Here is a 57,671-nt window from a genome sequence, read left to right on the forward strand (position 1 = left end):
ATCCTTTCTTTCTATTATATATTAACGATTATCAATTGTTTCTGGATATAGATCATGGTTCATCATGCGGTAGTCTGCCATTTGTTCATACTTCGTGCCTGGGCGACCGTAGTTGCAGTAAGGATCAATTGAAATCCCTCCACGTGGTGTGAATTTCCCCCATACCTCAATGTAACGCGGATCCATTAATTTAATTAAATCATTCATAATAACGTTCATGCAATCTTCGTGGAAGTCACCATGATTGCGGAAACTAAATAAATATAGCTTTAAAGATTTACTCTCTACCATTCTTTGTTCTGGAATGTAGCTAATATAAATTGTTGCAAAATCTGGTTGTCCTGTTTTCGGACATAAGCTTGTAAATTCAGGACAATTGAATTTCACAAAATAATCACGGTTTGGATGATTATTATCAAATACCTCTAAAATTTCTGGGCTATATTCAAATAAATATTTTGTATTTTGATTTCCTAATAATGTTACATCTTTTAAATCTTCATCTAATCTTCCTGCCATTTTAAACATCCCTTCTCATTATACTCCGCGTTTATTTCCCCATACTAACGCATGAAGCTGCGGCAATACTTTTGCATTATTCATCTCTTTACAATTTACAGCTTTATCGATCAGCCACTCATACTTATCTAATAATTTTTTAATCAACATCGTATCATCCACCGTTTTTGTATCATCATTTCCTACTTGTAAGAAAAATGGCACATCTGGATAACGTTCGTGCATATTAACTGCATACTCAAAGTCATAATCGTCAAATACTACTACCTTTAAACTAATATCTTTTCCTGCTAGTTTCTGAATAACAGCATCTAACTTCTGAAAATCAGTATTCATTGCCGAACTTGGTGGTTTTGGAGAAATCGTTATCTCATCAATTTGAAGTAACCAATCTTGCCATTTACTCCCTTGCGTTTCGATTGCTGTTCGCATTCCATTCTCTTTTAATATAGAAAGAAGAAACTCAATATTTTTCAGCAATGCTGGATTTCCACCTGAAATCGTAACATGAGAAAAATTTTCGCCACCAATTTCTACAAGCTCGTTCCAAACGTCCTCTGCTGTCATCTGTCTAATTTGATCTTTAGCCGATCCATCCCACGTAAAAGCAGAATCACACCAAGCACAGCTATAATCACAACCAGCCGTACGAATAAACATCGTCTTTTGTCCTACAACCATTCCTTCACCTTGAATAGTCGGACCAAATATTTCTAAGACAGGGATTTTACTCATCAAGCATCCACTCCCGTCTTACTTCCGCATAACTAGTCGGCGTCTCAAATAGACGAACAAATTCAACGCGAGCTCCTTTATATTCGTTCGCACGATTATCTTTTAGTAATGCTTCTGCCATCTTTTCATAAATCCAAACGACCATGTTTTCAGCAGTCGTATTCATTGCTGGTAACGTTTCGTTTAAATAACGATGGTCTAAATAAATTTCTATTTCATTCTTCCAAATTTCTTTTATATCTCCAAAGTCAATCGCAAGACCTATTTCATTTACATATCCACTAATCCCAAATACAACTTTATATGTGTGACCATGTAAGTTTTTACATTTCCCCTCATAACAGTGTAAATGGTGTGCTGCATCAAATGTAAATTCCTTGCTGACCATTACTCTTTTATTATGATATTTGAGCTGTTTACGCTGAATATCCTTGTCCATTTTTTGCAAATTTTCTACGATGCGAAATCCAAAGAAATTATCCATTAGTTATTTGCTCCTTCGCGTTCTTGTAGGTACGTATCTAATCCTGCTTTACGAAGCTGACATGCTGGACATTCACCGCAACCATCACCAATGATTCCGTTATAACATGTTAATGTTTTTTCTCGAACAAACTCGAATGCTCCAAGTTCATCTGATAATTTCCATGTTTCCGCTTTATCAATCCACATAAGTGGTGTATGAATTACGAACGGATAATCCATGGATAAATTTAAAGTAACGTTTAACGATTTCACAAACACGTCACGGCAATCTGGATAACCACTAAAATCAGTTTCACATACACCCGTTACAATATGACGTGCTCCAACTTGTTTTGCCAATACAGCAGCAAATGATAGGAATAGTAAATTTCGTCCATCTACAAACGTCGATGGCAATTCACCTTCTTCATGTGTAATCTCCATATCCGTTCTCGTTAACGCATTTGGAGCAAGTTGATTTAATAGACTCATATCTAGCACCGTATGTTTAATTCCTAGCTCTTTCGCAATTTCCGCTGCACAATCAATTTCTAGTTTATGACGTTGATTGTAATTAAACGTTACAGCTTCTACTTCTGCAAACTGCTTTATTGCCCAAAATAAACATGTCGTACTATCTTGTCCTCCACTAAAAACAACAACTGCCTTTTCTTTTTTCATTTCACTCATTCTCCTTCTCTACTACGAATAAGAAGAAAGAACGTTCTTGAACTGTCACAATAAAAAAACAAAACAATACCTAAAGATATTGTTGTTTCCATAGTTTTTTATAGAGGGAGTTCGCGAACCTCTCCCGTGCAATGCACGGAATTCCTTCTTTCATTGACAAAGCTTATTGTAACATATTGTATACTACCAGAAAAAATTTCTGATTTTTCCGCTATTTTTCCATTTCATTTCTTTCATTTTATAGTATGATGAATTTAATGCGAGAAGAGAGGAGGCACACCACTGAAACCCTTTATTATTTATCTCTTTTTAAATATATTATTCATCCTTGTTACAATGCTCGTATACCATTTATTTTGGAATCAAAAAGGGAAACGTTCTCCTAAATTAAATTCAGCTATATTTATTGTATTATGTTGCCTCGTTACTATACTATGTATCACTTTCGCAGCAAAAACAAATTATGGATTTCAATTTGATATGCGTCATATCGTATTAATTGTCGGTACATTAACCGGAGGTCCTATTGCTGGTGGATCTATATTAGTTGTATTAAATATATACCGCTTCTTATTAGGAGGAATAGGTGTTTTCCCATCGGTTATCGGTTCTATCCTTCTATTTATTGTCCTATTATTTACATACAAATTTTTCAACCGAACTTCTAATCGTATAAAAATAGCACTTGCTATTATCTACAGTCTCACATACGGATTTAGTTGGATACCTTTCTTCCTTTCAAAGGTTACAAACAAGGCTGATTATATACCACATATTATTGTGTATGAGTTATGTACGATACTTGGTACGATCCTTATTTTATATTTACTACACATATTACAAACTCAAGTTCGTCTCCAAAATGAACTTATGAATGCTGAAAAATTTCATTTAATTGGTGAAATGGCAGCGTCTATCTCTCATGAAATTCGCAATCCATTAACTTCAACGAAAGGATTTTTGCAACTTTTACAATCAGATACATGTACTGAGCAGGAGCGAAAATTATATATCGACATAGCCATCAACGGAATCGAACAAGCAAACCACGTTCTTACAGATTATTTAACCTTTGCAAAACCAAGTATTGAAAAAGAACAAAGATTACAGTTAGAAGAAGAACTACTACATGCATTATCGTTAATTACACCGCTTGCTAATTTAGCAAATGTGCGTACACATTATATAAAGCAAAGCACTTCTTTTTTTATCGCGGGAGAAAAACAAAAACTAAATCAATGCTTGTTAAATATTTTAAAAAACTGCATTGAGGCCATGCCAAAAGGCGGTGATCTTTATTTCACATTAGTTCCTGATCATAAGCATATTCAGTTGTATATAAAAGATACAGGAATCGGTATGGATACCGAACAAGTGAAACGTCTTGGCTCTCCTTTCTACTCAACGAAAGAAAAAGGAACTGGTCTTGGAATGATGGTCGTGTTCAGTGTTGTTCAAGCTATGAACGGAAAAATCGATATTATAAGCGAAAAAGGTACAGGTACAACCTTCTTATTAACTTTTCCACTCATACAAAAAACGTGATGAAATAATCATCACGTTTTTTCTGTTCCTTCAACTAATTCAGCAAAGGCTTTCACTTTGCCATGTGGTTTTTGATTTTCTTTACGTGCTTTCCAAGCGCGCTCTTCTTCTTTCTTTTTCTTGGACATACTTTTCAACTCCTTCTTTTCTTTCTCCATGTAGTATTCCAAAATAAGAAAGAAAACTATGCACGTATCAAAAAAGAAGTGGTCTCCCACTTCTTCCTACTTATCGCTGTAAAATTGCATGTTTCGCCTCTTTTAACTGCGTAAGATGTCTTTGTTCATGCAATTCAAGAAATTGAACCCACTGATACAAATTCAACTCATTAAAAATAGGATGCTTTAATCCATTTTCAAATAGATCTTTTTCATCTATAACACTATGAAGCGCGTGTAATAGTTCTTGTCGTGAATGTTCTAGCAATTGAATTCCTTGCTGTTTTTTCATTAAAGTTTCTGTTGGTTCCATTTGCTGAGGAGCTTCTCGTTTATGTGTGCGATCAAGCGTAAGTTGGAGGTCTTTAAATGGAGTCGTGTTTCTTTCATTTTTTTGTAAAGCATATACAAGGGCAGATGTAACTGATTGTTCAACTAAATGCAAGTGATGCAAAATTTGAATAATACTCCATTTATCACGGCGTGGCTTTACATTCACTTCTGTATCATTTAACATTTCAATTTCTGATAATAGCGTGCTTCGAGTAGACTGTAATGAGTTCACCAAACTTTCTAAACTCACATCCATATTAGATTGAAGCATACTTCTTTCCCCCCTTTTTGTTGGTGAAAAGAGGTGCTCCTTATTAGAAACACCTCTTTAGTATTCTGAATTTTCTTTTATTATCTCATCATTTTCTCGTTATGTCGATGTTAAACATGTGAAAAAAAGCGCATGTTTTTTACAATTTTGTGTCGTCAATCGCATGTAGCCACGCTTCAATTTCCGTAATGACACTTTTCACACAGCCTTCAGCAAATGGTGATGTTAAATTTGCAACTTCTACTAATTCCAAGAATGATTTACTTCCACCTTGTTGACACAGATTCACATAATCTTCCCATGCCTCTTGTCTATTATCTCTTGCACGTTTCCAAAATTGCAGTGCGCAAATTTGTGCTAATGTGTAGTCGATGTAGTAGAACGGCGAGCTATAAATATGTCCTTGACGTTGCCAGAATCCACCGCGCTCTAAATAATCATTATCTTCATAATCACGATGCGGCAAATACTTTTTCTCTATATTACGCCATGCTGTCTTACGCTCTTCTGGTGATGCTTCTGGATTTTCATATACATAATGTTGGTATTCATCAACAGATACACCATACGGTAAAAACAGAAGTGCTGAACTTAAGTGAGAGAAATAATATTTATCTGCATCTTCTTCAAAGAATGACTTCATCCATGGCCATGTAAAGAATTCCATACTCATAGAATGAATTTCACATGCTTCATACGTTGGCCAATTGTATTCTGGAATTTCAAACTTACGACTTTCATATACTTGGAAAGCATGACCAGCTTCATGTGTTAATACATCAATGTCGCCAGATGTTCCGTTGAAGTTTGAGAAAATAAATGGCGCTTTATAATTCTCAATATATGTACAATATCCGCCACCAGCTTTTCCTTTTTTCGCAACTAAATCTAATAAATCATTATCTAGCATGAAATTGAAAAATTCATCCGTTTCAGCCGATAACTCTTTATACATCGTTTTCCCATGATTAACAATCCAATCCGCATCTCCTTTTGGAGTTGGGTTACCAGTAGCAAACTCAAAGTTTTCGTCGTAATATGCTAACTTCTCTACACCGATACGTGCTTGTTGTCGCTTTCTTAATTCCGTTGTAACGGGAACGATATAATCAAGTACTTGCTGACGATAATTCGCCACCATTTCCGCATTATAATCTGTACGGTACATTCTTGCATATCCAAGTTCAACAAAGTTTTTGAAACCTAAAGATTTGGCGATTTTCGTTCTCACTTTAACAAGCTCATCATAAATACGATCTAACTCTTCCTCATTCTCAGCTAAAAATCCGTAATATGCTTCACTTGCTACTTTACGTTCATTTCTTTCTTTCCCTTGCATAAATGGAATCAGTTGCGATAACGTTCTTTCTTCTCCTGCAAAGTCAATTTTTGCAGATGCTAATAACTGCGTATATTGTGAAGACAATTTATTCTCTAATTGTAAATCTTTCACAACTTCATCAGAGTATGTTTTCAAATCACACTCCGCTAAAGCAAATAATTGCTTTCCATAATACGCTTCTAATTCTTCACGGAATGGAGAATTAATTAACGCATTATAATACTTTGTACCATATCCTTGTACAACTGGAGAGAATTCATCAAAGAAATCTTGCTCTTCCTTATAAAAAGCATCTGTCGTATCAACAGAATGACGAATGTAACAAAGATTCCCCATTGTACCGAAGTCGTTGCGAATTTCGTTAATTGAATTGATGACTTGTTTTTGTTCTTCTACAGTTTTTGCATTATCAAACTTCTCTAAAGCAACAGTAAACTTTTCTTTTAATTCTTCAATATTTGGCCGTTTATATTCATAGTCTTTAAATGACATGAACGAGCCTCCTCTCCATTATGTGCATCCTTACTATAATTCAATGCTTACTTACAAATCTCCTCTTATTCTTCAACAAAATACGGCAGATGCTGTCATAATTACATGTAAACAAAAGAGCCTTGGATTTCTTTATCCAAAGCTCTTTTGGAACATACTATTATTTTTCATATTTTCCAATCTTTTTTAATAGAGCAAGTAATTCATCCTTTTCCTCTTTCGTTAACATTTCAAAAGACTGATGTATAACTTGCTCATGCCCTGGAAAAATAGAAGCAATAAAGCTCTCTCCAGATTCAGTTAGTTGTGCATAAATAACACGTCTGTCATTCGGGCACGGAATTCTCTTTACTAGCCCCTTTTTCTCTAGCTTATCTACAACATATGTAATGCTGCCACTAGCTATTAAAATACGCTCACCAATTTGCTGAAGTGGTTGACCGCCTTTATGATATAACAGTTCTAATACAGCAAATTCAGTTGGATTTAACCCGTTACTTTGTATAGATTTATTTGTAGTATCCATAACAGATCGATGTACACGAGATAATGCAATAAATACTTTTAAAGATTGAGAAATATCTTCTCGTTCATTATTTGATGTCATACAACTTTCAACCCTTCACTTAAATTCTCAGTAATAAAAAGAAAAAACAACTTAGTACTTCATGTAAATTCCGAATGAGTATTCACTCATTCATTTCCTCTCCCCAAATATATTATGAATGATTCTTGAATAAAAACATGACAATTTTAACATAGTTTATATATAATGATAATAAAAAAGAAGGAGTACCAAATTTGAAAGTCAAATTCCACAGCATAGTTTTATATATGGTGCTTGTTATCCTACCAACGATAGGAATTGGTGCTACATTTTATTCATATCATTCGTATAAAATGAAGCAGGAAAACAAACTATCTGCTCACACGGTTCTCTTTTTATATAGAGACTATTTAGATCATCACCTTGGTGAAGCAATTTCCGCATTAGAAATGCTCTCAAAGGTCGTAGGAACCGAGACTGGAAATATAAATGGAGTTAAACAAATTGTACATGATACAGATGGAAACGACACACGTTTTTCTGGTTTATATTACGCTACATCAGAAGGCATCATTACAATCGCATCCGAAGGCGACCGACCACCTGTTGATGTCTCAGATCGCAAATATATTCAAGACGTATTGCAAACGAAGAAAACAACTGTATCATCAGCCATTACAGATCGTGTTCTTGGACATCAAGCTATTATGATTGCTTCTCCCATTTTCAATAAACAGAAGGAAATCTCAGGCTTATTATTAGCAAGTTTACGCTTTGACTACATTTCAGCATCTTTAAATGCCATTAAGCCACAATATCATTTTGAAGTAACTGATAAACATGATGTAGTTTTTCTCACCGATGATAATAACGAAACAAGTGATGCGCATTCTAATATGCTTACTACCCCACTCCAAAGATTAAATTGGAAGGTCTCTGTTTCTCCATTGCCTATCCATCAAAAAACTTTATATCAGTGGGTTGCAATAGAGTGTATAGCTACTTTATTTTTAATGTCTATTTTATTTTTACTTGCTCAATATATGTTGTTAAAACGTCAAACAAAACTGGAAAGACAACAAAATGAACTACAAAAAATTGAATTAGTTGGAACTTTTGCAGCTAGTACAGCCCACGAAATCCGTAATCCTCTTACCGGAATTAAAGGGCTCGTCGCTCTATTAAAAGAGAAATATAAAGATGAACAAGATCAGTTTTATTTTTCCGTCATCGAACAAGAAATAGAACGGATTAATGAAATTGTAAGCGAATTTCTTATTCTTGGAAAGCCAACTGCTATCATTGAACAAACATATGATGTGAGAACCATTCTAAATGAGGTAGCATTAATTATTCAATCTGAGGCGAATCTACATAACATTGTATTCCATTTACATTTGCCAGACCATTCTGTTCATATCCGTTGCTCAAAAGACCATATGAAACAAGTGGTTTTAAACATTACAAAAAATGCAATTGAAGCCATGAATTCTGGTGACACACTGATCATTTCCGTAACAAACAATGAAACACACGCACAATTGCAAATTATAGATACTGGAAAAGGTATTCCAAAACATATTCAAAAACACCTCTTTCATCCGTTCTTTACTAATAAAGATACTGGAACCGGTCTTGGACTTGTCATATGTAAACGAATTGTAGAGATGTACAATGGGCATATTTTTATTGACAGTATAGAAAACGAAGGAACGACAGTTCATATCGAAATTCCGTTACACCTAGTATAATTATCCTTATCCCAAAAGGGTAATTATACTTATTTCATAAAACCAGCCACAAGCATTCGCCAAAAATTACTGGATTTCCCTTCATATCCAATTTGAAAAATAGGTACCTTTATAATTGATAACCATTTTGGTGTTTGTTTTTCTTTATAACGCTGGTACTGTAAAATAAGCTTGTCCAATTCTTGACTCACTTGAATTGTCTCCATACTATTTAACCCACTTGTTAAACCTAATTGAATCATTTCTTCACGTTTCATATGAATATCACGTGAAAGCTTTTCTAATGTGTACTTCCTTTTTACAGTAAACATTCATATCCCCCTTATTATACTTCCATGCTCTCAACTTTACTTCTCCATTGGCCTTTTAACTACTTAATCATATTTGAATTTGAAGAATCAGAAAATTTAACATTTTCTCCCTGTAATTTACAAATCTTTACCCTCACTTTGAGAATTATTACAAATTATTCTATCTTTGTAAATACATTCGCAATAATAGACATTTTTTTCATCTTCTTTTTTTACAAATACCAATTAAATAGCGGATTCTCTATTTTCCATATACTTTTCTTCGACATTTTTTGTTTAATTTTTATAAAAACGCAAAACATAATGATGATTGATAAAGTGAAATTTAATCATTGGGGATTTTGTCCTTCCTCACTGCTCGCAAATAGCGGGATAAAATAGAAAGGAAATATTTATATGCGCAAATATACGATTGCATTGCTTATATTTACTATGTTCTTACCATCCTTCTTGTTTCCTGTTCAAGCAAAGGCCCATACAAACAAAGTCGCTATTGTCATTGATGACTTCGGCAATAATATGAAGGGGACTGATAAAATGTTATCACTTCCTATTCCACTGACTGTTGCCGTTATGCCTTTTCTCCCTTCCACAAAGGAAGATGCGATAGCGGCTCATAAGAAGGGGCACGAAGTTATTATACATATGCCAATGGAACCTATTAAAGGTAAAAAAGAATGGCTTGGACCAAAAGCAATTACAACTGATTTAAGCGACGAAGAAATAAATAACCGACTCGAACAAGCGATTCAAGAAGTACCGCATGCAATTGGCATGAACAATCATATGGGATCAAAAGTGACCGCGGACGAAAGAATTGTACGACTTATACTTGCAGCTTGTAAAAAACACGGTTTATTTTATTTAGATAGCAAAACAAATCCTAAGAGTGTTGTCCCAAAAATCGGGAAAGAATTAGGAGTGCCTATTATTGAAAATCAATTATTTTTTGATGATGTGTATACAGCGGCACATATTTCAAAACAAGCCCAATTACTTATTAAAAAACTTCAAGAAAAACCGATTATGGTAGCTATTGGACACGTTGGACCTCCAGGTGAAATTACATCACGTGTTATAGAAACTTCTATTCCTAAAATTCGCGAACATGCAGATTTTATTTTTTTATCTGATTTAGCATTATCTCCACCTCCTGTTTCAAAATAAGATTCATTACTCGCACTAAAAAAGGTACCAATCTGCATATAGCAAATTGGTACCTTTCCTTTTCACCTTAAATATAATCTACATGACTCACCCTGAATCCTTTTTTCTCTATTTTTTCAATTAATTGCTTTAATCTTTTTTCATTTAACTCATCTGCTATATTTACGATAACGCGGCGAATATATTGATCACCATTATCTAGCGTAAATAATCCACCGATATTAAATGCTTTCAACAATGTCCCAAGTTCTTTAATCGTTCCCTTACAATCTTGTGTTGCAATTGTTAATATATAACCACCCGTCCGCATACCGAATGAATCTTCGATAACATCAAATATATTGGAATGCGTTAAGATACCGACAAATTCATTATAGTCATTTAGCACAGCTAAAAATGGAAGTCGACGAATAACATAAAATGCTCTAAAAAAAGAATCCTTTTCAAAAATAAATGCAGAGGAATCTCCCAGCATATGTTCCGTACTTAATTTCTCTAATCCGCTATTACACTTCTTTTCTAAAAGATCTACTTTATAAATAATCCCTATGAATTTCTTTTCATCTTCTGCTAATACAGGGATTGCTCGAAATCCCGTTTCATTCATAATGTGCAAAGCCTCTTCACCTGAATCGTTCATTTTGCAAAATGTTACTTGCTGTTTTGGCAGAAAATGATATTTAACTCGCAAAATATGTTCCTCCTTACATGTCAACATGTAATCTATATATAATAAGGAGACCTATATTTTATGAGTGAAATTATTTTTAAAACGCTTTCATTTTTTATTGACTTGTAACGACATCACAAACATTTTATATAACAGAGCTCTTTGCACCTTTTATCATTAACAACTTTACATGGTAATTCATTAAATATTCTATACCCTCTAGCCATTTTTTCGCTTCTTCTGGAGTTTTCCCCCACACAATCATGCCATAATTATGAACAAGAACTACTCCTCCACCTTCAATAAAATTCGGTACATTACTTTCTAATAAATCAGCAAATTTCTTCTCATCTTCTACAATGGGAATTGTCATTTCTGTTATACCTTCTTTTCCAAAAACACGTTCCACGCTACGTTTATCGAATGTTACTTCTCCTTCTTCTCCATATAACTCTGATATTAAATGGCTATCTACAGTCTGCACTTGTAAAATACATTCTGCACTACTTTTTTTATAAATATCCGCATGCATAAACGATTCTGCAGCTGGTTTTTCTTCATTTTCAAATACTGGCTCACACATACAATTAACAACAATAAAGTCTTCTTCTGAAAATAACCCTTTATCTCTTCCCTCAACGTTTATTAAAAAAGTTAACGGCTCTTTTGACGTACAGAGTGATAAACTAATTTTTGTACCATAAAACCAATCACGAAGTGCCAATTCAGATTTCACATCTTTTAATTCATTCCATTTCTTTAGAAAAAATAACATTTCGTCACCCCCGGCATAATATTTATATAATGTTCGAATCCTTTCTATGTAAAAGGAGTATTTTTTGATTATTCTAAAAATTTAATTGAATTATCACATGAGAACGCCTTTTTGTCAATATAGTTTCACAGCTCTTCTTTAAAATGGGCCATTCATATATCTATACTTCTGTCTATTACCTATTTCATTTTGTACATAAAAAATACGTTATTCTTTTTAAATCAAAGAATAACGTATTTTCTCATCTTTTATTTCTTTATTGCATTATATAAAAACTGTGCATATTGTTCACGTGTTACGAAATCATCACCTAAAAAGTTTCCTTTTCCATCACCTTTTGATATATTATTATCCGCTAAAGCTTTCACATAGCCTTCTGTCCAATGGCCCTTTGGTACATCTTTAAACTCTATTACTTCTTCAGCTACTTTTTCATTTACAACCTTTTGAATCACAGAACCAGTGAAGAAAATACCTGTATCATTAAATGGATCTTTCACTCCAAATTCATATACTTTCTCACCTGGTGTACTCCATTTCACTACACCATTACTATACGTACCACCATCACTCTTCAGACGGATTTTTGTAGATACCTCGCCGTCTTTTTCGTATATAGGTACTTTTACTTCTTTATTTACCTCTGTATCCTCTAGAAAGACTTTTTGGTTTTGAACATTAATATAAGCTTTCTTACTTAGTTCTATTACTGGTCTAACATCGCGGATTTCATTTGCAACAAAACTTAAATATACTAACTTATTCAACTTACTAACTGGCGATAAGTCTGAAATATAATTTGCTTCTAAATCAAGTTTTTGTAAGTTTACTAGATTTGATAATGGAGTAATATCCTTTAACTCATTATTAGGTAAATCTAATTCTGTAAGCTGAGTCATTTTAGCAAGTGGTGTCACATCTTCAATTGCTACTTTAGGATTTTTTATGTACTGAGAAACCATAGATGGCTCATCTTTTTGATCCTTATATATTTTAATCTCAGTATCGTATGTACGTTCACTAGCTGCTGCCACCGACTGGTTTGCTTCAGCTTTTAGTGCTGCTAATGCTGGAGTAGAGTATGTAGCAAATGGAATTGCTAATGTTGTGGCTACTACTAGCGCCTTAATATAACTTTTTTTCAAAATAATATCCCCTATCATACATAATTTTTATAATTGATAAACGTTATCAATTATCTACAAATAAATGATAATATTACATTAAGTTTATATTTCCAAAGATAAAAAATAAAAAAACCCTTTAATCAAAGGGCCTTTTTACCTAGCGTATGAAGAATTTCACTTTTTTCTTTTTCATTAATAAAACCAATTTTTTGCAAAATATTTGCATACAATACAAGTTTATTATATATCCGTTCTGACATGATTCTCCCTTCTTTCCTTCGACCAACTTTTTTTGTATTGGTAAATTATATGAAAGAGATGAGAAAATGTGTCCACTTTTTGCATACATACAAATCTTTTATCCCGCTATTTGCGGACAGTAAAACTCCCACCTCAAAAACAGGTGGGAGTTCAATTTATTTAACAAATTGTCCATTGAATATTATGCTTTTTGACTTCCTCTTCAAAACTATAGGGCATTTTCTTATCACAAATTACATGTTGAATACGTGAAAATGCTGCTATTCGGTAATTTCCTTTTACCCCTACTTTTGTATGATCACATAAAATATATGTTTTCTCCGCTAATTTCAGCATCGCTTCTGACAGTTTCGCCTTTTCTAATTCAAAACTAGAAACCCCAAAACCAGGTAACAATCCATCAATCGAAACGAATGCTTTATGAAAATGAAATTGCTGGATTACTTGCTGCGAAATAGCCCCTGACACACGTGAATGCTTTGGAGAGACTTTTCCACCAATAAATAAAACTTCACCGTGAAACATCTTTTTATTAATAGAAGAAATTAATTGTGTAGCTACTGGAAATGAACTTGTTACAATCGTTAAATTTTTACGATGAACAAGATATGGCACCATTTGAAGTGGTGTACTTCCATCATCAATCGCAATCACATCTCCATCTTCCACAAACGTTGCTGCTTTATACCCAATTCTCTTCTTCTCTTCTATATGCAGCATCTCTCGTTCTAACATTGGTGCCTCTATTCCAGCTCCCGGAAGTTGGACGGCTCCGCCATACACTTTCTTCAACTTCTTTTCACGATCCAATTCTTCTAAATAACGACGAATCGTCTCTGTTGATACAGCAAACTCTCTCGCTAACTCTGAAACTTTTACTTTCCCTTTAAACTCTACCTTCTCAAGAATGGTTCGCTTTCTTTCTTCACCTACTACAGACATAGATTCACCCCATTGATTTCTACCTCATACACTGCCTTACTTATACAAAGTTATGACTTTCTTTTTCAGTGAAAACTTCTTCATGAATATGAATACCACGCTTTTTTAGTTCATCAAAAATAATTTGTGGATTTACAAAAGCTTCCTCAGGTGTCACAACACCAACTTTGTTTACACTCCCTTTTGCGATTAACTCTGTAGCAATCCCAAATGGAATACCGACGTTTCTCGTATAAGCTCTTAATTTTTCCCATCCTACAACAGAACCATCAGATAACGGGTGTGTATGATATAATATGTGCCTTTGTTTCTCATTATTTTTCATACCTATTACTTCTACATGAAGCGCATAACCGTAAATTTCTGTTTCTTGCCCTTCTTTCGATTGCAATAAATACTTCGAAATACAATCCATAATGCCAATTTCTTTCCCATTTATGTCAACCCGATCATTACGCAATATACCATAATCATATAAAGCACGTACGAGCTGCATATTTTGCTTTGGCCAAGTTCCTCTCGTCTCTATCAGTTTGACCCCTTTATTTTCTAGTGCTTTTGCTAACGTAATCGTTTCAGAATGCGGTATTATATACTGCGTTTCCTTACCATAAGGCGCCGGTAATTCAATTTCTCTCGGACGCGCAAACGGCGGTACTTGCTTAAACTCACCATCTTCATATACTGTACGCGATGGTAAATGTGGATCATATTCATATGTCGTTGTTTCTGTAATTGATGCAGAAAAAGCAATTGGACGGTACGAGCCATGACTTACACGTACTGACTCTACAGTATCTAGCTGATTTGCTACATGCATTGCCATCATTTGCGTTACACCTGGCGTCATACCAAAACCAGGTAAACACGTTTTTTCATTTTGAGCAAATATAGAATGAGATTCATTTTCTTCACCAAATCCATTCAAATTCACACCGTGACAACCTGCTTCTGCAATACATCGAGTAGACAATCCATTTAACTTAATTGTCGTACCGTCCATTACAATGTCATAACCTTTCATTTTTGCAACCGTATCCTCGTGATTCGTTACATCTACTTTCACAAAATCAACACGAGGATCGTTAAGCCATTCTACTACTTTCAGGCCCTCTTCTTCATTAAAATCAGCTACTGTAATCGCCTCAAAAGATGAAAATTGCACTAAATCTAAAATTGCTTCACGACAAATTTTACCTGCTCCACCTAAGCAAAATACTTTCAACCTATAACAACTCCTTTAGCGATGCTATCAACTAAGCGATTGATATCTGCCTCATGTACATCACCGATATTTCCAATGCGGAATGTATCTACTTTTGAAATTTTACCTGGATAAATAACAAACCCATCACACTTTAATTCATTATATAACTGCCCAAAATCGAACCCCTCTTCTGGATAAATGAAGGATGTAATAATAGGCGATTGATATTTTTCATCTACTAGTGGCTTAAATCCGATTTCTCTCATTCTATTCACTAATATTTTTTGATTGTTATAATATCGATTGTAACGTGCTTCTACTCCGCCCTCTTTTTCTAATTCAAGTAGTGCTTGATAAAAAGCGTGTACAACATGTGTAGGTGACGTAAAACGCCATTTCCCATTTTGATGTTCCATCGTTTCCCACTGATCAAATAAGTCTAATGATAATGAACGTGCCTGCCCTTTACATTTCACCAATTCATCGCGCTTCGCAATAACAAAGCCAAATCCAGGAACCCCTTGAATACATTTATTCGCACTACTAATTAGAAAGTCAATTTGCAACTCAGCGATATCTATTTCAATACCACCAAAACTACTCATTGCATCAACCAGTGTTACTTTTCCGTATTGCTTCCCTAATTTACATACATCTACAATTGGATTGATAATACCTGTTGTTGTTTCACAATGAACAACTGCAATATGTGTAATCTCTTTATCTCGTTGCAATATCTTTTCTACTGCTACAATATTAGTAGGCTCCCACTCTTCTGTTTGACTGACCACCACATCTATATGTAACATCTCTGCCATTTGTACAATTCGCTTACCATACGCACCATTTGTACATACGAGCAGCTTTCCATTTTTAGGAACGACAGATCCAATCACTGCTTCAACTGAAAACGTACCGCTTCCTTGCATGAGAACAGTTGTATATGTCTCTTTTTCCTTCGTTGCTAACGATACAAGCTTAGCTCTTACCTCTTGTACCATTTTGTTATATTCAGCATCCCACGTACACCAATCGTATAACATAACTTCTTTTACTGTTTTGGTTGTTGTTAATGGTCCAGGCGTTAATAATAAATAGTGATTTTCAGTCATGATCCTATTCCCCTTTTATGAAATAATAAGTTCTTGTTTCTCGATATGTTCCATTACGTTTTCGAGTTCCTGCATCGTTTCTATCGTAAAGTGCGCCCCATTTTCAACGAAACGATTGCGAACTACTTCTATTTTTTCACGAAGTTCTACCGGATCCATATTCTCCACTTCCTCTTCAGTTAAGCCGAGTTCGCTACTGCCGAGAATTACACCCACTGTCCACATACCAGCATTTCTTCCCTCTTTCATATCTGATACTGTGTCTCCAACTTTTATCATATGATTCATTGGATATACACCAAGCTCCATCGCATTTTTATAGCACATCCACGGATACGGACGACCTGCTGGAACATCATCTGGTGTTACAAGAAAATCAGGTTTATACCCTTGTAGTGCTGCTTCTTTTGCTACAATATCCATCATTTCTCTCGTATAACCAGTCGTTGAACCAATTTTAATTCCTCTTTCACGTAAAGAAGCAATCACTTCTTTTACTCCATTAATCGGCGACGCATAGCGCGGTAAAATAGCGAAGAGAATCTTTTCGAATTCTTCATACATCTCCTGAATGTCTGCTTCTGTTGGTAATTGTCCGAAAATACGATTCCACTCACTCGCAATACGAGGCATCTCTGTTAATGCCCTAACATGATCAATTTTCAATAATCCCATTGGCTTACGGGCTTCTTCTGCAGTAATTGCCACACCACGTTTATGGAAAATCTCCATAAATACTTCCAGTGGTGCAAAACATCCGTAATCAACTGTTGTACCTGCCCAATCAAAAATAACTGTTTCTACTTTCATCCAATCCATCACCCTTCTTATTTATCTTTTTTGCCATTGTGACGTTCGGTTACGAAGTGCTTTCGTTCCCCATTCATATACAACTCTCACTACAATATTTGTAACAACAATAAGTACACTCATTGCAGCTGCTGGTGCTACATTTCCTGCATCATCCATATTTACAATTGATACGGCAGCTAGTTTAAAATCAGCTGCATACAGGAATACAACTGCTGAGACAGTTACCATTGAATTTACGAAGTAGTACATTACCATTTCTAAAATGGCTGGTAAACACATCGGTACCGTAACTCGAAAGAATGTTTTATAAAACGGTATCCCCATCGACTGTGAAACAAGTTCAAACTCTCGATCTAATTTCTTTAAAGCTGTCGTTGCCGTAACAAATGTTACAGAATAAAAATGAATGATATTGACTAGTACTAGCACAGCAATTGTTCCGTATAGAGAATGGAACGGGTTCGTTACGGAAAGTCCAAAGATTTGTATGGTTGGTTGACTAAAGAAGAAGACGTAGCCTAACCCAAGTACTAAACCTGGTATCGCTAAAGGGACGATAGAGAAAAAGTAACCTACTTTTCGGAAAAATTGTAGCTGATCTATTTTCTCAATCGCATAAGCGAACATAAATGTTAAAACCGCTCCAATAACCGCAGTAATTGCTGAAACAATTACGCTATTTTTAAATGCTTCCAATCCATCTCCTGTTAAACTGGAAAAATTAAAATGCTCAAATGTAAAGCTCATATTATATGGCCATACTTTCACACTTGCAGCAATACCAACTGCCACAAATAATAGAATGATCATAAGCGTTACTACGCTACAATATACGAATGAAATAACATCTCGTTTCTTATTATTTATTATTCTGTAAGGTACTGATTTGGAAGATAAGAGATTCGCCTGCTTTCTTTGCGTAATGCGATCAACTGCAAAGGCAAATATAGCTGGGATTAATAAAATCATTCCGACAGTTGCACCCATCGGCATATTTTGCTGCCCAATTACTTGCTTATATACGTCAGTAGCAAGTACATTATATTGCCCACCAACAATTTTTGGTGCCCCAAAATCAGTGAAACTAAGTGTAAACACAACGAACATCGCACTAATTAATCCGTACTTTACACTAGGTAAAGTAACAGTGAAAAATTGCTTTGTTTTACTCGCTCCTAACATATTAGAAGCTTCATATAAACGATAATCAGAGCCTTGAAAAGCAATTAATAATATAAGAAATGCTTGCGGAAATGTATACATGACTTCAGCCATTACAATTCCTACTGGTCCATATAAAGGGATTTGTATCCCTTCAAACAAACCAAACATTCCTTTCGTTATTAACCCTTGATTACCAAATAAATATGTAAGTGCGATACCATGCATCATCGTTGGTGCGAATAATGGTAACAACGCAATATATTGGAATACACGCTTTCCAAACACATTCGTACGAGCGATCGCATAGGCGTAAGCGAAAGCAAGTGTCACTGCAATAATTGTTGTCGCACCCGAAATCCATATCGTATTTTGTAATGATTGAACTAGCGTTGGCGTTGTGAAATATTTACTGAAATTCGCAACACCAATGAAAGCTCCATCTTTATCATAAAAAGCTTGTGTAAACAATTGTAATAGAGGTAATACAAGCATGATCAAAAACGCGAGAAGCATACCAATAATTAATAGTCTTTGTATCCACTCTTCTTTACCGATACGTCTCTTAATCTTTTTTTTCGTACTTTCTACCTTAAAATCTTCTAACATCTCCATCTATACAATGACCTTCTTTCCATATGACAACATATGATTTTCTGAGAAAGAGATTTGAATCGGCTTTCCTTTTCTAATTGCGGTTGCTTCTACTTCTGATGCCAATATATCCACTACAATTTTCTCGTTATAAAGATGTGTTTTTTCTTCTACGACCCGCACTTCCGTCCGATATACAGATCCGCGAAATTCCATACTTTCCACAACCGTTTTAATACCATCCTTTTGTACAACTGTTACGTGCTCAGGACGAATTGCATGTTCTTCATGGTTTTTCGAAAAGAAATTAATAGAACCAATAAAATCTGCCACAAATGGATTGGCTGGTCTTTGATAAATCTCCTCTGGTGTGCCAATCTGCATAATTTCCGCATGATTCATTACAACAATTTTATCGGCCATCGTTAATGCCTCTTCTTGATCATGCGTAACCATAATAGTTGTTACTCCTACTTTTTCTTGCAAATCACGCATTTCTCTACGTAACTTTTCACGCACTTTTGCATCTAAAGCAGATAATGGCTCATCGAGTAACAAAATATCCGGAGACAGAGCAAGCGCACGTGCAAGTGCTACTCGCTGCTGTTGTCCACCAGACATTTGAGCAGGATATTTATCTTTTACATTCAGCAAATCTACAAGTTCTAACACCTCTAGCGCTTTCTCTTTTACTTCTGCTTTTCCATATTTTTTTGTCTTTAAGCCGTATTCAATGTTTTCAAGTGCTGTTAAATTCGGAAATAATGCATATGATTGAAACACCATTCCGAAATTCCTCTTTCCAGGAGGTAATGCTGTAATATCTTTTCCATCCACAGCTATACTACCTGTTGTTGCCTCTTCTAGCCCTGCTAAAATTCGAAGCAATGTTGTTTTCCCACAACCACTTGGGCCTAATAAACATACAAACTCATTTTTTTTCACAGTAAAAGAAATATCTTTTAACGCTATAAATGCATCAAACTGTTTTTGAATGTGTTGAATTGATAAATATTCGCTCATTTTTTCTCTCTCCCACTCACTTACTTTTTCGGTTCTGCTTTTTGGCCAAACTCTTTTTCCCATTTTTCTAAAATTTTGTCACGATTTTCTGCTGCCCATTTAAAGTCATTCTTTTTGTATAACTTTTCTGTCACATCTTTAGGGAATCCATCTGGAAGTTTATAATCATTTTTAATTGTCGCAAATCCATTTTTCTCGAAGTATAACTTCATTACATCATCAGTAATTGCCCAATCTAAAAATGCTTGCGCTAATTTTTCATTTTTTGCATTATCTTTTTTAATAAGTGCGTTCGCTTCTACTTCCCAACCTAATCCTTCTTTCGGCAATACAACTTCAACTGGTGCACCTTTTTGTTTCTCTTTCAAAGCACTATAAACCATTGATACGCCAACTGGATATTCACCTGCGCCTGCTAATTTCGCTGGTTTTGAACCTGAATGAGTATAAGTTGCCATATTATCATGAAGTTTCTTCATGTAATCCCAGCCTTTATCTCCACCCATAATTTGTAACCATGCAGAAACTGTTAAAAATCCTGTTCCAGAAGAAGCTGGATGTGGCATAACAAGCGTTCCTTTATATTCTGGTTTCGTTAAGTCTTCGTATGATTCTGGCATCGGTAAATTTTTCTTCTTTAATTCTTCTTTATTTATAGCAATCCCCGTCATAAATGCCGTATTACCTACCCATTTTTCTGGTTGCTTATCATCTTTAAATTGCGGAAGAACACGATCTGCTCCTTTTGGAGAGTATCCTTTTAACATATCTTTTTTATCTAAAGCTAATAGACTAGACGCTGCTGTTCCCCATACAACATCTGCTTGTGTATTTTTTCCTTCAGCTAGCAATTTCGCTGTAATAACTCCAGTTGAATCACGAACAATGTTCAGTTTCACATCTGGATACTTCTGTTTAAAAGAATCAAGGTAAATTGGTACAAGTTCTTCTTCAATCGCTGTGTAAACAGTTAATGATCCAGATAATTTATCATCCTTTACTTTTGCCCCAGCACTTTCTTCTTTCTTTGCACCACACCCCATTAATAACGAAAATACCATTCCAGTTGCTACAGCTTTAAAGATTGTTTTTTTCACTATTCTCTCTCCTTTTATAAATCTTATGTACAACTCCAATATAAACAACTAGTGTAAAAGCAGTATTAAACCAACATTAATCTTTTGTTTGTTGTTTGTTTTTGTGTAATACGTTGCTACTTCTATGTTTTTTCGCATTTTTCTGCTAATAATGAACACTAAATTTACAAATAATTAAAAAAACCTTTATAATCCCACAAAAAAATGAGGCGTTTGTAAAAAACGCCTCATTTTTGTTTACCTTTTTTTGAATTACGATTTGCATACTTCGCGCTATTTTCTCCTTCATACTCTAATGCAAATTCTGCATCTGGTAAGCTTTCTTTCGGAGTTTTATTATTGTTGATTGCCGCATTTTGTTTAACTTTTCTTTTTACCAATACATTCACCTGCTCTCAAGAATTCACTTTCTACTCTAGTTTAAAACAACATTAAATAATTATTACTGGCAAGTGTTAACAAGTACATAAGGCCGCTAGATGGAAATACTACCTATGAAGAAAATATTATAAAAGGAGCGATTATTTTGAAGAAGAAAGATAAAATCCAGTCACCAATTTTAGATGAAACGCTCCCGCATCAAATGAATTTTCCATCTTTTAAAGGAACAGGAAAGAAGATGCAACAACCTTTCATAAATCAATATGACGTCGTAATCGGAGACAGTAAATATGATTCCGAGAATAGTCCACTTCACAATTGGACTGATGAAGTAGACCCTGCCATTATGGCTGGAGAAGAATGGATTCATCCTACAAATGATATTGGGTGGATTTCAGAAGAAAATCAAGAGTTGCTAAAAAAAGAAGTGGATAATAAAAATGACGCTTTTATGCATCCGCAATTTGGCATTAACGACTAAAAAACCATTCTACCTCACATAGGTAGAATGGTTTCATACTATCCAATAATTATTCTCTCTTTCGGGTATTTATAGCGAGGTGGCTGTTCTCTTCCCCCACTAGCCAGTATAAATGTTAAAATACCGACACGCCCAATAAACATAAGTACAATGAGTACAAGTTTACCAACAGTTGTTAAATCTGGCGTAATACCTGTCGATAGCCCTGTCGTCCCGAAAGCAGAACACACTTCAACAATTAAACTCATAAGCGGTACATTTTCCGTAATAGATAAAATAAAGAGTGCTGTGGCACATAATAAAATCCCCATCGTCATAACGACAGATGCTTTTAGTACGTCCTCTTCATGTAACTGACGTTTGAAGACTCTAACCGTTCTTCCGCCTCTTGCAAAAGTGTATAACGATAATATACTAACAGCGAATGTTGTTGTACGTATTCCGCCCCCAACCGAACTTGGAGATGCCCCTATAAACATTAATATACTCATAAATAAAAGCGTCGGTTGTGACAATTCACGTATATCCATTGTAGCAAGTCCACCGCTTCGCGTCGTCACAGATTGGAATAATGTATAGAAAACTGTTTCATGCCATGACTTTCCTGCTAAAAATTGATTTCGTTCTAGTAAAAAAATCATAATGGTTCCAACGATAACGAGGGCAAAAAATGTTGTTGTCGTCAATTTTGTAAATAACGAAAAGCGGAATAGTTGCTGTCGCCTTTTACTAAAGAATTGCTTTATTTCCATTAACACCGGGAAGCCAATCGCTCCTAAAATAATAAGTAACATATGAATCATTTGCACAATATAATCTTTTTTGTACGGAATTAGTGATTGTCCAGTTAAATCAAATCCCCCATTCGTAGTTGCACTAACAGCGGCAAAGAAACCGTGAAAATAAGCTTCTTGCCAAGTTGGAAAATAAAGTAAAAACCTTGTACCTAATAGTATCGCTCCAATAAGTTCTATCGAAATAATTACAATTAAAATAGAACGCATCAATTCTACAAGGCCTGATAAATTCCCTTGATTATGGTCTGCCATAATGAGTCTTCTTCTCTGCAAACCGATTTTTTTCCCCGTTATAATCCAAACAAACGTACCAAGTGCCATAATTCCTAAGCCGCCTAATTGTAAAATAAGGGCTAACATAATAATTCCTGCCGTAGTAAATGTATCTGAAATTGTAACAACAGACAGTCCCGTAACACTTACCGCACTAACAGATGTAAAGAGGGCATCGATAAATGTCCATTTCACACCAGCCTTCGTAACAAACGGGAAACTAAGCAATATCACCGATACAACTACTGCTAATAAATAAAACAAAACAATGAGTTGTACAGGACGTAATTTTTGTAAAAACTTTTTTATATCTCTCATTCCATCACTTCGCTACCTTTTTTTCTATCGATTAAATAAAGAAAAATCTTCACTTTCTTTATTTGTAAATAACTGCTCAAATAATTTGGCAAATACCATTCCATACACAGTTCCATTACCTCCATACGGCAATGCGTAAAATAAATTATGTATCTCTTTGTCTTCTTTTAAAATAGGGAGACCATCATGACTACCGCCAAATGCTGCCGCCCAATAGTACTCTGCCTGTATATTCTTATACTGCGGGAACATCTCTTTTACAATGTTAATAAGGATATCACGCTTATGCAATAATTTCGTATCACCAATTGTTTGAATTTGCATCGCTTCATCTAATCCGCCTACAATAATACGGTTTTGATACGTTCGAAAATATAAGTAAGGCCGTGCTGTTTCCCAAATTAATGATTGTTCATGCCAGCCTTCAAATGAATCTACCTTATTTGTCACCACTGCATATGATGTTTCCACTGTTGTATTTTTTTCTTTCTTTCCGAAAAGTGCTTCATAACCTGTCGCCATAATAATATTCTTTGCTACAATTTGATTTCCTGTTTTCGTGTAACAAATTAAATCATTTTGGCGTTTTTTTATATGTATGGCCTCTGTATGCTCAAGTATAGTAGCTCCCATTTGATTTGCTTTATGCAAAAGGCTATGCGCTAATAAATACGGATTCACTTCGGCATCACCATGCGTATATAACGCTGCTTGTTTTATAAATGAATACTTCTTCTTCATATGTGAATCGGTAAAATATTCAACCGGGAATCCATAATGGCGTAACGTATTATATTCTTCTTGTAAAAACGATACATCCTCATTTCTACTTGCATAATACAAACTACTTCGCGGAATAAACTGGGGATCAATATCGAGAGTCGATACAACTTGCTCCATTGTTCGTAACGCTTCGTAACATAGCTTATATGCTCGTACCCCTTTTTTTTCACCAAATGTATGGATAAGTGAGGTTAGCGATTTATCATGAAGAAATTGTAGTAAACCTGTATTAGCAGCTGTGCTACCACATGCGATTGCTCGTTTTTCAATGAGTGTAACACGCATTCCAATTTTCGCTAACGAATAAGCTATATGAGCACCTGCTTCTCCGCTTCCGACTACAAGCACATCACATATCATATCATTTTCTAATGATGGATAACAAGGTATAGAAACTCCTGTATTCCAAAACAACTTACCAGTCATAAGTTTCATAATTATACTCCTAAAATATAAATTTCTCCTTTCTATGTTTTGTTATTTCCCATAAAAAAATCCAACTAACATACGCTAGTTGGATTTTTTATTTTTAATTAGAACGCTCCTCCAGCCAATTTCCAACCGTCGGATATGTTTGTTTTACCGCTGTTCCACCGTAAACGATCGACATATGTCCCGTTGGTAAACATACATATTGTTTATCTGTGCTAGATATATGGTCTAGCACAGCTTCTACTTGGCATGGCAGGGCGATATGATCACGTTTCGCAGAAATATTTAAGACATTCGCCTTAATATTTGCAAGGTCTACCTTTTGTCCGCGAATAACGAGTTCACCTTTCACTAACTTATTATTTTGATAAAAATCACGAATCCATTGTCTATACGATTCACCTGGGAATGGAATACCATCACCAACCCACTTTTGAACTAATTTCCAGCTTTCGACGAAGCGCTCATTTTCTGAACGATCGAGTAAAGCAACATATGGACCTACAAAGTTTGTAATTGGTTTTAACATCTTATTTCCGAAATCAATCATTTCTGGCGGAATATTTCCGAATGTATCAACCGCTTTATCTAAATTGAAGTATTTCTCATCTAATAAAGGACCATATAATCCTGTTTCAGAGAAATCAAAAGGACTTGTCATAAAGATTAAGTTGCGAATTGGCATGTGCGGATGAAGTGCTGCATAAATAGAAGTTAGCGTTCCACCCATGCAATAACCAAGTAAAGAAATCTCGTCCGATTTCGCAGTTCTCATTACTTTCTTCACTGCTTTTGCAATATAATCAAACACGAAATCATCAAATTTCAAATGACTATCTTCTAAACCAAATGTGCCCCAATCAAGCATATACACATCAAAACCACGATCTACTAAATATTCCACTAAACTATTTCCTGGAGTTAAATCCATAATATACGGTTTATTAATAAGCGCGTATATTAATAGGATTGGAACTCTCTGTGTTTTTTCTTGTTTTGGAATGTAACGATACAGCTTCGTTTTATTCTTCGTCCAAATAACTTCTTTCGGTGTTAAACCAACTTGTGGTTCTGGTTCGCGTAATAAAACTTCGCTCGCTCTTTTCACACGGCGATATGCTTTACGATATTCTTCTGGGTACAACTCCAATTGCTTTTCCCATTCCGTTACGAATGTAGTCATTTTTCTATCTCCTTTTCGGTCGATTTATTTCTAAAAAAAAGAAGTGCATTCCTGCTATGGATATGCACTTTTTTCTTACTTCATTACATGTATAATCCACCGTTAATGTTTAATTGCTGACCTGTGATATATGCACCGTCACGGCATAGGTATACTACACCTTTTGCAATTTCATCAGCTTGACCAAAACGTTTTTTCGGGATTTTCGCAACGATTTTTTGACGTACTTCTTCTGGTACTTCTGCTACCATTTCAGTATCAATAAATCCTGGGCAAATTGCGTTTACAGTTACATTTGTTTTTGCAAGCTCTAATGCTAATGATTTTGTAAATCCTAACATACCTGCTTTTGCTGCAGAGTAGTTTGTTTGTCCAAATCCACCAGCTTGGCCAATAATAGACGAAATACTAATGATTCTTCCTTCTTCTGCTTCCGATATGTATGGAAGTACCGCGCTTGTTGTATTAAATACACTGCTCAAGTTCACGTCAATTACGCGCTCCCAATCTTCACGATTTAATTTTTTGAATGTACGATCTCTTGTAATACCAGCATTATTAACAAGAATATCAACTTTACCAAAATGATTCACAGCTTCTTCTACAAGTCGGTTTGCATCTTCTACTTTCGAAACATCCGCTTGAACTGCATAAACGTCATGTCCTTCTTTTCCTAATTCATTTACTAAGTTTTCAGCTGCTTCTTTACTGCTGTTATAGTTAATAACTACTTTTGCTCCCTCTTGTGCTAATGCTACTGTAATTGCTTTTCCAATTCCTTTTGCCCCACCTGTTACGATTGCTACTTTGCCATTTAATTGAACCATTTCTTTTCCCCCTTAAATGAATTTGTGAACGATTGTTATGAATCATTTTGGTACTCATATGAATAGAGTCCATATATTAATTATGTTTCGTTGTTTATACATGAAAAAGAGATTCTCCCTTTCCCTTTTACACGTTATAAACAAACGCTATTATCATTTTTTATTTTCCGGCTTATTCGCAGGTTTTACTTCTTCTTTTGCAGGTACTTGTAGTTTCGCTAGTACTGCATTTTGCTTTTCTAGTAACTCTAAAATTTGATCAACTTTCGTTTCTAGCGTGCGAATATCTTGTTTTACTTTCGTAACATCACGCTTTAATGTAGGAGCTTGTCCTAATGAATCCACTTTCTCTTCTAGAATTTCCTCAATGTTATCAACTTTATTTTCTAAATTGATAACAAGCGTAGCTACTCTAGCGATATCCTCTCTCGTCGGCACATTCACCTGTTCTAAATAATTTTTTGTCGTATCATTTAATGCTTTTTGATAAAACAAATTCAAATCTAGAACGCTGCCCATCCAAGCAGAATATTCTTCTGTTTTAATTGTTTCATTGAGCGCTTTTCCCCAAAATGTTTCGGTTTGTTCATAAGCATTTTTCCATGCTTGCAATGGATCGAATTTTTGATCAATCACTTCGCCTACACTCCCTTTTTCGTTTTTGAAACAATTCAACCTATTCACTATTTTCTAATATTCTGAATAAAACTTCAAGTCTATATTTTATTTTTCTTTATTTTCCGATAAATGTGTTGACATTAAAAACAGATAGGTGTAAATTGCACTTATAAGCAAAAAAATTCCATCTAACTGATTCATGAGGTGATGTACAATCATGCTACATAATGAACCAGAACACCCAGAAAGTTTGGAAAAAAACCAAGCGAAACAACCAAACTCCATGCCAAAAAACTTCTTAGTTCCTTTCTTACTTCTCTGTCTAAAAGACTGGAGTCTTCATGGTTACAAACTCATTCAAATGCTAATGGACATCGGCTTTTCTTCTGTTGACCAAGGTAATGTGTATAGAACATTGCGCAAGTTAGAAAAAGAAAATCTCATTTCTTCCACTTGGGATACAAGTGAAGGCGGGCCAGCGAAACGAATTTATTCTTTAACAGAATATGGAGAGCAATATTTAACAACATGTGCAACTTCTTTTGAACATTATCAAAATATGTTGCGGACGTTTTTTACGTTATACACCAATGCGTTCTTTCCATTTTCTACTTCTCCAGAAAAGGATGAAAAGGATTCTTCATCTTCACCTGGTGGTACAGCAGAGTAATCTGCGTTCACAATATGCAAAAAAACATTTGGAGGTCAAACAATGGAAACTAAGCCATACGAATTAGTCGATGCATTTTGGAAAAACTGGTCTCAATCTCTTTCCCTCTTCTCTTCAGCTGGGAAACAATTAGAGCAACTTACTTTAGAAACTTTAAAACAACAACAAGACGCTTTGCATAAATTAACATCAGGAGTAGATGAACTAGAAAAAGAACTACAACAATTCACTGCTCAGTTCAATAACCAATATACAGATTACGTGAAGCAATTAACTGGAAACTCCTTAAATGATCAAATTAACGAGTGGCAAGGGAAATGGAATGAACTTTCTAATCAAATGCACCAACTGACTGTTTCTCCTACGAAAACATCTTTGTCTATTCTTACTCAAACTAGCGGTCAATTTGAAGAAACAACAAAACAATTTATTGAACAACAACAATTACAACGTGAAGAGGTTCAAAAACAGTTAGAAGTTTTTTTGGGAGAGTTCAAGTCCAAACAACTAGAACTCGCAAAGCAGTTCGAGGAAAACTCAAAAAATTTATTTACTTCCATCAAGTAAGAAAAATGTGGGAGCTAACTGCAGCACAAACAAAACTCTTTCTTCCTCCTACTACATCAAGATGGCTAGCATTTTTCGATATGGAAAAGAAGGAGGCCAAAATGAATCCATTTCAAGAAGCACAAACTGTTCCGGAGCTTCGTTATGATGAGATTCAAGTCGGTGATCAAGCATCCCTTACAAAAACTATTACGGATGAGGACGTTATTAATTTTGCAAAATTAACTGGAGATGTGAATCCTATTCATATTTTAGATTCTTTTGCAAAAACGACAATGTTTAAAGAACGTATTGCTCATGGCATGCTCGTTTCCAGTTTCATTTCGACGATTCTTGGAACGAAACTCCCTGGCAAAAACACGATTTATTTATCTCAAAACGTTTCATTCCGTGCTCCTGTCAAAATCGGTGATACACTTCGCGTTGTGGCAGAAGTCATTAAAAAACGAGACGATAAAAAAATCATTACGTTGCAAACAAACATATATAATCAATCCGGTGATATTGTCGTGGAAGGTACAGCGACAATACTGAAAAAAGAGTAGCAAATTTGCTACTCTTTTTTCTATCCAATAACTTCTAATCACACCGATTACTTCCGTGTATGAGTACGTCGTTTCCACATAAAATAACGTTACCAGTTTAGATAGGTATTTAGCTGAACTGGACTACTCATAAGGATGTGTATCAACATGGTAAAAACAAACAAATTACTAGTTCCAGGTGCAGAACAAGCGCTTGAACAATTTAAATATGAAATCGCACAAGAATTCGGTGTTAGCTTAGGTTCTAATACAGCATCTCGTTCAAACGGTTCAGTTGGCGGTGAAGTAACGAAACGACTAGTCGCTTTAGCTCAACAACAATTACGTGGATAATACAATAACCTATGGCTTAGAGGCAGATATTCTCTGCCTCTTTCTATTTTTAACATACATAATCGTGCTTTTTCACATACTAGTAAGAGCAAACTGAAAGGAACGATATGTGACATGAAACGGATTAATATTAGCATGAGTCCTCCCCGTGTTCTTACTTTGTCTTTTATTATGTTATCAATTATCGGTACATGCTTATTAAAACTACCAATTGCTACAACAACTTCTATTTCATGGATCGACGCTTTATTTACAACAGTTTCTGCTTGTACTGTTACTGGGCTTGGTGTTGTAGACACCGGAAAAGTATTTACTTTGTTTGGACAGTGTGTCATTTTAACGCTTATACAAGTAGGGGGACTTGGCATTATGAGCTTTGCCGTTTTAATTGCGATTATGCTCGGCAGAAAAATTGGTCTTCAAAACCGAATTTTACTGCAACAAGCGTTAAACCAAACGAACATTGGTGGCGTCATTCGTCTTGCCAAAGCATTATTTTTATTCTCTTTTACAGTCGAATGTATCGCTACTTTGATTCTTTCTTTTGAATGGGTACCAAAATACGGGATTGCTAAAGGGATCTATTATAGCTTTTTTCATTCGATCTCTGCTTTTAACAATGCTGGTTTTTCTGTGTGGAGCGATAATTTAATGTCCCATTCTCATAGCATTCTTGTCAATCTCGTTATCTCCTCCCTCATTATTTTAGGTGGGATTGGTTTTACAGTAATCGTAGATATAAAAAGAAAGAAAAATTTTAAAAACCTTACATTACACTCAAAACTTATGCTCTCTTCTACTCTAATCGTCAATATTATTGCGACTGTTTTTATTTTTATATTCGAGTTCCACAATTCCCTTTCTATGAGAGGATTTACCCCATTTGAAGAAGGAATGGCCGCTTATTTCCAGGCGGTTTCAACTCGTACTGCCGGATTTAATACAGTTGATATTTCTGCATTATCAAAGCCTTCCCTACTATTAATGATGCTCCTTATGTTTATTGGCGCTGGTAGTGCTTCAACCGGTGGTGGAATTAAGTTAACAACATTTTTAATCATGTTTTTTGGGGTATTTAAATTTTTACAAGAACAAGATGATATTGTCGTGTTTAAAAAATCTATTAAAGATACTCTCATTGTCAAAGCATTAACCATCACTATTATTTCCATTTCATTTATCTTTTTCGCTATTTTAATTTTAAGTATTACTGAGCGAGTCCCTCTATTGATGAGTGCTTTCGAAGTATTTTCAGCATTTGGGACTGTCGGTCTCAGTATGAATTTCACACCACACTTAACTATGATCGGAAAAGCTATTATCATCTTTATGATGTTTTTTGGGAAAATGGGACCTTTAACATTGGCTTTTTCATTTGCACGTAAAAAGAACCGAAAAATAAAATATCCGAATGAAGATATTTTAACAGGTTGACAACCGTATACATTATCCATATAATGAGAGTACAATAGCATATCTCCAAAGGGGAGTAGCGTCCAAGAATATTTCTTGGAAACAAAGTCGTCATTACGTAGAACTTAGTTCTTCCGGCTTTGTTGGCATTTTCATTACATATGTCTAGCAAGACCTTTGCCTATTAACGGCAGAGGTCTTTTTTGTATTAATTTCCAAATTCTTCCAAAGTTAATAGGCAGGAGTATGGGGAAACTAAATAGTGGGGAAATTCTTCACTTATTTAGTACTTATAGAAATGAGAGGAGAATGTACATGGATGTATCATTATTATTGGAGTATGGTTGGGTATTACTCATCCTAATTGCACTAGAGGGGATTTTAGCGGCTGATAACGCTCTCGTTCTTGCAATTATGGTAAAACATTTACCAGAAGAAAAACGAAAGAAAGCACTATTTTACGGATTAGCGGGGGCATTTGTTTTCCGTTTCGGATCGTTATTTATGATCTCGTTCTTAGTCGACGTATGGCAAGTGCAAGCAATCGGGGCCATTTACCTTATGTTTATCGCTGGTAATCACTTATTTAAAACGTATGTTAAAAAGAATACGGATGAAGAAACAGAAGAAAAAGAAGCAAAGAAAAAACAAGAGAACTTTTGGTGGACTGTATTTAAAGTTGAGGTTGCTGATATCGCCTTCGCAGTTGATTCAATTTTAGCTGCAGTTGCATTAGCAATGACTTTACCAAAAACAGGATTAGGTACAATTGGTAGTCTTGATACTGGGCAATTCGTTGTTATCTTTGTAGGTGGACTTATCGGGTTAATCATCATGAGATTTGCAGCAACTGCTTTCGTACAAATATTAAAACGTAAACCAGGACTTGAAACTGCAGCATTCTTAATTGTAGGTTGGGTTGGTGTGAAACTAGCAGTTTATACATTAGCACACCCTGCATTAAATGTAATTCCGCATTCATTCCCAGAATCTACACTATGGAAGCTTACATTCTGGATTGTATTAGTCGGAATCGCAGTTGGCGGTTGGTTCTTCTCGAAAGAAGTAGAAGTAAAAGTAGAAAAGAATTTAGACGAAAAAGCGCTGTAATTACAGCGCTTTTTCTTTTTCCCTTCCCCTCTCAATGTCCAGAAAAAATTCTATTATACTACCATTTGTAAGCGTTTTCTAAATATATGTATGTCCTTTTTGTGAAACATTGCACAAACTTATTGAAACTAAGAACAATTCCATGTACTTTATTCATATAAGGAGTATTTATAGATGATGTACTAAAGGAGCGTATTACTCATGCTAGAGCAAGGAATAGATTATGTTGTCAAACTGGCTAAGAGCAAAAAACAAATGCTAGATACAAACCCGATGCAATATTTCATTCGTGCCGCACTTGCGGGTATTTATATCGGTTTTATTATTGTACTATGTTTTAAATTAGGTAACTTTTTTCACATTGCAGATTCACCGGCAACTTATTTAGCTGCTTCTATGTTTTTCGGAATTGCCCTCGTACTTATTATATATGGCGGTGCTGAATTGTTTACTGGAAACACAATGTACTTCACTGTAGCAACTTTAAGAAAAGAAACAACGATTTCTGATACACTTCGTAACTGGGTCGCTTGTTATGCAGGGAATTTAGCTGGAGCTTTATTCTTTGCCTTACTATTTTATGCAACTGGAATTTTCGAAGCAATTGATCACGGCCATTTCATGAATAAAGTAGTAGAAGGAAAAATGAATACACCTACAATACAATTATTCTTTAAAGCAATTTTATGTAACTGGCTTGTATGTCTTGCGTGTTTCTTACCTTCTCAAGTGAAAGGTGATACAGCAAAAATTATGATGATGATGCTACTCGTTTTCACATTCTTCTTATCTGGTTACGAGCATAGCATTGCAAACTTATCACTGTTTGCTCTATCTTTAGTTTCACCGCATCCGGAGACAATTTCTTTTGCAGGTGCTATTCATAACTTAATTCCAGTTACAATCGGTAACATTATTGGCGGGTCCGTCTTTGTCGGCATGGTATACCATTACTTAACAAAGAAAGTACCTGACGTGAAACAAGAAGAAACTGAATTAGTAGCGGCTCAACAAGAAGAAATCATTCCGTTACAAGCACATATGAAACATTAAAAACTCCAAAGTTTTACTTTGGAGTTTTTAGCTCCCCACATATTTAACAACAAGGTGCGGATTAATTTCGCCTTCTTCCTTTCCCTTATTAATTCTCTGTTTCATCTTGTGCATACCGATGACATCATTCGTATGAAGGTGAATTTCATTTACATATAAACCCTCTTTACAAAAAGCCTCTACAAAATCTAATCCATTTCTTTTCCCCCATCCCATATTAAAATCAAGGGAAAGAATATTCACATCATAATCCCGAACCATTTGCAAGGCACATTCTACTGTAGTGGCGGGCACATACCCGTACGGACAACTTCTTTGATCATCCATATATACATTCATGTTCTATCCTCTCTCTATTTTGTATACGTGAACAACATGTAACATATTGCCCCAAGGCTGATAAAAGGACCGAACGGAATTTGGCTCCTCATTTTCATACGTTTTAATACTATACCAACTCCAAAGAAACAAAGACTAAAGCAAGATGCTAAAAATAAGATCATAAAAATCCCTTTCAGTCCCACTATAAATCCAAGTAACGAAAGTAATTTTATATCTCCTCCACCAAGCCCTTCTGGATATATCTTTTGCATGCAATATAACAAAATGAATATAACGCCACTACCAACTATACTATCTGTCCAAGTCACTAACGGCACAAAAACACATTCTAAAATGAGTAAACAGGCAAACCAAGCTAAAATACGATTTGGGATTAACATATATATGTAATCTGTAACTGAAATAATAAGAAGTAGCGAAAAAAGCGATAAAATAATGATAAGCTCTCGTTCCACCCCAATCATATATACAGTAAGAAGAAATATCATTCCTGTTACAAGTTCAAATACCACGTACAAAATTGAAATTTTCCTCTTACAATTCGTACAACGTCCTCTTTGTATACAAAAAGAAATGATTGGAATCAATTCTTTTGGCTTTAGCACATACTTACAATAATGACAATGTGAACGCGGGGTAATGATAGACTCACCTAGCGGCACTCTCATCGCAATTAACATAAAAAAAGAACCAAACACCATCCCCACTAACAATGCATATAAATAAGTGAACATCCCTTCCTCTCCTTTCCAGAAGAACATAGCAAAAAAAGGAGAGAACTTCTACTTCATATTATTTCTATTCTATTAAAAAAGCAGGCCATTTTCCGGCCTGCTTTCCCCTCTTTTATACGATGAAATATACTGCTTTTAATGGTCCGTGTACTCCGACAACAAGATTCATTTCAATATCTGCCGAGTTACTAGGTCCTGTAATAAAGTTAATACAAGATGCTACTGCCTCGCCATTTTCTACACGTGTGTTCATATCCTGAACTGCTTGTGTAATACGAGGCACAAGTGTTTCACGTGGAATAATAGCAAAGTATACAGTCGGTAAAAAGTGTAAAGAACGACCTTGGCCTTTATGACTTTGTACAACAATCGTACCAGATTCAGCTAAAGTATAATCACTAAATGCGATTCCAATATTCGCTCTTTCTGCGATACGCATATTCTCTTCTTTTTTCTCAGGATCCCATACATTCACTTCAACATTTTGCTTTGGAAGCTCTTCTTTAAATAAAGAAGTCAATCCATAAGAATCAAAACGTTCGTCTGCCGATAACATAATAGGTCCCCCACCGTTTTCCACGATTACTTTTTGAATCTCTTCACGTAAACGGTCGTTTGTCGTTTCCACTACAGTTGTATGAATGTTTGTACATTGATTTTTAAATACTTCTAACAATTCTTCTTTTGAATAGTCTTTTAGCGTTTCTACATTCACATTACTTTTCCATGCTGGACGCTTTACGCCTTCCGTTTTCCGCTCACGTCCAAGTTCTTTTGCAATATTATCTAGAAAGGACTCACGGTTTTGAATTAATCCTGTCATTATTTGTCCCCGCCTTTCTTATGATCTTTATACCAATCACGGAATCGTTCTTTACTTGGAGCCGGGAATTCACGAATATCTGTCCAGTTTTTAAGTGGCCCAACACCTTTTGATACACGGTTGCCTGATGTAAATGGACTCATTGCTGCTGGCGCCATTTTTGATCCCATTTTATATAAAGCTGCTGAAGATGCACCCATACTAAACATTTTCATTGCTAATTTTTCTGCAAGTGGTGCACGTCCTTCTTGCTCAACAATTACTTGACGATGTTTTAATAATAAATCATGCAATGGTATTTTTACTGGACAAGCTTCTGTACACGCTCCGCATAAACTAGAGGCATATGGAAGCTCTTTGTAATCATCGTATCCACCTAAAAGTGGTGTTAATACCGCACCGATTGGTCCTGAGTATATAGAACCATACGAATGTCCACCAACGTGACGATATACAGGACATACGTTAACACAAGCAGCACAACGAATACATTGCAATACTGAGCGGAATTCAGATCCAAGAATTTGAGAGCGGCCATTATCAACAACAACTAAGTGGAATTCTTCTGGTCCATCTACTTCCTCTTCTTGAATTGGTCCCGCTACAGTTACATAACTTGTTAATTTTTGCCCTACTGCACTACGACATAGTAAACCAACTAAAACATCTAATTCTTCCATTGTCGGAACCATACGTTCCATACCCATTACTGCAATTTGAGTTTTCGGAATCGACATAACAAGATCGGCATTACCTTCGTTCGTTACTAAACAAAGAGAGCCAGTATTTGCAACTGCAAAGTTACAACCTGTCACACCAATTTCTGCATCCATAAATTTCTCACGAAGTTGTTTACGAACAAACTTTGTCATTTCATATGGATCATCAGAATTTTCATAGCCAAGCTTTTCTTTAAATACATCACGAATTTGCGTTCTGTTTTTATGAAGTGCGGGCGCAATAATATGTGAAGGTGGATCGTTATCTACTTGCAAGATATACTCTCCTAAGTCACTTTCTAACACTTCACAACCAATCTCTTCAAGGGCATGATTCATACTAATTTCTTCAGTTACCATTGATTTTGATTTTACAACTTTCTTCGCTTGTTTCTTTTTTGCAACATCTTGAATATACTTTGCTGCTTCCTCTTTCGTTTTCGCAAAGTACACATGTCCGCCTCTTTTTGATACATTTTCACTTAACTGCATTAAGTAATAATCAAGGTTTTCTAACGTATGTTGGCGAATTTGTTCACCTAGTTCACGCCACTCTTCCCAGTTTCCTAATTCTTCCGCTGCTTTTAAGCGATTCGTATATAAGCGCGTTTGCGCAGAAGATACTGCTCCGCGCATAAAAGAATCTTGAATTCCATCGCCAACGCGATCATTAAATTTTTTCTCACTGATTTTCATAGACATAGCTTATGTTCCCCCTTCATGAGCGACTATTTAGTACCTCAGCAATATGCATTACTTTTATTTCTTTTCCTAAACGCTCAATACGTCCGCCAATGTTTAACAAACACCCACAATCTGCACCGATTAAATAATCAGCACCTGTTTCCATTGCACTATCTACCTTTTCATCTACCATTTGCTCAGAAATTGGAGTCATCTTCACTGAAAACGTTCCCCCAAACCCACAACAATTTTGTTCGTTTGGCAGTTCTCTCACAGTTAATCCTTTTACGTTTGATAATAAAATTCCTGGTGCTTCTTTTACTCCAAGCAGGCGTGTCATATGACAAGATTTATGAATAGTAGCTATCCCTGGTAAGCTTGCACCAACATCTGTCACTTTTAAAACATCTACAATAAATTGTGTAAATTCATATGTTTTATCAGCAACCTTTTGTGCACGTTTAGCCCACTTCGGATCATCTTTAAAAACATGCGGATACTCATGAAACATTGTCGCACAAGAACCAGATGGTGTAACGATATATTCTGCATCTTCGAAAGTTTCAATCATATGTTTCATCGCTTCTTTTGCTGCTTCTACATGGCCGCTATTATAAGCAGGCTGACCACAACAAACTTGTGCTTCTGGAAATTCAATTTCACAACCTAAACGCTCCAACACTTCAACTGTTGCTTTACCGACGTTTGTTTCAAACATATCGACTAAACAAGTAACAAATAAAGTAACTTTCATAATTATTACTCCCCCTTTTTACAACTCCACCAACAAACATATGGTCATCAGATGACTTAGAAAAGAAGAAGTAGGCTCAACCATGGCCTATCCTCTCCCTCTTCTAAAGAAAACGCTTACTTAATCTTTCTCTATTTTATCAAAAAATTTGATTTTTAAAAGATTAAATTACGAATTTATATCGTTTTTACCTGTGACAATATGTTCTACATTTGTTAAATGATCTAGCATTGCTTGCTGCGCTAATTCTACATCTTGCTTTAACACTGCATCATATATAACTTGATGCTCTTCTATAAGTCGTTCTGATGTTGTTTGTTCACCATATAAAATAATGCGTCTTGATTCACCAATCGTTTCAGCAATCATCTCTGAAACGTGATTCATGAGTTCAATCAAAATGTTGTTATGCGAAGACTCCGCAATTCCCATATGGAACTGAAAATCTGCTTTTTCGCCAGCCTTTTCATCTCCAATGCTCTTTGCCATTTCATCTAACCAATGCTTCATATTTTGCAAATTATCTTCCGTACGTTTTGCCGCAGCTGCTCGAACTGCCCCCACTTCAAGCACCTTTCGTACTTCTAATAAGTTTAAAATATCTTCTTTCTTCATTAATAATTTATTGTTTAATGATTTTGTTAATGAAGAAGAATCGAAATTCTTCACATATGTACCTTCTCCTTGTTTCATCTCAATTAAGCCCATTGCTCTTAGCGCACTTAGCGCTTCACGAACAGCAGATCTACCAACTTGAAACTGCTCAGCTAATTGATGTACAGGAAGTAGTTTGTCACCAGGTTTTAACGTACCATTTTTAATCATTGTTAAAATAGCTTCAGATACTTCTTCGTAAATCTTTTTCGGTTTAATAGATTTGTACTCCAGTTAAATCACCTCAGTATCTTCCAAACAACAATTGAAACGATTTATAAGAACTTTGCATCATAACTATTTTAGAACGAATTGGTAAGAAGTACAAATGTTTTGTTCATAAAATCGTCAAATTTTTAATATTTATTTGATATTAATTTATATTTATTCCTCTATTCATTGCACTCATGAAGAAAAGCATGTCCTTCACGTTAGAACATGCTTTCTTCAACTTGTATTTTCAATTTAATACTAACCGTCGTTCCATGCCCTTTTTCACTTTCAATTCGCCACTGTCCATCATGTATATGAACAATTTGTCTGACAATGGCAAGGCCTAAACCTGTTCCACCATGTTGACGACTTCTCGCTTTATCAACGCGGTAAAAACGTTCACCAAGATTTTCTAAATGTTCTGTTTCAATACCGATTCCTGTATCTTTTATGTTTAATTCACAGTAATCATCTATCTGCCTGAGTGTTATCACAATATCCCCATTTTGATTTGTATACCGTATCGCATTATCTAACACGTTATGAAGCACTTGTTGCATACGATCCTCATCAATCATTACAATGATTTCTGGATTTAAATTTGTTGAAATACGAATTTTCTTTTCTATAAACTTAATCTCATACGTATCTAACACATCTTCAATCAGTTGTGAAAAAACGATAGGTTGTTTCTTTAACGGAAAATGTTCACCTTCTAATTGTGCTAAATCTAATAAATCATGAACGAGACGCTGCATACGACCCGCTTCTTTATGAATGAGCTGTGTTACTTTTTCCTGCTGTGGTCCCTTCGCTACACCATCTAAAATAGCTTCACTATATCCTTTTATATAACTAAGCGGTGTTCTTAGTTCATGCGAAACGTTAGCTAAAAATTCCTTACGCTTTACGTCTTCTGTCTCTAAAGAATTTGCCATTTTATTAAATGCTTTTCCTAATCGTCCAATTTCATCTTCGGAAGAAATTGTAATCCGTTCTGAGAAATCTCCCGTAGCCAAATGATTGGCAACTCGTTCCATTTGCGAAAGCGGTCTCGTAATAGCAATAATAATCTTTCTACCAATCCATATTGTCAGTAAAGTCATAGCAAGTGCTAATGGTGCTAAAATAAGGCCCATATCATATATTAAGTCTTTTATACTTTTTAAAGGAATATAAGAATATACAATGCCAACTAACTTTTTATTTTCTAAAACAGGGATGACAACCCCCATAATATTTCGGTCAAAATGTTCCTCATACCCTATCTTTGTCACAGTTTTTCCATCTAATAATGCTTGCCTGTCCCCTTCACTTATAAGAGAATGATGATGCACATCAAAAGGTAAACACGCGCTTAAATCACGCGGATTAGATACGAAAAGAACATCTGAACTAGATATTTGATCAAATGCTCTTACTTTCTCTTCAAAAGTTGCTATTCCTTCACGCTTATCATATTGCGCAGCAAGACGTTTCCCTTCCATTACTAATGAATCTTTTAAATTATCAACGTATAGTTTTTCATACGAGTATAAAGATACAAAATAAAGAAAGGAAACTGTTACACATACTGCACATACTACTGTAAGCCAAAGCTTCTGTACCATCGTAAACATACGTTACACCTCAAATTTATAGCCTACACCCCAAACCGTTTGAATGTAGTTTCCACTTTCTCCAAGCTTCAAACGCATCGTTTTCACGTGCGTATCCACTGTTCTTGTACTTCCGGCATAATCATATCCCCATACCTTTTCCAGCAATTGTTCCCGGCTAAATACTTGTCCCGTATGTTGGCAAAGAAAATAGAGTAAATCAAACTCTTTTACTGTAAGAGAAATCGGCTCACCATCAGCCTCAATCTTCCTACTTTTTTCATTAATAAGTATCGGTCCAAACTGAATCTCTTCTTGTTGCTCTTGCTTTGTATAACGTCTTAGCACAGCTTCCATACGAGCAATTAGTTCTCCAGGACTAAAAGGCTTTACAATATAATCATCTGCTCCCATACGCAAGCCGTTCACCCTATTCCACTCTTCACCTTTTGCTGTTAAAAATATAATTGGTACATCCGACGTTTTTCTAATTTCTTTACAAACTGAAAGTCCATCCATCTCTGGCATCATAATATCTAATACAACGAAATCATAATGATCAGTCTCTAATTTTTTTAGAGCCTCTTTTCCATTTTCAGCTTCTCCCCACTCGTATCCGAAATTATCTAAGTACATTCCAACAAGCTGCCTCATATCACTTTCATCATCTACAACTAGCACCCTATATTTACTCATTGTCCTTCCCTTCCCTCTCTATGAGTTGAAACGGCCCTTTTCCGACTTTAATTGTTTGTTTTATTTTCAAGCTCTTCATATCCATGACACACACTTCATCACTATCATAGCTTGCTACGTATCCTTCTGCTCCGCTCTTCAAAAATGCAAATGGATTCGATCCTACTTCTACAGAAGCCACCTCTTTATACGTACTAACATCAAACTTTCTAAGCGTATTCGAACCGTGACTTAATGCATATACATTCTTATTATCCTTCGTTATATTCACAGGCATAAACGGAGCATGTAAAGAACGTACCATTTCTCCGCTCTGCAATGAATACACTAATACTTTTTCATTGACTTGATTTCCATCACCATGTCCGCCAATCCATATTTCTTTCCCATCCGGGCTAATTGTCGCTCCCGTTGATGCTGGGGGAATCATAAAGGATTGTATCACTTCTTTTTTCTTTGTATCAATGGTCGTTAGCTTCGTATCATAAAAGTTTAATACAGATAACTGGTTATCGTGCTCTACCATCGTAATTGGTCCTTTTCCTGTTGATACACTCCCTGTCTCTTTCCCTTTTATCGTAAAGAACCTTACCTTTTGGGCAGTTTGATCGGCAGCAAATAATTGTTTTTTATCCTCGGATACAATCACATTTACAATGCCTTTTCCCGTTTTATATTTGTCCACTTGCCTTCCTTCTGCTAGTGAATATACATACATGTACTCTAACTGCTTGCCATATACAAGTATGTCCTCACCGTTTGGAAGTAGTGCAACTCCTGCCATTGGTTCATTAAGTTCCCATGTCGTAATTAACTTTTTAGTTTTTTCATCAACAAAACTAATACTACCTTCTTTTATATTCGTTGTTATAATAACACTTTTATCTTTAGCAATCGGTGTATATGAACTTCCTTGACACCCTACTAATAGAAATAAAAAACAGAGAAGAAAAACATACTTTCTCAAAAGATTCCCTCCATCTTCGGATGATTTCGTTATAATTGTAAAATAACAAATAAATGTGTGGAAAGTGTGAAATTTTCCTTTCTTACTTCATTTACATATATAATGTACAACAAATAGAATTTGAGGTGTGCAAATTATGCTTTTTCCTGATTTAGCGAATAAAATTGTACGAGAAGTACGCAGATTAATTAAAGAAAATATCATTATCATTAATATACAAGGCGTTATTATCGCAAGTACAGATGTAGAAAGAATCGGCCAATTTCATGAAGGTGCACTCCGATGCGCGAAACAAAAGAAAACTGTCATTATTACAAAAGCAGATGAACGACGTTTGCAAGGCGTAAAGGCGGGTATGAACCTCCCCTTACTATTTCATGACGAAGTAATTGGTGTCATTGGAATTACAGGCGAACCTGAAAACATTTCACAATACGGAGAAATATTACGTAAAATGACCGAACTACTCATTCACGAAAACTACTTTTTAGAACAACTAGAACTTGAACACCGTTCTTATGAAGCATTTGTCTTTGATTGGCTTCAAAATACAGACTGGTCTCCAAGCTTTCTCGATCGCGCAAAAACACTTGGTATTGATTTATATAAGAAAAAACAACTTATTTTGTTCTCTATCGATCAAAATGACACGATGCTTCAGCGTAAGATTTGGCAACACGTACGCAATCTATTAACAAAGGAGCATCTATTTGTTCGTTGGGGAAATGATCGATTCATTTTATTTACAGCCACAAACTCCAAAGAGCAAACGTATCAATTTTTAAAAAGATTAAAGCAAGACTGTGAAACTTTGTTTTCTATTCCTTTATATATTGGGATTGGACAATCCGTTACTCCAAGTAATATGAACTTATCGTACGAACAAGCATTACAAGCTCTTTCCGTATCACTTGAAACGCAAAAAATTGTATTTAATGAAGATTTACGTTTAGAAATGTGCTTACAAGATATTTCTGCTGAAACGCGGGAACAGTTTCTAAGGCGCACCATCGAAAACTTACTATCATCTCCTGAGCTTATGCACACTTTACGCTTATTTATTGATTATAACCAATCCTATAAACAAACAGCTGAACAATTACATATACACATTAACACATTGCATTACAGACTTAAAAAAATTGAGGAGCATACAGGACTTGATCCGAAACAATTCAAAGACTTAAACATTTTATACTTCTCGCTCCTCTTATTAGATAATCACACAAAAAAGAATGATAAAAAAGATTAATCTTTAGATGATTATACATAGAAAGAATCCCCCAACTTTTTTATCATTATAATGAAAGCACTGTTACAACGTTTTTTATTATGATCAAATACGTTAACAGTTTGAGGGGGATTTCCAATGTTAGAAAAGCAAATTATTCATTCATTCGTATCCATTGTTGGCGAAGATAATGTAGATACATCCAATATGGGGCGTTTAACGTATAGTTATGATGCCACTCCAAACTTCCAAGCAATGCCTGATGCAGTCATTGCTCCTCGTAATACAAATGAAGTAGCTGAAGTGTTAAAAATATGTAACACTCACAAAATTCCTGTATATGTTCGTGGTTCTGGAACAAACCTTTGCGCGGGGACATGTCCACTTGAAGGTGGTATCGTCCTTATCTTCCGCCATATGAATAACATTTTAGAAATTGATGAAGAGAATTTAACAATTACTGTACAAGCTGGTGTAATTACACTTGATATTATTAAAGCGGTAGAAGAAAAAGGTTTATTTTATCCACCAGATCCAAGCTCGATGAAAATTTCTACAATCGGCGGTAACATTAATGAAAACTCAGGTGGATTACGCGGATTAAAATATGGCGTAACACGTGATTATGTGATGGGTCTTGAACTTGTCTTACCAAATGGCGATATTATTCGTACTGGCGGTAAATTAGCAAAAGATGTAGCTGGTTACGATTTAACTCGTTTATTTATCGGTTCTGAAGGAACACTTGGCGTCGTAACAGAAGCAATATTAAAACTTGTTCCTATGCCTGAAACGAAGAAAACGATGCTTGCACTATATGAAGATATTAATGAAGCTGCACGTGCTGTTTCTTCTATTATTGCAAATAAAATCATTCCAGCGACACTTGAGTTTTTAGACCAGCCGACAATTGAAGTAGTAGAAGAGTTTGCACAAATCGGTTTACCAACTGATGTAAAAGCAATTTTATTAATCGAACAAGACGGTCCACCTGAAGTTGTCAATCGAGATATTGAAAAAATGGCTAACGTTTGCCGCTCCATGAATGCAGTCGATGTTCGCATTGCAAAAGATGAAGCGGAAGCAGATGCACTTCGGACAGCTCGCCGTAGTGCACTATCAGCACTTGCAAGATTAAAACCTACTACAATATTAGAAGATGCAACGGTACCACGCTCACAAATAGCTCCGATGGTTGAAGCTATTAATGCGATTGCAAAAAAATATAATATTCCTATTTGTACGTTTGGGCATGCTGGCGATGGCAACCTACACCCAACTTGTATGACAGATGCTCGTAATGAAGAAGAAATGCACCGAGCTGAACAAGCTTTTGCTGAAATATTTGCGAAAGCAATTGAACTTGGTGGCACAATTACTGGTGAACATGGTGTTGGTGCGATGAAAGCTCCTTATTTAGAAATGAAATTAGGTAAAGAAGGTATTGCTGCCATGCAAGGAATTAAACAAGCCTTCGATCCAAATAACATTATGAACCCTGGCAAGATGTTCGCGAAAGACACTCGCAAAAGAGTGGTGGTTGAGCGATGACAACATTAAATAAAGAAAACATTCAAAAAGAATTTAAAGAAAGATTAAGTGAAGATGAACTACTAAACTGTATGCGATGCGGTTTCTGTTTACCTACTTGTCCTACTTACATTCAATCTGGATATAAAGAATCACATTCACCACGAGGACGTATTGCATTAATGAAAGCGGTCGTTGACGGTTTAATTGAACCAGATGAAGATGTTGAAAATACATTGAATGTTTGCCTCGGCTGCCGTGCTTGTGAACCTGTTTGTCCATCAGGTGTAAATTACGGACATTTATTAGAAGAAGCTCGTGATATTATAAATCAAAACAAAAAGTTCTCGGTGCCAGTGAGAGCCGTTCGTAAAGTCGTTTTTGAAGGGCTCTTCCCCCATCAAAATCGAATGAGAACATTAACAGGGTTAATCGGATTTTACCAACGTTCTGGTTTACAAACGCTAACACATAAAATGGGTATTATGAAGTTATTCCCTGAAACACTTGCAACAATGGATCTCGTTTTACCAAAAGTCCCTAAAATGAAAGCAATGAAAGATCGTCCTGCATTTTTACCTGCTGAAAGTACAAAAAAGAAACAAGTTGCATTCTTCACAGGCTGTTTAATGGATACGATGTTTTTAGAAACAAATAACGCAACGATAAAACTTCTTCAGTTAGCTGGTTGTGATATCGTTATTCCGAAAACACAAAGTTGCTGCGGTGCATTACATGGGCATGCTGGTGAAAAGAGCGGAGCGAAAGAATTAGCGAAACGAAATATAAAAGCATTCGAAGATTTAAATACCGACTATATTATTACGAATGCAGGTGGTTGCGGAGCTTACCTCGTAGACTACGATTATCTTTTAAAAGATGATCCACAGTGGGCTGAACGCGCAAAGCAGTTTGTTTCTAAAATTAAAGATATTACTGCTATTCTAGTAGAACTAGATTTCCATAAACGAAATGACTTACGACTTCCATCGCAAATTATTACGTATCAAGACTCTTGTCATTTACGCAATGTTATGCGAACATCTTCAGAACCTCGTATGTTACTAGAAGCAATTCAAGGCGCAACATATCGTGAAATGAAAGATGCGGATCGCTGCTGTGGTTCTGCTGGTATTTACAATATTGTTCATTCAGAACTATCCATGGAATTTCTAGATTATAAAATGGACCGTGTACATGAAACAGAAGCAGCAACTATTGTTACTGCAAATCCAGGTTGTCTACTACAAATGAAATTAGGCATTGAACGAGAAGGAATTTCTCATAAAATGAGAGGAATTCACATTGTAGATTTATTATTAGAAGCAATTGAAACCAACTCGTAATAACTCGTAACATACGTAATAATAGGAAAACGGCTATCTCCTTCGTCTATGTAAAGAGATAGCCGCTTTTTTGTCCGCTACAATATTAAAAATATGTTACTTTATTATAAAAAAGAACAACAGATACATTACAGTTTTGTAAAAATCAATCCAGTATATTCCTAAAAAAAACTCTCAAACCATTGATACAATAGGATTCTTCATTTTCTGTTTAGGTAAATTCATCCAAAATACCCCTCTTAAAACGAAGTATAAAAATGCTGGAAATTCCTTTTATACTCTATGTTTCTCTTATTTTTCCTCTTTTCCCCTCTTAGGATAAATTAGGTAAATTTTAAGTCTATGAATTTTTTTCCATCTTTTTTCTCACAAAATCTATGCTACGATGAATTTGTCAGTCAGACAGGCTGTCAAAAACAAATCGTGTGAAAACAAATTAAAACTTTATATAGGGGGACACACATCATGAAAAAGCGTGTTTTATTATCTGTAGCTGCTGCAACGGCTCTTACTTTAGGAGTATCTTCTCTAGATGCACAAGCTGCAACAGTACAACCATCTAACGTAAATGTTCAAAATATTCAGCATTCAAAAGTGATGATGAAGCAAATGAGCCAACAAGAATTACAAGCATTCTTACAATCTATGGGCGTGGAATCATTAGCACAATGGCAACAAGGAAACTTCCAACCAAATTGCATTATTCCTGGTCAACAACCAACTGAAAATGTTGTAACTGAGCAACCAACAGCTAAGCCAGAAACTCAAAAGCCTGCTGAGCAAAAACCAGTTGAACAAAAGCCTGCTGAAGAAGTTCAAAAACCAGAAGCTCAAAAACCTGCTGAAAACAACAATACTCAAAAACCTGCTGAACAAAAACCAGCTGAGCAAAAACCTGCTGAAGAAGCAAAATCTTTAAGCGAATTCGAACAACGTGTTGTTGAATTAACAAACGCTGAACGTGCAAAACAAGGCTTACCAGCACTAAAAATCGATACTGAATTAAGCAAAGTAGCACGTGTTAAATCTGAAGATATGCAGAAGAATAACTACTTTGATCATAACAGCCCTACATACGGGTCTCCGTTTGACATGATGAAGAAATTTGGTATTTCTTATACATCTGCAGGTGAAAACATCGCTCAAGGCCAACGTACACCTGAAGAGGTAGTACAAGCTTGGATGAACAGTGCTGGACACCGTGCAAACATCTTAAATAACGGCTTCACTCACATCGGTGTTGGCTATGTAGAAAGCGGCAACTACTGGACACAACAATTTATTACGAAGTAAATAGATTAAAAGAGTCTTCTCATAATGAGAAGACTCTTTTTTATGTTTCATAACTTTCTATTATGTATGAGTATAAAATGTAAAACATGAACAAAATAGAACCACTACTTATTACACTAAGTAATACATAAAACCCCCACTTCAAGTTCAAAAATAATGAAAATAACATACTACATGCCATCATTTGAAAAATCCGCCTACTCACTAAACGGATCTTTTGTAATTTGATTGGGTCTTTTTCCGTACTCTGAACTTGTTTAAACAACTTACTAAGCATAAAAAGAAACATACTAATCCCAATTGTTAGTCCTGTTTGAAAGGATATCATACTTCCAAAATTAATAAAGAGAATGAGCATATGGATAAACAACATAAATAAAGTAATCGTCTTTAGAAATCCACTTATAATGACATGCTCGCCTTCATTAAACTTATATATATTATGTGAAATAACATACATCAATCCATGTAAAAAAATAAGAAAAAAAGGAATAAATGCTATAACAACTTGTTTACTCATAAAATCGTTCGGCCCACCATTTTCATCCCAATGTACAGCCATCTCATTTGGTAAATATGGATAGAGGCATAGAGTAACTAAAAGACAAACGAAAAATATTCCTAGTATGTATTTATATTTGACCAAGCAATTCTCACCTCTCTTTTCTCTTAACGGCTTCGCTTCTTTTAGAGAAATTCCTGCAAGAATCTACTTTTCTCAAATTTAAACTTACACTTTACGCATTCATTCTTTGAAATTCTTTCATTGTATCATTTAATTTTGCAGGGAATGGTACATCCACTTCGATCTCTTCTTTCGTAATTGGATGTAAGAAGTTTATCTTCATCGCATGTAATGCTTGCCTGGACATATATTGCGTTTGTCCACCATATAATACATCCCCAACTAATGGATTACCATGATAGCTCATATGAACACGAATTTGATGGGTTCTACCTGTTTCTAATTGTAACGTTACGAACGTAACATTTTGGTTTTTAAAATACTTCTCTACTTTATAAAAAGTGATAGCTTGATCTCCCTTTGGAGAAACACGTCGTCTCGTCGCATGATGGCGATCTCTTCCAATAGCTGCGTCAATTGTTCCTTGCTTACCTTTTACTTTCCCTTCCACAAGCGCCGCATATGTTCTTTTAATTTTTCGTTCCATTAATAAACGATCCATAATTGCACCAGCAATTCTATGCTTAGCAAACACGACACCACCTGTCGTATCTTTATCTAACCGATGAATATGACGAACCTTCGTCTCTAAACCTTGCATTTGAAAATGAAAAGCAACAAGGTTTGCAAGTGTTCCCGTTCCACCTTTTTCCGCAGGATGCGTATCCATCTTCTCAGGCTTATTTACGATGAGTACGTGATCGTCTTCATATACTACATCTAATTCACCATATTCAGGCTCTACATCGTATTCTTCTTCCATAAACATATGTACTTGTAACTTATCGCCTTCTTTTAAAAGCTCATTCCATCTTCTCTGTTCTCCGTTAACGGTAATACCTTTTTCCATACGAAGCTGATGTAACAACTTTTTCGGTATTTCCCATTCTATTTTTAATAACGAATCAATACTTATGCCATTCCATTTCGCTGGAACAGTAATTTCACACCATTCGCCCTTCTTCTTAGTTTCCATACTGTATCACCTTATTTCTATTGATTCTCTCATTGTAACGGAAAATACAATTTGATGCACCGTCAAAAATAGAGGACAGTCTTATAGTAGACTGTCCTCCTCACGCTCTACGCCGTTTCATTTCCTGCAATACTTCTTCCGCTTTTTGCTCATACGATAAATCTTTAAAGAAATCCGCCAATCTTTTATAATCATTATACGTATCTAATAAGTCATCAATTTTTTCTACTTTCATCACTTGTTGTTTTTGCTTCATTTTTACTGGATAACGATAGCCCGATACTTCTTGTATTTTGTAATACTCATCCTCTACTTGAATGACCTTTACAAGTTCCTCCTCTTCCGCATCCATCGTATACCCATCAAAATCTCTAAGTAATTCGTAAATGATATGAGTCCATTCATCTTTTGGATAAAATCCTTTTTCTAATCGATAACCGACAATGCGATACATATGCCCATCGTTTTCTGCAAACTGTACTGTATCATTTAGCTTAAACTTAAAATAACGAAACATTGCCTTCACCTACTTATATGTAATGTTCTTATCACATACTATTTGCAAAATGTAGGCCTTGCTATTCATAAAAAAATACTCATCTTATAGATGAGTATTTTTTACGATGATTTTTCTCTTTTCTTTCGAAATGGTAACCACCAGTTCCAATCTCCAAACAGTTTCATTAAACTTGGTACAAGCATAAGACGAATAATTGTTGCATCAAGGAATATTGCTAATGCAACACCCAGCCCCATTTGCCGTACTGGTAAAATATCAGTAAAGGCGAACGCACCTGTTACAACAATCATAATTAACGCAGCTGATGTAATGATCCTACTTGTTGACACAAGTCCTTCTAACGTCGCTTGATCATTATCTCCTGTTTCTTCATATAACTCATGAATACGTGAAATAAGAAAAACTTCATAATCCATACTAAGCCCAAATACGAGACCGAAAATGAAGATTGGTAAGACAAATAGAACAGGACTCGCTTCTAAACCAAAATGCCCACCTTCAAATAACCAAACAACAATTCCAATTGTTGCGCTTAAACTAAGTATATTCATAATAATCGCCTTAATTGGAATGAGTATAGATCGGAATGCAAATAATAATATAACAAAGGTCGATCCAAATATAACAGACATACCAATTGCAACTTTATCTTTAATTTCATCTTCTAACTCTTGTTGGAACGTCGTCATCCCGCCTAAATAATACGTAACATCTGTTTCTTTATAATTTTGTTTAAAATCACGAACCCACTGTTTAGCAGTTTCAGTACGTGGTTTTGTTTTCAAAAAGATTTCTATCGTCGTCTTATTTCCTTTCGTATACGCTTCAAATATAGGAGCTAGTTTCGCCGCTTCTGGCGACTCTAACATTCCAGCAACTTGATCTGCTTTCATACGAGTTAACCCGTCGTATAAGCTTCTAACTTCATATACTTTCTTATCATCTTTTAACTTTTGAACGACTTCTTCTATCTTTTGTAAACTTTCTTTTTCTTTCATATCTTTTTTCGTCTCTACCACTAACGTAACATCAGCATGTTTTTTTGCAGTTTTATTAAATGCCTCTTCGTACTTCTCATATGCAATTCTTGTATCACTTTGTTTAGGTAGAGCTTCTACGTCAGGGAACTGCAAATTAGCTGTACCTAACGGTAATAAGCAAATAACAATAAACGTTGTAACAATAATAATCATTGCGATTGGATGTTTCATTACAAATTGCGCAAATTTACGCCACGCCTTTGCCGGCGTATGTGCTACTTGATTCTTTTTTAATATTCGTTTCCCAATTAATGATAATAGCGCTGGAAGAAGTGTGAGTGAGAATAAAATACTCATAATCACAACAATCATTCCGCTAATTGCGACAGACTGAATATAATCGATCTTAAAGAAAAACAAGCCGGATAATCCAACAAATACACATAATCCTGAAAATACGATAGCGCGCCCTGCTGTTTGATATGTAATTGCTATCGCTTCTTTTACCGTTCGCTTTGCAACTTCCTCTCGAAAGCGATTTACAAATAATAGCGCAAAATCAATAGATAGCGCAAGTCCAATCATCGGTGCAACATTTAACACAAAGATAGATAGTTCCTTATCGCTACCTATAAAGTATAATATGCCCATCGTACTAATAACACTAAGTGCCCCATTTACAATTGGTAAAATAGATGCCAAAAGGCTACCAAATGAAAATAGTAATACGAGAAATGCAATTGGTAATCCAATCATCTCTGCTACTTTTAAATCATTTTGCGTTCTTTCATTAATCTCTTGATTAATTTTTGGAAACCCTGTTGGTATTACTTTTAGTGCTGCATTACTTTCTTTTTCGATTTTATCAGCAAATTGCAATGTCTTTTCCATTCGTTCTTTATTTGTTTTCCCGGAAAATAAAATTGTCGCATAACCGATATCATCTTGTAACATTTCTTTATTTTGCACTGGGTGATGGAAAGATTCATATGTCTCTTTCTCTTGTACATTCTTTACAATTCCCTCTACTTGCTTTTGAAATTCCTCATGTGAAGCACCCTTATTTTTTTCAAAAACGAGTAGCAGTGTGTCTTGAGACCTCTTAAAATCTTTATCTAAAATTTCTTTCGTTTTTTGATAGTCCCCTTCCGTTTGGAAACCATCACCGCCTAATACTCCCGGCAGCTTTGGAGCGAAAATACCGAGTGCGATCGCAACCAATAGTAACGCTACAATTACTGTATAACGAAACTGATACAAAAAAGCTCCTAATTTCCCCCACTTATCTACTTTATGTACATTTGTTTTCACACATTTTCACCTACTTTAAATAATTCAATTGTCATTTATACTGTATCACATCTTCGTACAAACAAAAAACGTCTGGAAACACTATATTGATAGTTTTTCCAGACGTTTTTTTATCTCTCTTTATTAAGTCCCAATCTCTCCGTAAGTAAACGATGGCAGTAAATCGCCATAATTAACAAAATACCACCTACGCAATAACCAGCTAAAATATCAGTTGGATAATGTACATTTAAAATAACTCTACTTAATCCAATCGATACAATTACAATTCCCATCAAAATCGTTATAACATATTTTCCCGTTACACTCTTCAAATTTGCCGCAATAATATAAGTAAGAAACCCGAATGTCATAATAGATAACATTGCATGTCCACTAGGGAAGCTATACCCAAGCGCATCCAACGCTTCATTTAACGATGGGCGCTCCCTTTTCACAATTTCTTTTATCCCTTTATTAACAAGATGTGTTATTAAAATGCCCATTGGATACACGATCATCGCAGCATAATAACGTTTTCTCCAAAAAACAAGTAAACTTATAGCCAGCGTAGTTACGATCCCGATAGCAGAACCTAATTTTGTATAGTGTGAGAAAAATGTAAGCGAACCTTCTGTTTGTAATCCTTTTACTAATGCTCGGACATATGTATCCATCACTGTTACGCCACCCGCATGTACGCGCCAAGCAACAATGCCAAATACAGCAAGTAATAAAACGATACATACTACCTCATATTGATGCAACTTCTTTTTCAAGCGATTTCCTCCTACTATGAAAAAATGCGATTTCTATTTTAGAAACCGCATTTCCTTACTTATTTACCTTTTGTTTTTAACTCTGTCCAGTAACGATCATAGTCTTTTAACTTATCGTCTACATCAACAAGCCATTCTGTACGATCTAATTCTTCTTTCGTTAAGAAGATCATGTGGTTTTCACGATATTCTTTACTATGAAGAGGATGAGCTTTTTCATTTGGATTACTGTATCCAATTGACTCGTAGTTTTTCACACTTACTTTCTCATCTAATAAGTAGTTCATAAACTTCTCTGCAAGCTCTTTGTTTTTCGCACCTTTTGGAATCGCTAACGTATCAGCCCAAATTGTGCCGCCTTCTTTTGGTACAACATACTCTACATCTTTATTATCTTTTGCGATAAATGCTGCATCTCCAGACCAAACTGTTCCGATCCAAGCATCTTCTGTAATGAATTTTTGTTTAATATTATCTGTATCAAATGCTAATAAATTTGGAAGTAGCTTCTGTAAATCATTCGCAGCTGTCTTTAACTGTGCATCGTCTTTCGTGCTGTTTGAGAATCCATGCTTCTTAAGACCCATTCCTAACACTTCACGAGAATCATTTAATAAAGTTACATGCCCTTTATATTTCTCATTCCATAAATCAGCCCAGCTTGTAGGTGCTTCTTTCACATACTTTTTATTGTATGCAATCCCTGTTACGCCCCAAGTATATACTAAAGAATATTTATTCTCTGGGTCAAACGCAGGTGTTTTGAAATTAGAAATCATATTTTCGATATTTGGGATATTCTTTTTATCTAACGGCGCTAATAAATCCATTTTTGCCATTGTTTTAACCATGTAATCAGATGGCTGAATTAAATCATACTTCGCGCCACCAGCTTGTAATTTCGCAAGCATTTCTTCATTACTTGCATACTTATCATAGTTAATTTTCACGTTATATTTCTTTTCAAAATCTCTTAGCACTTGCTCATCAAAATTGTCAGCCCAGCTATAAATGTTTAACTCTTCTTTCTTTTCACCACAACCAGCAAGTACACCAGCAACAAGGCTAAAGCTAATTGCTGCGCCGGCTAATCTTTTCATTAATTTCATCGGTTTATTACCTCCTCGTACTTTCTATATTGTTCGTATTATAAAGGAAGGTGTCCTCCAGAGTTTTCTTCACCATCTGCACCTTTGTTACGGAAGATTTCAGATAGAACCATTAATCCTACGATAGCTACAATTAAAATTGTAGAAAGTGCATTAATTTCTGGTGATACTCCGCGCTTAACCATACTGTAAATGTATAATGGCAATGTTGTTGATCCTGGTCCTGATACGAAGAAACTAATTACAAAATCATCAATTGATAATGTGAATGTTAATAATGCGGCTGAAATAACTCCTGGTGCAATTGCTGGGAACGTTACATAACGAAACGTTTGCCACGGCGTTGCTCCTAAATCATTCGCAGCCTCTTCTAAATCACGTCCCATACCAGAAAGACGTGCTGCTAAAATAACGACAACAAATGAAATACTAAATGTAATGTGCGCAATAATAATTGTTATTTTGCCAAGTTCCATACCTAATTGACTAAATAAGATAAGTAAAGATAATCCCATTAAAATATCAGGAATTAAAATTGGTAAATACACAAGACCGTTAATAGCCCCTTCATAACGATATTTATAACGATGTAACGCAATCGCGAAAATCACACCAAGAACTGTCGTTACAACCGTCGTTACGATCGCAATCGTCATACTATTTACAAACGCATCAATAACATCTTGCTTTTGAAATAAATCTGTATACCAATGGAATGTAAAACCTTCCCATTCCGCATTAATGCGAGAATCATTGAAGGAATATACCATTAAAACCATCATTGGAAAATACAAGAACAATAAAATTAACCAAGAATAAGAAACTAAAAACTTCTTCATCTTTGCCTATTCCCCTCCGTTCCCATCATATTTATATACTTTCGTTGCACGATAATATAAGTAAATTAACAGAACAGAGAATAGAACAACAATCATAGATAACGCAGATCCAAACGGCCAGTCACGCGCTCCTAAGAATTGATTTTGAATTACGTTTCCGATTAACGCTACTTTCGATCCACCCATAACGTCTGATACAACAAACATTCCGATAGAAGAAACAAACACTAAAATAGAACCAGTAGCAATCCCTGACATCGTCATTGGTACTGTTACATTCCAAAATGCCTTTGCTGGTGTTGCTCCTAAATCATAAGCTGCTTCTAGCTTACGCTTATCAAGCTGCTCAATCGCTGCATACACCGGTAAAATCATAAATGGTAATAAAGAATAGACCATTCCGAGTATTACAGAAGGTGTGTTATATAGTAAATTTAAAGGTTCACTTATAATACCTAGTTTCAATAGCAATGTATTTACAAGACCTTGTGAACGTAAAATAACAATCCATGCGTATGAACGAACAAGGAAGTTAATCCAAAACGGGATCGTTGCCAATAATAAAAGAATTGAACGGTATTTGCGATCAACAATTGTAATTGTATAAGCAAATGGATAACCAATTACTAAACAGATTACTGTTGTAATAACTGCAATCTTAACAGTTTCCCATAACGTTCCCATGTATAGTGGATCAAACACACGAGCTATATTCTCTAACGTAAATTGCATTTCCACTGTTCCGTATGCTCCGCGCTGCATAAAGGCAAATGCCAATACAAACAGAAGGGGAATTAGGAAGAAGATTAACAGCCACGCGACTGTCGGTAGTGCGAGTAATTTCCCTTTTTTCAATTTAAGGTCACCTCGTCCTCTTGCTCCCAGCCTACGTATACATTATCTCCAATGCTCCACTGCGCTGCTTCTTCAGCAGTTTGATATGCCATTAGTAATTCTGATGTTTTCTCGTCACGTACATACAGCTTTTCCATATTTCCAACAAATTCAACGTCTTCAATATGTCCAAGATGGTATTCTTTTAAAATCGGCTCTTCAACCGAACGTATTTTTACGTTTTCAGGGCGAATTGCTACATAGCCTTCCCCGTTTTTCACAATATTATTTTCACCGATAAATGTCGCAACGAACATCGTTTTCGGCTTATTGTAAATTTCTTTCGGCGTTCCAATTTGCTCAATATGTCCTTTATTCATAACGACAATACGATCACTCATGCTCATCGCTTCTTCTTGATCGTGCGTTACGTATATGAATGTAATTCCTAAATTACGTTGTAAGTTTTTCAATTCACGTTGCAAATCTTTTCTTAACTTAAAGTCTAACGCCCCAAGTGGCTCATCTAGTAATAATACACGCGGGTTATTTACAATCGCTCTCGCAATTGCTACACGCTGCTGCTGTCCACCAGAAAGCTTTGCAGGTTTACGATTACGGAACTCAAGTAACTGCGTTAAACGCATTGCCTCTTCAGCACGCTCTTTCTGCTCTGCTGCCGGTACTTTCTGCATTTTCATACCGAAACAAATATTTTTCTCCACATTCATATGTGGGAATAGCGCATAATGTTGGAACACTAAGTTCATATGACGCTTATATGGTGGCAAATCGTTAATCTTTTCATCATCTAATAAAAGATTCCCTTTAGTTGGCGTTTCAAAGCCTGCGATCATGCGAAGTAATGTCGTTTTCCCGCAACCACTCGGCCCTAAAATCGTTAAAAATTCCCCTTCTTTAATGTCTAAAGAAAGAGGTGGGATAATCACTTGATTTCCAAAATGTTTTTCTACTGCTTCAACTTTAATAATCTTTTTCATTTTCCCGTCCTATCTACCTTAAATTTTAATTTTTATATTCATGAATAAATATTTATGTTCTATAGACTATTTTTTGTTTCGATCCAAACAAAAATGGTTGTTTAGCGTTCTCTTCTATTCTTTATGTAGTATGTTTGATTCATTTTTGCATGATACATATGTCGAACAGAAAAACCCCTTCCATTACGAAGGGGCTATTATCATACGGCTACGCCTACTGATAAACACCATCATCATTTTAACAACTTTCGTATGAATTTTAAAGCACTTTTTGTAGAAGAGTAACGAATTTTCATATCGAATGCCGTAGATTGGGCTAAAATGCTTTTATAATGTGAAAAAGTCCGAAAACTTTCTTCCCCATGATAACTACCTAATCCACTACTTCCAACACCACCAAAAGGTAAATATGGCGTTGCAAGATGATAGACAACATCATTAATACAGCCTCCGCCATATGAAATATTACTTGTCACTTTCTTTTGTACTTCTTTATCTTCAGAAAATACATATAACGCTAACGGCTTCGGATGTTGCTGAATTGTTCCAATTACCTCTTCTATGTTGTCGTATTCTACAATTGGTAAAATCGGACCAAAAATTTCATCTTCCATAACAGTACTTTGCCATGTAACATTCGTTAACACTGTTGGTTCTATATGTAAAGTTTCTTTTTTATAGTTCCCGCCGATTACCGTTTTACCATCTTTCAAAAATGAACATAAACGTTCAAAATGACGTTCAGTCACAATTCGTACATAATTGTCATTGTTTAGTGGATCTTCTCCATACTGCTCCGCAATTTCGTGTCGTAAAGCCTCGATTAACTGTTCTTTCACCGAAGCATGCACATACATATAATCAGGCGCTACACACGTTTGCCCTGCATTTAAAAACTTCCCCCAAACAATTCGTCTTGCTGTTACATCTATTTTTGCATCTTTATGTACAATACATGGGCTTTTTCCCCCAAGTTCTAACGTGAGTGGCGTCAACCGTTTCGCTGCTGCTTCCATCACAACTTTTCCAACACCTACACTACCTGTAAAGAAAATATAATCAAACGGTTCCTTTAACAATTCCGTACTCTTTTCTACACCGCCTTCTACTACCGCTACAAGCTCTTCTTGGAATAATTCCTCTAACATCCTCGTAAGCACTTTGGAAACGTTTGGCGTTAGCTCTGACGGCTTTAAAACAATTGTATTTCCAGCCGCCAACGCTCCTACAAGAGGTGCAATTGCTAATTGAAACGGATAGTTCCACGGTGCAATAATAAGTGTCACACCGTACGGTTCAGGAACTACTTTCCCCTTTGATCCAAAATGAGTGAGTGCTGTTCGAACCCGCTTCGGTTTACTCCACGCTGAAATATGCTTCAATTGAAAGGAAATTTCTTTTAATACATATCCAACTTCCGTTGTAAACGACTCATGAACTGACTTATTTAAATCTAATTTCAATGCCTGAAATATTTCTTCTTCAAAACGCTGAATGCCTTTATAAAGCTTCTTCAAATTATTCTTTCTCACTTCTACACTTCTCGTATGGCCATTATAAAAATATGCTTTTTGTTTATTTACAATAGAAGAAACACTCATTCATTCACCTTCTCCCACTATTTTTATCCAATTCTTTCATTATTTATATAGACTTCATATTTAATAAATTTCTATTCGTAAAGTTACATTATATATAATTTCTTCTTTTATATAAAATTCATTGCTCACAAAAAAACTACCGAAAGAAAATTTTTCGGTAGTTTTACTGTATTAACGATATAAACGAACAGCACCTGCAGAATTATCATCAGCTTGTCCTACTACTTCAAACTTCAGGCCAAGATTCGGTAAAATACGTCCTGCATCTGGAATCTGTTTATTAATATACGTTTTCGAATCATCAAACTTCGGTACGCCTGCTAAACCATTATACGTATACGTTCCGCGCGTTGGAGATACAACTTTCCAAGCTGGCGTTTTATCGAATGAGAACGCCGCATCAGCAATTTGGAAGCGTGTACTACTTGCTACTGTTGGTTTACCATTTAAAGTTCCAACAATTGCTTCTGGATGAGAATCAACTACGCCAAGGAAACCATGTCCTGGATGTAAACCAACCCAGTTATCTATATAAGCTGAGTCTGCATACCATACAACCATACCTGAGTTATATTCTGGAC

Annotated in this window: 60 protein-coding genes and 2 riboswitches (1 of these 62 running past the window's edge); of the genes, 15 read left to right on the top strand and 45 right to left on the bottom strand. The window is 35.5% G+C overall.

The genetic code is table 11. From position 1 onward, the window contains the following. Positions 1–21: 21 nt before the first annotated feature. Genes queF through queC form a run of 4 tightly spaced genes read right to left on the bottom strand, consistent with a single transcriptional unit; the run spans position 22 to position 2,400 of the window. Positions 22–519: a preQ(1) synthase gene (gene queF / locus DN394_RS05415; RefSeq protein WP_000918895.1), complete on the bottom strand. Its 498-nt coding sequence runs from the start codon at positions 517–519 to the stop codon at positions 22–24. 18 nt (positions 520–537) lie between these two features. Next, a complete protein-coding gene (gene queE, locus DN394_RS05420; RefSeq protein WP_000036277.1) occupies positions 538–1,254 on the bottom strand; it encodes a 7-carboxy-7-deazaguanine synthase QueE in 717 nt (238 codons plus the stop codon). Then, complete coding sequence (gene queD, locus DN394_RS05425; protein WP_000368411.1) at positions 1,247–1,738, bottom strand: 6-carboxytetrahydropterin synthase QueD; 492 nt, start codon at positions 1,736–1,738, stop codon at positions 1,247–1,249. Before queD ends, queE begins: the two co-directional genes overlap by 8 nt. Further along, positions 1,738–2,400 (bottom strand): 7-cyano-7-deazaguanine synthase QueC, encoded by a 663-nt coding sequence (gene queC / locus DN394_RS05430; protein ID WP_000711606.1) that lies wholly within the window; start codon positions 2,398–2,400, stop codon positions 1,738–1,740. The genes queD and queC overlap by 1 nt, the downstream gene beginning before the upstream one ends. 93 nt (positions 2,401–2,493) lie before the next feature. Next, positions 2,494–2,537: riboswitch (PreQ1 riboswitch) on the bottom strand. A gap of 208 nt (positions 2,538–2,745) precedes the next feature. Between queC and kinB the strand changes: the two genes are divergently transcribed. Further along, the gene (gene kinB / locus DN394_RS05435) at positions 2,746–3,954 is read left to right on the top strand and encodes a sporulation sensor histidine kinase KinB (RefSeq protein WP_033658886.1); all 1,209 of its coding nucleotides are present in this window, start codon (positions 2,746–2,748) and stop codon (positions 3,952–3,954) included. Positions 3,955–3,965: 11 nt separating this feature from the next. Here kinB and DN394_RS29315 read toward each other — a convergent pair whose 3' ends face one another. The 4 genes from DN394_RS29315 to DN394_RS05450 form a co-directional block, all read right to left on the bottom strand. After that, positions 3,966–4,082: a DUF6254 family protein gene (locus DN394_RS29315; protein ID WP_000038254.1), complete on the bottom strand. Its 117-nt coding sequence runs from the start codon at positions 4,080–4,082 to the stop codon at positions 3,966–3,968. Positions 4,083–4,182: 100 nt separating this feature from the next. Continuing rightward, positions 4,183–4,716: a DinB family protein gene (locus DN394_RS05440; RefSeq protein WP_000941972.1), complete on the bottom strand. Its 534-nt coding sequence runs from the start codon at positions 4,714–4,716 to the stop codon at positions 4,183–4,185. 139 nt (positions 4,717–4,855) lie between these two features. Next, positions 4,856–6,550: a M3 family oligoendopeptidase gene (locus DN394_RS05445; protein ID WP_097916388.1), complete on the bottom strand. Its 1,695-nt coding sequence runs from the start codon at positions 6,548–6,550 to the stop codon at positions 4,856–4,858. A 160-nt stretch (positions 6,551–6,710) separates the two neighbouring features. Then, the gene (locus tag DN394_RS05450) at positions 6,711–7,157 is read right to left on the bottom strand and encodes a MarR family winged helix-turn-helix transcriptional regulator (RefSeq protein WP_000203344.1); all 447 of its coding nucleotides are present in this window, start codon (positions 7,155–7,157) and stop codon (positions 6,711–6,713) included. A 194-nt stretch (positions 7,158–7,351) separates the two neighbouring features. Between DN394_RS05450 and DN394_RS05455 the strand changes: the two genes are divergently transcribed. Continuing rightward, complete coding sequence (locus DN394_RS05455) at positions 7,352–8,848, top strand: DUF3149 domain-containing protein (protein ID WP_075308613.1); 1,497 nt, start codon at positions 7,352–7,354, stop codon at positions 8,846–8,848. Positions 8,849–8,877: 29 nt separating this feature from the next. Here the strand turns inward: DN394_RS05455 and DN394_RS05460 are convergent, their stop codons facing one another. Beyond that, positions 8,878–9,159, bottom strand: a complete 282-nt coding sequence (locus DN394_RS05460; RefSeq protein ID WP_000495533.1) for an aspartyl-phosphate phosphatase Spo0E family protein — start codon at positions 9,157–9,159, stop codon at positions 8,878–8,880. Positions 9,160–9,555: 396 nt separating this feature from the next. On the opposite strand from DN394_RS05460, the gene DN394_RS05465 reads away from it, so the two are divergent. Continuing rightward, entirely contained in the window at positions 9,556–10,326 is a 771-nt protein-coding gene (locus DN394_RS05465; protein WP_001234116.1) for a divergent polysaccharide deacetylase family protein, read from the top strand. Positions 10,327–10,393: 67 nt separating this feature from the next. Here DN394_RS05465 and cbpA read toward each other — a convergent pair whose 3' ends face one another. From cbpA to DN394_RS28885, 11 genes are all read right to left on the bottom strand, one after another. Next, positions 10,394–11,017, bottom strand: a complete 624-nt coding sequence (gene cbpA / locus DN394_RS05470; protein WP_001264215.1) for a cyclic di-AMP binding protein CbpA — start codon at positions 11,015–11,017, stop codon at positions 10,394–10,396. A 124-nt stretch (positions 11,018–11,141) separates the two neighbouring features. Next, on the bottom strand, positions 11,142–11,771 hold the full coding sequence (locus DN394_RS05475) for a class II aldolase/adducin family protein (protein ID WP_000895986.1): 630 nt from the start codon (positions 11,769–11,771) through the stop codon (positions 11,142–11,144). Positions 11,772–12,019: 248 nt separating this feature from the next. Beyond that, complete coding sequence (locus DN394_RS05480) at positions 12,020–12,934, bottom strand: leucine-rich repeat domain-containing protein (RefSeq protein WP_370458306.1); 915 nt, start codon at positions 12,932–12,934, stop codon at positions 12,020–12,022. 384 nt (positions 12,935–13,318) lie between these two features. Next, on the bottom strand, positions 13,319–14,101 hold the full coding sequence (locus tag DN394_RS05485) for a DeoR/GlpR family DNA-binding transcription regulator (RefSeq protein WP_097916391.1): 783 nt from the start codon (positions 14,099–14,101) through the stop codon (positions 13,319–13,321). Between the two features lie 40 nt (positions 14,102–14,141). Continuing rightward, positions 14,142–15,326 carry a saccharopine dehydrogenase family protein gene (locus DN394_RS05490; RefSeq protein ID WP_097916393.1) on the bottom strand — a complete coding sequence of 395 codons (1,185 nt, stop codon included), beginning with the start codon at positions 15,324–15,326 and terminating at the stop codon, positions 14,142–14,144. Beyond that, a complete protein-coding gene (gene phnW, locus DN394_RS05495; protein WP_097916395.1) occupies positions 15,323–16,420 on the bottom strand; it encodes a 2-aminoethylphosphonate--pyruvate transaminase in 1,098 nt (365 codons plus the stop codon). Before phnW ends, DN394_RS05490 begins: the two co-directional genes overlap by 4 nt. Before the next feature lie 15 nt (positions 16,421–16,435). Then, entirely contained in the window at positions 16,436–17,230 is a 795-nt protein-coding gene (phnX, locus tag DN394_RS05500) for a phosphonoacetaldehyde hydrolase (RefSeq protein WP_097916397.1), read from the bottom strand. Positions 17,231–17,251: 21 nt separating this feature from the next. Beyond that, entirely contained in the window at positions 17,252–19,009 is a 1,758-nt protein-coding gene (locus tag DN394_RS05505) for a putative 2-aminoethylphosphonate ABC transporter permease subunit (protein WP_141503299.1), read from the bottom strand. Next, complete coding sequence (locus tag DN394_RS05510; RefSeq protein ID WP_097916399.1) at positions 19,010–20,011, bottom strand: putative 2-aminoethylphosphonate ABC transporter ATP-binding protein; 1,002 nt, start codon at positions 20,009–20,011, stop codon at positions 19,010–19,012. Positions 20,012–20,031: 20 nt separating this feature from the next. Next, positions 20,032–21,108, bottom strand: a complete 1,077-nt coding sequence (locus DN394_RS05515) for a putative 2-aminoethylphosphonate ABC transporter substrate-binding protein (RefSeq protein ID WP_097916401.1) — start codon at positions 21,106–21,108, stop codon at positions 20,032–20,034. A gap of 227 nt (positions 21,109–21,335) precedes the next feature. Beyond that, complete coding sequence (locus DN394_RS28885; protein ID WP_000240799.1) at positions 21,336–21,488, bottom strand: hypothetical protein; 153 nt, start codon at positions 21,486–21,488, stop codon at positions 21,336–21,338. A 146-nt stretch (positions 21,489–21,634) separates the two neighbouring features. Between DN394_RS28885 and DN394_RS05525 the strand changes: the two genes are divergently transcribed. Further along, positions 21,635–21,970: a DUF3905 domain-containing protein gene (locus DN394_RS05525; protein ID WP_002070938.1), complete on the top strand. Its 336-nt coding sequence runs from the start codon at positions 21,635–21,637 to the stop codon at positions 21,968–21,970. 38 nt (positions 21,971–22,008) lie between these two features. Here DN394_RS05525 and DN394_RS05530 read toward each other — a convergent pair whose 3' ends face one another. From DN394_RS05530 to phaR, 5 genes are all read right to left on the bottom strand, one after another. Beyond that, positions 22,009–23,358: a TrkH family potassium uptake protein gene (locus DN394_RS05530; protein WP_046958232.1), complete on the bottom strand. Its 1,350-nt coding sequence runs from the start codon at positions 23,356–23,358 to the stop codon at positions 22,009–22,011. Between the two features lie 24 nt (positions 23,359–23,382). Continuing rightward, a complete protein-coding gene (locus DN394_RS05535; protein ID WP_097916403.1) occupies positions 23,383–24,576 on the bottom strand; it encodes an NAD(P)/FAD-dependent oxidoreductase in 1,194 nt (397 codons plus the stop codon). A 94-nt stretch (positions 24,577–24,670) separates the two neighbouring features. Further along, complete coding sequence (phaC, locus tag DN394_RS05540) at positions 24,671–25,756, bottom strand: class III poly(R)-hydroxyalkanoic acid synthase subunit PhaC (protein ID WP_088082820.1); 1,086 nt, start codon at positions 25,754–25,756, stop codon at positions 24,671–24,673. A gap of 83 nt (positions 25,757–25,839) precedes the next feature. Beyond that, positions 25,840–26,583: an acetoacetyl-CoA reductase gene (locus tag DN394_RS05545; protein ID WP_000250411.1), complete on the bottom strand. Its 744-nt coding sequence runs from the start codon at positions 26,581–26,583 to the stop codon at positions 25,840–25,842. 153 nt (positions 26,584–26,736) lie between these two features. Beyond that, complete coding sequence (phaR, locus tag DN394_RS05550) at positions 26,737–27,219, bottom strand: polyhydroxyalkanoic acid synthase subunit PhaR (RefSeq protein WP_000566954.1); 483 nt, start codon at positions 27,217–27,219, stop codon at positions 26,737–26,739. 199 nt (positions 27,220–27,418) lie between these two features. On the opposite strand from phaR, the gene phaQ reads away from it, so the two are divergent. The 7 genes from phaQ to DN394_RS05585 all read left to right on the top strand — a co-directional run bounded on the left by phaQ (position 27,419) and on the right by DN394_RS05585 (position 32,892). Beyond that, positions 27,419–27,871, top strand: coding sequence for a poly-beta-hydroxybutyrate-responsive repressor (phaQ, locus tag DN394_RS05555; protein ID WP_000903018.1), 453 nt, complete (start codon positions 27,419–27,421; stop codon positions 27,869–27,871). Between the two features lie 42 nt (positions 27,872–27,913). Further along, entirely contained in the window at positions 27,914–28,438 is a 525-nt protein-coding gene (phaP, locus tag DN394_RS05560) for a polyhydroxyalkanoic acid inclusion protein PhaP (RefSeq protein ID WP_000448583.1), read from the top strand. 101 nt (positions 28,439–28,539) lie between these two features. Next, entirely contained in the window at positions 28,540–28,983 is a 444-nt protein-coding gene (locus tag DN394_RS05565) for a MaoC family dehydratase (RefSeq protein WP_001067917.1), read from the top strand. A 147-nt stretch (positions 28,984–29,130) separates the two neighbouring features. Continuing rightward, entirely contained in the window at positions 29,131–29,316 is a 186-nt protein-coding gene (locus DN394_RS05570) for an alpha/beta-type small acid-soluble spore protein (protein WP_000241212.1), read from the top strand. 114 nt (positions 29,317–29,430) lie between these two features. Then, entirely contained in the window at positions 29,431–30,750 is a 1,320-nt protein-coding gene (locus tag DN394_RS05575) for a TrkH family potassium uptake protein (protein WP_097916405.1), read from the top strand. 38 nt (positions 30,751–30,788) lie between these two features. Continuing rightward, positions 30,789–30,954: riboswitch (yybP-ykoY riboswitch) on the top strand. Between the two features lie 90 nt (positions 30,955–31,044). Next, complete coding sequence (locus DN394_RS05580) at positions 31,045–31,839, top strand: TerC family protein (RefSeq protein ID WP_000383317.1); 795 nt, start codon at positions 31,045–31,047, stop codon at positions 31,837–31,839. A 201-nt stretch (positions 31,840–32,040) separates the two neighbouring features. Beyond that, a complete protein-coding gene (locus DN394_RS05585) occupies positions 32,041–32,892 on the top strand; it encodes a formate/nitrite transporter family protein (protein WP_000893016.1) in 852 nt (283 codons plus the stop codon). 27 nt (positions 32,893–32,919) lie between these two features. On the opposite strand, the gene DN394_RS05590 is transcribed toward DN394_RS05585, so the two are convergent. The 9 genes from DN394_RS05590 to DN394_RS05630 all read right to left on the bottom strand — a co-directional run bounded on the left by DN394_RS05590 (position 32,920) and on the right by DN394_RS05630 (position 41,076). After that, a complete protein-coding gene (locus DN394_RS05590; RefSeq protein ID WP_048545036.1) occupies positions 32,920–33,231 on the bottom strand; it encodes a cyclic-phosphate processing receiver domain-containing protein in 312 nt (103 codons plus the stop codon). Positions 33,232–33,245: 14 nt separating this feature from the next. Continuing rightward, on the bottom strand, positions 33,246–33,968 hold the full coding sequence (locus DN394_RS05595; protein ID WP_000495730.1) for a prepilin peptidase: 723 nt from the start codon (positions 33,966–33,968) through the stop codon (positions 33,246–33,248). Positions 33,969–34,080: 112 nt separating this feature from the next. Further along, a complete protein-coding gene (locus DN394_RS05600) occupies positions 34,081–34,791 on the bottom strand; it encodes a LutC/YkgG family protein (RefSeq protein WP_097916407.1) in 711 nt (236 codons plus the stop codon). Continuing rightward, positions 34,791–36,212, bottom strand: a complete 1,422-nt coding sequence (locus DN394_RS05605) for a LutB/LldF family L-lactate oxidation iron-sulfur protein (RefSeq protein WP_000061936.1) — start codon at positions 36,210–36,212, stop codon at positions 34,791–34,793. The genes DN394_RS05600 and DN394_RS05605 overlap by 1 nt, the downstream gene beginning before the upstream one ends. A 16-nt stretch (positions 36,213–36,228) precedes the next feature. After that, positions 36,229–36,948, bottom strand: coding sequence for a (Fe-S)-binding protein (locus DN394_RS05610; protein WP_000869144.1), 720 nt, complete (start codon positions 36,946–36,948; stop codon positions 36,229–36,231). A 168-nt stretch (positions 36,949–37,116) separates the two neighbouring features. Then, positions 37,117–37,806 (bottom strand): FadR/GntR family transcriptional regulator, encoded by a 690-nt coding sequence (locus DN394_RS05615; protein ID WP_254915158.1) that lies wholly within the window; start codon positions 37,804–37,806, stop codon positions 37,117–37,119. A gap of 227 nt (positions 37,807–38,033) precedes the next feature. Continuing rightward, positions 38,034–39,434, bottom strand: a complete 1,401-nt coding sequence (locus DN394_RS05620) for a sensor histidine kinase (RefSeq protein ID WP_000494801.1) — start codon at positions 39,432–39,434, stop codon at positions 38,034–38,036. A gap of 3 nt (positions 39,435–39,437) precedes the next feature. Next, positions 39,438–40,109, bottom strand: coding sequence for a response regulator transcription factor (locus DN394_RS05625; RefSeq protein ID WP_000049878.1), 672 nt, complete (start codon positions 40,107–40,109; stop codon positions 39,438–39,440). After that, positions 40,102–41,076: a YncE family protein gene (locus DN394_RS05630; RefSeq protein WP_001234162.1), complete on the bottom strand. Its 975-nt coding sequence runs from the start codon at positions 41,074–41,076 to the stop codon at positions 40,102–40,104. Before DN394_RS05630 ends, DN394_RS05625 begins: the two co-directional genes overlap by 8 nt. A 136-nt stretch (positions 41,077–41,212) precedes the next feature. Here DN394_RS05630 and DN394_RS05635 point away from each other — a divergent pair, with 136 nt between their 5' ends. The 4 genes from DN394_RS05635 (at position 41,213) to DN394_RS05650 (ending at position 46,476) form a co-directional block, all read left to right on the top strand. Continuing rightward, on the top strand, positions 41,213–42,328 hold the full coding sequence (locus DN394_RS05635) for a CdaR family transcriptional regulator (protein WP_097916409.1): 1,116 nt from the start codon (positions 41,213–41,215) through the stop codon (positions 42,326–42,328). A gap of 117 nt (positions 42,329–42,445) precedes the next feature. Then, positions 42,446–43,858: a glycolate oxidase subunit GlcD gene (glcD, locus tag DN394_RS05640; protein WP_046957068.1), complete on the top strand. Its 1,413-nt coding sequence runs from the start codon at positions 42,446–42,448 to the stop codon at positions 43,856–43,858. Beyond that, positions 43,855–45,183: a (Fe-S)-binding protein gene (locus DN394_RS05645; protein ID WP_098705361.1), complete on the top strand. Its 1,329-nt coding sequence runs from the start codon at positions 43,855–43,857 to the stop codon at positions 45,181–45,183. The genes glcD and DN394_RS05645 overlap by 4 nt, the downstream gene beginning before the upstream one ends. 465 nt (positions 45,184–45,648) lie before the next feature. Then, entirely contained in the window at positions 45,649–46,476 is an 828-nt protein-coding gene (locus DN394_RS05650) for a CAP domain-containing protein (protein WP_097916411.1), read from the top strand. A gap of 40 nt (positions 46,477–46,516) precedes the next feature. Here DN394_RS05650 and DN394_RS05655 read toward each other — a convergent pair whose 3' ends face one another. From DN394_RS05655 to inhA1, 11 genes are all read right to left on the bottom strand, one after another. Further along, positions 46,517–47,122 (bottom strand): DUF1648 domain-containing protein, encoded by a 606-nt coding sequence (locus tag DN394_RS05655; protein WP_097916413.1) that lies wholly within the window; start codon positions 47,120–47,122, stop codon positions 46,517–46,519. A gap of 91 nt (positions 47,123–47,213) precedes the next feature. Next, positions 47,214–48,137: an RluA family pseudouridine synthase gene (locus DN394_RS05660; protein ID WP_000448332.1), complete on the bottom strand. Its 924-nt coding sequence runs from the start codon at positions 48,135–48,137 to the stop codon at positions 47,214–47,216. A 100-nt stretch (positions 48,138–48,237) separates the two neighbouring features. After that, the gene (locus DN394_RS05665; protein ID WP_000490295.1) at positions 48,238–48,654 is read right to left on the bottom strand and encodes a hypothetical protein; all 417 of its coding nucleotides are present in this window, start codon (positions 48,652–48,654) and stop codon (positions 48,238–48,240) included. Between the two features lie 101 nt (positions 48,655–48,755). Then, positions 48,756–50,948, bottom strand: a complete 2,193-nt coding sequence (locus tag DN394_RS05670; protein WP_097916415.1) for an MMPL family transporter — start codon at positions 50,946–50,948, stop codon at positions 48,756–48,758. Positions 50,949–51,058: 110 nt separating this feature from the next. Continuing rightward, positions 51,059–51,706, bottom strand: coding sequence for a phosphatase PAP2 family protein (locus tag DN394_RS05675; RefSeq protein ID WP_000727811.1), 648 nt, complete (start codon positions 51,704–51,706; stop codon positions 51,059–51,061). A gap of 59 nt (positions 51,707–51,765) precedes the next feature. After that, complete coding sequence (gene potD, locus DN394_RS05680) at positions 51,766–52,815, bottom strand: spermidine/putrescine ABC transporter substrate-binding protein PotD (protein WP_046958246.1); 1,050 nt, start codon at positions 52,813–52,815, stop codon at positions 51,766–51,768. A 38-nt stretch (positions 52,816–52,853) separates the two neighbouring features. Continuing rightward, positions 52,854–53,654 carry a spermidine/putrescine ABC transporter permease PotC gene (potC, locus tag DN394_RS05685; protein ID WP_046958247.1) on the bottom strand — a complete coding sequence of 267 codons (801 nt, stop codon included), beginning with the start codon at positions 53,652–53,654 and terminating at the stop codon, positions 52,854–52,856. A gap of 6 nt (positions 53,655–53,660) precedes the next feature. Continuing rightward, on the bottom strand, positions 53,661–54,509 hold the full coding sequence (gene potB, locus DN394_RS05690) for a spermidine/putrescine ABC transporter permease PotB (RefSeq protein ID WP_000715495.1): 849 nt from the start codon (positions 54,507–54,509) through the stop codon (positions 53,661–53,663). After that, entirely contained in the window at positions 54,506–55,489 is a 984-nt protein-coding gene (gene potA / locus DN394_RS05695; RefSeq protein ID WP_046958248.1) for a spermidine/putrescine ABC transporter ATP-binding protein PotA, read from the bottom strand. Before potA ends, potB begins: the two co-directional genes overlap by 4 nt. A 233-nt stretch (positions 55,490–55,722) precedes the next feature. Further along, positions 55,723–57,090 (bottom strand): aldehyde dehydrogenase, encoded by a 1,368-nt coding sequence (locus DN394_RS05700; RefSeq protein WP_097916417.1) that lies wholly within the window; start codon positions 57,088–57,090, stop codon positions 55,723–55,725. Positions 57,091–57,261: 171 nt separating this feature from the next. Continuing rightward, positions 57,262–57,671, bottom strand: the 3' end of a protein-coding gene (inhA1, locus tag DN394_RS05705; protein ID WP_097916419.1) for a M6 family metalloprotease immune inhibitor InhA1. 1,978 nt of this gene lie beyond the right edge of the window; the window shows 410 of its 2,388 coding nt (coding positions 1,979–2,388); the start codon falls outside the window, past its right edge; it ends in the stop codon at positions 57,262–57,264.

Source organism: Bacillus sp. BB081 (assembly GCF_008368895.1).
GTDB classification, from domain to species: domain Bacteria; phylum Bacillota; class Bacilli; order Bacillales; family Bacillaceae_G; genus Bacillus_A; species Bacillus_A wiedmannii.

Bases quoted from the DNA above. Each gene is read 5' to 3' on its own strand.
- queF (WP_000918895.1), bottom strand. From the start codon at position 519: ATGGCAGGAAGATTAGATGAAGATTTAAAAGATGTAACATTATTAGGA.
- queE (WP_000036277.1), bottom strand. From the start codon at position 1,254: ATGAGTAAAATCCCTGTCTTAGAAATATTTGGTCCGACTATTCAAGGT.
- queD (WP_000368411.1), bottom strand. From the start codon at position 1,738: ATGGATAATTTCTTTGGATTTCGCATCGTAGAAAATTTGCAAAAAATG.
- queC (WP_000711606.1), bottom strand. From the start codon at position 2,400: ATGAAAAAAGAAAAGGCAGTTGTTGTTTTTAGTGGAGGACAAGATAGT.
- kinB (WP_033658886.1), top strand. From the start codon at position 2,746: ATGCTCGTATACCATTTATTTTGGAATCAAAAAGGGAAACGTTCTCCT.
- DN394_RS29315 (WP_000038254.1), bottom strand. From the start codon at position 4,082: ATGTCCAAGAAAAAGAAAGAAGAAGAGCGCGCTTGGAAAGCACGTAAA.
- DN394_RS05440 (WP_000941972.1), bottom strand. From the start codon at position 4,716: ATGCTTCAATCTAATATGGATGTGAGTTTAGAAAGTTTGGTGAACTCA.
- DN394_RS05445 (WP_097916388.1), bottom strand. From the start codon at position 6,550: ATGTCATTTAAAGACTATGAATATAAACGGCCAAATATTGAAGAATTA.
- DN394_RS05450 (WP_000203344.1), bottom strand. From the start codon at position 7,157: ATGACATCAAATAATGAACGAGAAGATATTTCTCAATCTTTAAAAGTA.
- DN394_RS05460 (WP_000495533.1), bottom strand. From the start codon at position 9,159: ATGTTTACTGTAAAAAGGAAGTACACATTAGAAAAGCTTTCACGTGAT.
- DN394_RS05465 (WP_001234116.1), top strand. From the start codon at position 9,556: ATGCGCAAATATACGATTGCATTGCTTATATTTACTATGTTCTTACCA.
- DN394_RS05475 (WP_000895986.1), bottom strand. From the start codon at position 11,771: ATGTTATTTTTTCTAAAGAAATGGAATGAATTAAAAGATGTGAAATCT.
- DN394_RS05480 (WP_370458306.1), bottom strand. From the start codon at position 12,934: ATGATAGGGGATATTATTTTGAAAAAAAGTTATATTAAGGCGCTAGTA.
- DN394_RS05485 (WP_097916391.1), bottom strand. From the start codon at position 14,101: ATGTCTGTAGTAGGTGAAGAAAGAAAGCGAACCATTCTTGAGAAGGTA.
- phnW (WP_097916395.1), bottom strand. From the start codon at position 16,420: ATGACTGAAAATCACTATTTATTATTAACGCCTGGACCATTAACAACA.
- phnX (WP_097916397.1), bottom strand. From the start codon at position 17,230: ATGAAAGTAGAAACAGTTATTTTTGATTGGGCAGGTACAACAGTTGAT.
- DN394_RS05505 (WP_141503299.1), bottom strand. From the start codon at position 19,009: ATGGAGATGTTAGAAGATTTTAAGGTAGAAAGTACGAAAAAAAAGATT.
- DN394_RS05510 (WP_097916399.1), bottom strand. From the start codon at position 20,011: ATGAGCGAATATTTATCAATTCAACACATTCAAAAACAGTTTGATGCA.
- DN394_RS05530 (WP_046958232.1), bottom strand. From the start codon at position 23,358: ATGAGAGATATAAAAAAGTTTTTACAAAAATTACGTCCTGTACAACTC.
- DN394_RS05535 (WP_097916403.1), bottom strand. From the start codon at position 24,576: ATGAAACTTATGACTGGTAAGTTGTTTTGGAATACAGGAGTTTCTATA.
- phaC (WP_088082820.1), bottom strand. From the start codon at position 25,756: ATGACTACATTCGTAACGGAATGGGAAAAGCAATTGGAGTTGTACCCA.
- DN394_RS05545 (WP_000250411.1), bottom strand. From the start codon at position 26,583: ATGGTTCAATTAAATGGCAAAGTAGCAATCGTAACAGGTGGGGCAAAA.
- phaQ (WP_000903018.1), top strand. From the start codon at position 27,419: ATGCTACATAATGAACCAGAACACCCAGAAAGTTTGGAAAAAAACCAA.
- phaP (WP_000448583.1), top strand. From the start codon at position 27,914: ATGGAAACTAAGCCATACGAATTAGTCGATGCATTTTGGAAAAACTGG.
- DN394_RS05565 (WP_001067917.1), top strand. From the start codon at position 28,540: ATGAATCCATTTCAAGAAGCACAAACTGTTCCGGAGCTTCGTTATGAT.
- DN394_RS05570 (WP_000241212.1), top strand. From the start codon at position 29,131: ATGGTAAAAACAAACAAATTACTAGTTCCAGGTGCAGAACAAGCGCTT.
- DN394_RS05575 (WP_097916405.1), top strand. From the start codon at position 29,431: ATGAAACGGATTAATATTAGCATGAGTCCTCCCCGTGTTCTTACTTTG.
- DN394_RS05580 (WP_000383317.1), top strand. From the start codon at position 31,045: ATGGATGTATCATTATTATTGGAGTATGGTTGGGTATTACTCATCCTA.
- DN394_RS05585 (WP_000893016.1), top strand. From the start codon at position 32,041: ATGCTAGAGCAAGGAATAGATTATGTTGTCAAACTGGCTAAGAGCAAA.
- DN394_RS05590 (WP_048545036.1), bottom strand. From the start codon at position 33,231: ATGAATGTATATATGGATGATCAAAGAAGTTGTCCGTACGGGTATGTG.
- DN394_RS05595 (WP_000495730.1), bottom strand. From the start codon at position 33,968: ATGTTCACTTATTTATATGCATTGTTAGTGGGGATGGTGTTTGGTTCT.
- DN394_RS05600 (WP_097916407.1), bottom strand. From the start codon at position 34,791: ATGACAGGATTAATTCAAAACCGTGAGTCCTTTCTAGATAATATTGCA.
- DN394_RS05605 (WP_000061936.1), bottom strand. From the start codon at position 36,212: ATGTCTATGAAAATCAGTGAGAAAAAATTTAATGATCGCGTTGGCGAT.
- DN394_RS05610 (WP_000869144.1), bottom strand. From the start codon at position 36,948: ATGAAAGTTACTTTATTTGTTACTTGTTTAGTCGATATGTTTGAAACA.
- DN394_RS05620 (WP_000494801.1), bottom strand. From the start codon at position 39,434: ATGTTTACGATGGTACAGAAGCTTTGGCTTACAGTAGTATGTGCAGTA.
- DN394_RS05625 (WP_000049878.1), bottom strand. From the start codon at position 40,109: ATGAGTAAATATAGGGTGCTAGTTGTAGATGATGAAAGTGATATGAGG.
- DN394_RS05635 (WP_097916409.1), top strand. From the start codon at position 41,213: ATGCTTTTTCCTGATTTAGCGAATAAAATTGTACGAGAAGTACGCAGA.
- glcD (WP_046957068.1), top strand. From the start codon at position 42,446: ATGTTAGAAAAGCAAATTATTCATTCATTCGTATCCATTGTTGGCGAA.
- DN394_RS05645 (WP_098705361.1), top strand. From the start codon at position 43,855: ATGACAACATTAAATAAAGAAAACATTCAAAAAGAATTTAAAGAAAGA.
- DN394_RS05650 (WP_097916411.1), top strand. From the start codon at position 45,649: ATGAAAAAGCGTGTTTTATTATCTGTAGCTGCTGCAACGGCTCTTACT.
- DN394_RS05660 (WP_000448332.1), bottom strand. From the start codon at position 48,137: ATGGAAACTAAGAAGAAGGGCGAATGGTGTGAAATTACTGTTCCAGCG.
- DN394_RS05665 (WP_000490295.1), bottom strand. From the start codon at position 48,654: ATGTTTCGTTATTTTAAGTTTAAGCTAAATGATACAGTACAGTTTGCA.
- potD (WP_046958246.1), bottom strand. From the start codon at position 52,815: ATGAAATTAATGAAAAGATTAGCCGGCGCAGCAATTAGCTTTAGCCTT.
- potC (WP_046958247.1), bottom strand. From the start codon at position 53,654: ATGAAGAAGTTTTTAGTTTCTTATTCTTGGTTAATTTTATTGTTCTTG.
- potA (WP_046958248.1), bottom strand. From the start codon at position 55,489: ATGAAAAAGATTATTAAAGTTGAAGCAGTAGAAAAACATTTTGGAAAT.
- DN394_RS05700 (WP_097916417.1), bottom strand. From the start codon at position 57,090: ATGAGTGTTTCTTCTATTGTAAATAAACAAAAAGCATATTTTTATAAT.